A 55,618-nucleotide genomic window follows, 5' to 3' on the forward strand; every position below is an offset into this window, starting at 1 on the left:
GAACCTATATTGTCTGTTCGCGGCCGCTGCGCCGCGCGTTGGAGTGTTAGAGGACTTATGAGCAATTTGATTACCCGTGCCGGACTGTCTGTGGATGAACGGCTGGCGACATTCCTAGAAAGCGAAGTGCTGGCCCCGCTGCGCCGGGATGTGGATGGCTTTTGGCGGGGTTTTGCAAATTTGCTGGCGGAGTTTGCACCGCGCAACGAGCAATTGCTGGCCAAGCGAGAAGAGCTGCAATCCCAGATCGATGCGTGGCACGATGCCCGCAAGGGGCAGCCGCATGATCCGGTCGCTTACAAAACGTTCTTCGAAGAGATTGGCTACCTCGTCCCGGAACCCAGTCCGTTCAAAATCGGCACGCAAAACGTCGATCCTGAAATCGCAACCATGGCGGGACCGCAGCTGGTTGTGCCGATCCTCAATGCACGTTTCCTGCTGAACGCGGCCAATGCGCGTTGGGGCAGCCTGTATGACGCGTTTTACGGTACGGATACGCTTGACGCGCCGCCAGCCAAGCCAGGCGGTTATGACCGAGCCCGCGGAGATGCGGTCATCGCGCGAGGCCGTGCATTTCTGGATCAGGCGCTGCCGCTGGTTGATCAAAGCTGGGCGGATCTGGCCGATGAGAACGACGGCAAGCTGCAAGATGAAAGCCAATATGTGGGCAGGACCGAAAAAGGTCTGCTGTTCCAAAACAACGGCCTGCATATCGAGGTTGTGTTCGATCCTAGCTCGCCGGTTGGCCAGACTGACAAAGCCGGTATTGCGGACATCAATGTCGAAGCCGCTCTGACGACAATTGCCGATTGCGAAGATTCCGTCGCGGCGGTTGATGCGGAGGATAAGCTGCTTGCCTATCGCAATTGGTTGGGCGTGATCCGAGGCGATTTGCAGGAGAGCTTTGAGAAGGGCGGCAAGACGCTTACCCGCAAGCTGTCAACCGATAAGGATTACAGCGATCGCGATGGCAATGCGCAGAGCCTGTCCGGGCGCAGTCTGATGTTTGTGCGCAATGTCGGGCACTTGATGACCAACCCGGCGATCCGCCTGGCGGATGGAGGCGAGATTCCAGAAGGCATCATGGATGCCGTTTTCACCAGCGCAATCAGCATAATCGATGTCGAAGGCCAAGCAAAATACGGCAATTCCAAATATGGCTCGATCTATATCGTGAAGCCCAAGATGCATGGGCCAGAAGAATGCGCTTTCACCAATGATCTGTTCAATGCGGTTGAGGACTTGCTCGGCCTGCCGCGTTATACCATCAAGGTTGGTGTGATGGACGAGGAACGCCGCACGAGCGCGAACCTTGCTGCCTGCATCCACGCGGTGCGTGACCGGATCGTGTTCATCAACACCGGGTTCCTAGATCGCACAGGCGATGAAATTCACACCAGTATGCGAGCTGGGCCAATGATGCGCAAAGGCGCGATGAAAGGGGCGGATTGGCTCACGGCATATGAGGCGCGCAATGTTGCGATTGGCCTTGCCTGCGGACTGTCTGGCAAGGCTCAGATTGGCAAAGGCATGTGGGCCGCACCCGATTTGATGGGTCAGATGATGGCCGAAAAAATCGGGCATTTGCGCGCAGGCGCAAACACTGCCTGGGTTCCTTCTCCCACCGCTGCGACGCTCCACGCGCTGCATTATCATCAGGAAGATGTGTTTGAGATACAGCAAGGGTTGGGTGAGATACCCTCGGTAGACACCTTGCTCCGCATCCCCCTCGCGGAAGGCACCAATTGGTCTGATGAAGAGCTGCGCGATGAGCTAGATAACAATGCGCAGGGTCTGCTCGGCTATGTTGTACGCTGGATCGATGCGGGTGTGGGGTGCTCCAAAGTGCCCGACATCAATGATGTCGGCCTGATGGAAGACCGCGCGACCTTGCGCATCTCTTCGCAGCATATCGCCAATTGGCTGTTCCACGGTGTGGTGACGCAGGATCAGGTTATGGACAGTCTAACCCGCATGGCGGCGAAGGTTGATGCTCAGAATGCTGGCGATCCAACCTATGTTCCGCTGACCGGCAATGAAGACGGCGCAGCATTTTCTGCTGCGAAAGAGTTGATCTTCAAAGGTGTGGAGCAGCCCAGTGGATACACTGAGCCGCTGTTGCATCAATGGCGGCTGGCAAAGAAGGCGGGCTAACAACAGTGGGCGAAAGCGCGGTCAGCTATGGCTCGTCACCAACCGGCCTCGCTTTCGGCCCATCTGGATGTTGCAGGCCTGAGCGACAGGTCCGGTGTTTCTGACCTGCTCGCCAGCGATCTGGACAAGAGCTTGCTCGCCAATGCTACGCTCGAATTCGATCCCGCAGGCATTGTCATTTGACCAGATAACCGTGCAATAGATTTCGTCAGAGCCGAGTAGGAGCATGCCGGACACGCCGGTGGCTGGCGGATTATCGGTTTCCAGCTTGGCTCCATTGTCGGAGATGTTGGCCATACGGCAGTCGCGCTCTCCGCTGATAGTGCGGAACGTCGCGGGAATTTCCACGGCAAAGCGGCCCGAGCGGCGCTGGTCACTATGCGCCGCCTGCTGGCGTTTTTCGAGAAAGCTCATGGCGTTTCTTACCTGTCTGTCCGGATGGTTCGTCCGGTAACGGTCTCTTGCCCAGCGTGATAGATCGCAAAATCCCTCTAACGCGTTGGCAAGCTTGGTTACGTCAAATTAACCAGCGTGATCGCCCGGTTCCTTCCCAATGCTGACAAATTTATGCCGCCCAACGTCTCGGCGCGGTGCGCAAGATCAATGCCAATGTGTTGCGGCACAGCCGGAGTGTTTGGCACTCCTTTGAGGTTTCAACAGAGCTGTAAGGCGAGGGAGCGAAAGAACGCGCAAATGCGCCTATTCAAATTCGTTCAGGTCGATTTCGTCAAATTCGATCCCGTCGATTTCGATGCCATCAAAGGGGTCATTATCCATCGCTTCGACCGCTTCGACGCCATCTTCGGCGAGCACCTTGAGCTTTAGCAAGTCCATGTTGACCGCCGCGCTCATCGTTGCGATTTCTTCAGCGACCTCTTCATCAGAAAGACTTTCATCGAACGTCGCGGTGGTGGTCAGTTCAACGCGGCATGCCCTCTCACCGATTGTTTCAATGCGATACAGTTCGATCGAATGGGTCAGGTCATTGATCCGCGGTTCGATGATGCATTCCAGTTTGTGGAGAGCGCCGGGGACGTTTTCCAAAACCCGGAATTGAAACGTAACGCCTTCCATCTCTGCGATGGTCAGATCGTAGCGACCTTCTTCACCTTGAACCGGTGCTATATTCGCACCGCGCTGCGCATGGCAGAAGCGAGGATCGGCAATATCGATTAGAGGGAATACGTCAGCGACACTGCGATCAATCTCGACCTCGGATGTGAAATCTATTGGACCTTCGATCAGACGCTTTTTCTTGCTGAACCCAAACATTACCCGCTCCCACAATGCGTTTGAACTGGGGTGCTAAAGGCGCTTCCTTAAAGAAGCGTATCAAGCTGACGAGCGGTCCGCACAAACTCATCAACACTTAGCGTTTCGGCGCGGCGTGTTGGTTCAATGCCGACTTGCGCCAGCGCGTCCAGCGCGCCTGGCACGCCTTTGAGGCTCTGACGCAGCATCTTTCGGCGCTGTCCAAAGGCAGCCTCAGTGATACGTTCAAGCGTGCGAGGCGTAACACCTTCAGGCGCATCGCTGGGTGTGACATGAACAATCGCGCTCATCACTTTTGGCGGCGGGGTAAAGGCGCTCCGGTGTACCTTGAGTGCGAGCTTCGCGTAGGATCGCCACTGCGCGAGCACCGCCAAGCGACCAAACGCTGAGCCGCCAGAGGGCGCGACAATCCGCTGAGCGACCTCTTGTTGAAACATCAGAGTGAGCGATCGCCATTGTGGAGGCCATTGCGTGCCACTCAGCCAGTTCACGAACAAAGCGGTGCCAACATTGTAGGGCAGATTGGAAGCAATATGATACGGTTCACCGCCCATGATCTCATTGTGATCAAGCTTCATCGCATCGCCGTGGATGACGCTGAGCTTGTCCGGAAACGCTTCGGCTAGTTCGGCGAGGGCAGGCAGACAGCGATCATCCATCTCAATCGCCGTCACCTTCGCGCCCGCGCGCAGCAGAGCCCGTGTCAGCCCGCCAGGTCCGGGCCCGATCTCCAGCACGTTTTGACCGCCCAGATCACCGGGGATCGCCGCGATCCGGTCCAGCAATTGTTCGTCGAACAGGAAGTTCTGGCCGAGTTTCTTTGACGCGCTAAGTCCGTGAGCCGCGATCACCTCTCTAAGCGGTGGGAGATCAGGCATTGGAGTTGCGCGCCGCCGCGCACTGCGCTGCCATTTGCATGGCAGCGATCATTGCGCCGGGGTCTGCGATACCTTTGCCGGTAATATCAAATGCGGTCCCATGATCGGGCGAAGTGCGAATGATTGGCAGGCCGAGGGTGACGTTCACACCCTCATCAAATTCCAGCGCCTTCAGCGGGATCAGAGCCTGATCGTGATACATGCACAGCGCCGCATCATAGCCGGCGCGGGCGCGCGGCGTGAACAAAGCGTCGCCCGGATGCGGGCCGCTCACATCGACACCGCTTTCGCGCAGGGCCTCGATAGCAGGCGTGATAATGCGGGCTTCCTCATCGCCAAACTTGCCATCCTCACCGGCGTGAGGGTTTAGCCCAGCCACGGCCAAATGCGGACTAGTAATGCCAAAATCGCGCGCCAATGCAGCGGCGACGATTCGCGCCTTATGTTGGATCAACTCTGATGACAGCGCGGTTGAGACTTCGCTCAGAGGAATGTGCACCGTCAGCGGCACAGTGCGAAGCGACGGTCCGGCCAGCATCATGACCGCATCATAGGGCGACAGGCCGCATACAGCGGCGAGAAATTCGGTCTGGCCGGGAAAATCAAATCCGACCTTGGCCAATTGCGATTTCGCTACTGGCGCCGTCACAAGCGCGGAAGCTTTGCCGAGCAGGGCCATACGTGTCGCTTCGGCTAGCGAGTGCATCGCAAGCGCTGCGCCTTCCTCGTCGGGCTGGGCGGGGCGATAGTCGCAATCCTCGCCGACCAGAATGGGTAGGCCATCTGAAAACGCCTCCGTGGTTTCGGAGGTGTCCCCGATGGCAACGACCGGGCAGTCTGCGCCGACCGCTTCGGCGGCGGCTCGCAAAACGTCAAAGCCGCCTACGACGAAGAATGGCGCTATGCCGCGTTCCGCACGGTGCGCCCAACAATGCGCGATGAGTTCTGGCCCGATCCCCGCCGGATCGCCTAAGGAAACGGCGAGGGGAAGCGCAGCGGAACCCACCTAAGCTATGCTCAGTTGTATTCGATATAGGCGTCGTTGCGCAGATCCCGCAGGTAACGCTGAGCACGCTTGTTAATGCGCTCTTCCTCAATCTGGTTCATCACCGATTGAACGGTCGGGCTGCCTGCAATCTGCGGATCATCGCGGCCGCACAGCATCAGAACGCGCACACCCTCTGCGATTGAGCCGAATGGCGGTGTGGACTGACCAACTTGCAGATTGAGAACGATATTCTGCAATTGCTGAGGTAGCTGTCGAGCAGGAATTTGTTCGTTGGACACAACCGACGCGCCCAAGATGTCGCGCGCTGATTCCGCATCCGCGCATCCGCGAAGCTCTTGGATAAACGTACCGAATTGTTCGACCCGGCCCGCCGCCTGTTCCTCGGTCGTGCCTGGCTCAAAAGTGATGGAGATTTGCTTGAGGCTAAGCAGCGCTTCCAATGGATCGGCGGTTAGCACCTGACGCTTCTCAATCAGATACATAATCGTGAAGCCGCCTGGAATTTCCAGCGGTCCAACCAATTGGCCGGGTTGCATCTGCTGCGCGGCTTCAGCCATTGGACCAGGCAGTGTGCCGAGCCGGAGGAACCCGGTGTCGCCGCCAACCACGGCTGTGGTCGCTTCGGAATATTGACGCGCATAGGCCACAAAACTGCCGCCTTGCTGCAATTGCTCGACAATCTGCTGAGCATTCTGGCGCACTGCTTCGCGGTTTTCGGAGGTGGCGGACATATAAATCTCGCCGAGGCGATATTCGTCCGTTCCGCGATCCGCCTCCAGCCGTTTCAGCACTTCGCGTGCTTCTTCTTCAGAGACGTTGATGAATGCAGTGACATTGCGGCTAAGCACCCGCTGCCATGCCAATTCGCCCGTGATTTGACGCTTCAAAGAAGCGGGCGAAGAGCCGATGCTGCGCAGATAAGTGTCCATCGCGCTTGGGTCTTGACCAAAGTTCTGCGCGGCCAATTGCGCGTATGTTTGGTTCACTTCAGCAGGATCGACCGGCAGCTCAAGCTTCGTCGCCTCTTGGATTTGCAGAGTTTCATCAATTAAATTGCGCAGCACTTGGCGGCGCAACCGGGCCAATTCTTCTTCTGAAACCTGGTTTTCAGCGGCTGCCGTAACCAGGGCTACGCGCTGATCAATGTCTGTGCCGGTAATGACAAATTCATTCACGATCGCGGTCGCAGTGCGCACATTTGGGTTGGAGCTACCAAAAATGGTCACGCTGTCGGGGATGCCGAACGGATTGGCTGGCGCAGCTGCCTGTGCGAGCAGTGTCGCCGGAGCCGCTGCAAGACCTGCCAAAGCCGCCGGAGCGATAAGTTTTGACCAAAATTTGCGTGTCACGTGTAAATCCCGATTTTAATCTAAATGTATTTTGGTTTCCGCAGCTTACGCCATGGTAAGTCTTGCCGCGCAACCCTCTATCTCGCCCAATGCCAGCTCATGGCTTAACCATCGCTGAGCGTAATTTTGCGCCAAGAGCCGCGTTTCCCCCTGCGTTTTGCGCGAATAGCCGCTTTTTTTCGCTGTGCCAACGGCTTCGGCGTACTCCTCAACGGCTTATCGAAACCCGAGGTTGCGCAAGCTGAAGAACAGTTGGAACGTATTGCCTCGTGCTGCGTCACCGGCAGTGATGAAATCGCGCCGCCAGGTTAGCCCGAACTCAAGCTGTTCATCCTGATAAGCGACGCCAAGTCGGGTGCGGATCGGCTCAAACCCGTCAGGTGAGAAAGTCGGGTCTTCGTCTTCATTGGTGAGGTTGAACACACCAGAGCCAAAGATCGACCACCTGCGGTCAATTGCAACGCGTACCGCCGCGCGTGCTTCCTCGCGGTCTTGTAAATCTTCCAGGTCTTGAATGTCGCGATCAAGCCTGAGGTAACCGAGCTCAACATAGGTTCGCTGGCTGCCTATAGTCATATCGACTTCGTTACGGCGGATGGCCAAATTGTCTTTGTCGAGCCTGTATCGGTGGGTGAAGTTCACAAAGTCACGGAACCGCACTTCGGTGCGGCCGACGAAGTCAGATACACGCTCTGACAGGCCGGTGCCGTCTGGGAATATCTCGCGCGCAGCATCAAAGCGATAAGATTGACCGATGGTCGATTTGATCCGCCAGCCAGGTCGTTGTAGCTCCCAGTCGACGCCCCAGGTTACACGAACGCCGTCTTCGACCCGGTCATAGCCGGGGAAACGGTTGAGCGCGAAGAGGTTGGAATCCTCCAAATCGATTGCCCGCAGATCTTCATTTGGAACGGCTAGATTGCGGATCGGCGGGCTCGCGACCACTTGGACACGTGGCTTGAGAACCTGTGTGCCGCCAAAGGCTTCGCCAACAAAGGGCCATTCCACATCCACCGCTGCAATCGCGATTGCCCGCGCGGTCCAACCCGGATTGCCGCGATAAATCTCCGTTGCGGTAAGCAGTGTCCCATCAGTGTGATAGACATCGCCGCGAGCGAGTGCGCTTAGCGTCACCACTTGTCCAAAGTTCGTCAGACGCCGCAAATCCCACCGTGCACCTGCAAAGGCGCGCTGCGTGTCCTGACCATCTTTGCGCAAGAGGTTGAGCGAGTTGAACTGCAATTCCAGCTCGCCCCCGGCAACGGGATCAGCAATCCGGCGGCGGTAATCGATTGCTGGAAGAGCCACCGGAACTTGCCCTTGATCCGCACCAATTCGCAATGTCTGCGTCGCCCAGCCGAGCGATGGAGAGATAAGAATCGTTGTCGATGCGCTCCAGATTGATTGTGGAGCGTAGCCTGTCATCGCGGCTGAGGTCGTAGCGGCGCAGGAAAGTGCGGTCGCTCGCTAGCCGGATTGACCCGGTCAGGCTCCATTCGGGTGAGAATTGGAATTTGCCATTCGCATCCAGATGGCCGCGCGGATCGCTGGAGCTTGCCAGCGTCCCGTTATTGTCGACGATCCGGCGAGAATGTGTGGCATAGCCGGTGATCTGATAGGCGCCTTTGCTGGTCAGATGACGCCATTCGGCCGATACCATTGGCGCAACGTCGGTGTAGACAAACCCGCCAAGGGTCAGGTCCTTGTTTTCATCGATCCGCCAGTAATATTCGGTCGACAGCTCCAGGCCGTTGCTTTGCGAGATCCTCACATCGGGCACTAGGAAGCCGGAGACCGGCTGGCCATCAGTGCGGATCGCAAGACCGGGCAAGGGGAGAATGCGCGCGCCAAACAATTCAAGCACGGCTCCGCGGAAGCGGACCCTCGTATCCTCAGGGTCGTAGGTCACCCGGTCAGCAGTGATGCGCCAGCTGGGATTGTTGGCGCAGTCTTCCTGATCGGCTAGCGCGCAGGCTGTGTACGCCGCGTCGCTGAGCACGATTGTGCCGTCATCCCCGCGCTCGCCTGACCGCGCGGCCAAACGTCCGCCCGCTCGCAAAGCCAGCAGCAGGTCTTCCATCGCACCTGCTTCAAAAGTGTCGGTCAACTCGACGCTTTCAGTGAACAGTTGGTTGCCGCTTTCGTCGACCAAACGAACGTTTCCGCTGGCGAGGATTGTTCCGGTACTGCGGTCCCAGCGCACTTCGTCAGCGCGGACCGAGCGATCATCGCTGCGCAGGACGACGTTTCCACGAGCAGTGACAACGTCGGCGGTGTTGTCATAGGCAAGCTCATCGGCTTCGAAGTCTATGCGTTCACCGCTGTCTGTAGCCTGCGAATCTGAGAGGTCAGCTTCGGTGAGTGACTGGATTGGTTGAGGCAGAGGAGTGGTCTGCGGCGGATTGTACACCACCAGCTCTTGCTCCATCTGACGTTCTATCAGATCGAGTTCTTCCTGCGTCGGATTTGGCGTCTGGCCAAGCACAGGCGCAGACAATGACAAAGGCCCCGCCAGCAGCATTGCAATCGCTGCTGGACGCATCCGGCATAACACCTGTGTTGAAGCCGCGGCGCGTACGCCGTACCTGAAACCTCCCGACATGGCTTGCCTATCGCACCGCTCACGCCTAATCGCAATCGCCATTCCGCCACCTGTCGACCATAGCTTTCGCTTGGCGGCCAAATTGGCTCAAATTCCGGCTTTGACCGGAGGCACAACCCGGAGTTGTTATGCAAATCGAATTCAACGCCCAATCCCCATCCGATGTTCGCTTGGTAGCTCGCATTGTTAATCAAGGCGATTCCCTGAGCGATCTTGATGCAGCGCTGGCCGATGGTGCAAAGGCGGCTCGTTTTGCTGGGCGGGCTGGCCAGGTTTTTGAGGGCTTTGCAATGGACGACGGAGTGCTGCGCCGCGTTGCCTTGTCTGGGGCAGGCGAAGCATCGGCCGATGCGCGCCGCATGCATGTTGAACGCGCTGGCGCTGCACTGATCGCGAAGTACCTCACCTCGGGTGAAACCGAAATGGTGCTCGATCTGGGGCATGCGGATTTGTCTGGCGAAGAGGCCGCTGCCGTTCTGCTAGCGACGCGTCTGCGCGCATGGCGTCACGACAAATATCGCACCACGCTGGCGGAGGAGAAGAAAGCGACCTTGAAAAAGGTCTCCGTGATCAATGCCCCGGATGGCACCGAAGTCGCCTGGGTTGCGGCAGAGGCACTGGCCAAGGGCACCGAATTCACCCGCATGCTCGTCGCAGAGCCCGCCAATGTGGTCTATCCAGAGAGCTTTGTCGCTTTGTGTGAAGAGGCCTTTGCAGGCACAGGCGCTGAGCTGACCGTGCTGGACGAGGCCGAGATGACGAAATTGGGCATGGGCGCGTTGCTCGGCGTCGGACAGGGTTCAGAACGCGAATCGCGCATCCTCGCCATCCGCTGGAACGGCGGCACTGAAGGGGAAAAACCGACCGTGTTTGTCGGCAAAGGCGTGACCTTTGACACTGGCGGCATCTCGCTGAAGCCACCGGGCGGCATGGAAGATATGAAATGGGATATGGGCGGCGCAGGCGCGGTTGCTGGCGGCATGCTGTCCTTGGTTAGCCGCAAGGCGAAAGCCAATGTGATCGGCGTGCTCGGTCTGGTTGAAAATATGCCCGACGGAAAGGCACAGCGCCCTGGCGATGTTGTAACCACGATGAATGGTCAGACGGTCGAGGTTATCAACACTGACGCGGAAGGGCGTTTGGTTCTGTGTGATGCGCTGCATTGGGCGCAGGAAGAGTATAATCCGGTGCAAATCGTCGATTTTGCGACGTTGACCGGAGCGATGATCATCTCGCTTGGCCACGAGCATGGCGGCGTGTTCGCCAATGACGATGCGCTGGCCGACAAGCTGCTGGCAGCGGGCAAGAGCAGCGGTGATAAGCTGTGGCGCATGCCGATTGGCCCGGCCTACGACAAGCTGATCGACAGTCCGATTGCTGACATCAAAAACGTTGGCCCGCGTCCTGCCGGCTCAATCACAGCGGCGCAATTCCTTCACCGCTTTATCAAAAAGGGCACGCCGTGGGCGCACTGCGACATTGCGGGCATGGTCTGGGCGGACAAGCCGGGGCATAGCTGGGACAAGGGCGCAACTGGCTTTGGAGCGCGCCTGATCGATCAGTTCGTGGCGGATAACCTCGAGGGATAGGAGCGCGGCCTATCCCAAAAATGGGCAAAAAATCTGATCTGCCGAGCAAGATTTGCGCGAGCTGCGGCCTCCCATTCACTTGGCGCAAGAAGTGGGAGCGCGACTGGGATAATGTTCGCTTTTGCTCTGAGCGGTGCAGGAAGGCCAAACAGGTGCGCGCATGAAAGTGGATTTTTGGCAGCTATCGCGTGACCCGGTTGAAAAGGTCGTGGCGCTGATCGCAGGGCGGGTGCTCGGCTCTGATCAGCGACTGCTGGTGGTGGCTGGCGATACCCAGCGCCGTCAGGATATTTCGCGTGGGCTGTGGAAGGCTGGGCCGGAGAGTTTCCTCGCCAATGGCGATGCCTCCGGCGAGGGCGCGGAGCAGCATCCAATCCTGTTGTCGGACAAATGCGAGGCCCTGAACAGCGCCAGCCATGTCGTATTTGCGGATGGTCAATGGCGTGATCCAGCCGGGTTTGAGCGCGCTTTCCTGCTGTTCGATGAAACAAGCCTCGATGCCGCCAGTGCCACTTGGCGTTCGCTTGATGGGACAGAGGGTCTGGAGCGTTCATTCTTCCGCCAGGATGATGGCAAATGGGTCAAAGTCGCCTGAGCGCTTGCTTTGAGCGCAAGCTCAGCAGATGGTGCGCGCTGGTTTAAGGAGATCGTTATGCGCCGTTCCGCCATCCTAGTCGCAATCACGGTACTGCTTTCAGCATGTGGGTCCGACGCGTCGGGCGATCAGGCTGAGGCCCCCGGCGAGTACGCGATTGATGCGGAGACTGACGAGGCCAGCATGACGATCGAGACGGAAAACGGCTCCTCCACGGTTCGTTCCGGCGAAAATGTACCGGTCGAGTTGCCAGCGGGATTTTCGGTTTATCCGGGCGCGGCGGTGATCAACACCACCAGCTTCAAAGATGCGGAGACCCATGGCTCCATGCTGGTGATGGAGACGAAAGACAGCCCAGAGGAAGTGGCGGCTTTCTATCGCAAGCAGGCTGAGGAGGCAGGCATTCCAATCGAGTTTGAGATGGACGCGGACGGTGCACAAATACTGGGCGGCAAAGATGGCACAGGCCGCACGATTACGCTGAATGCTACACCCGAATCCGAAATCACCATGGCTCAGCTATTGGTTGGGTTTGACCCGGCCATGGCGGGCGACTGACCGCATTTCCCCAAAGTGCGTAGTCTCGACGAGTAAGTGCGGGGTTGCAGCGCAGCGGCGGCGCGGCTAGGGCGCGCGCCAGAAATCACACTGTGAAATTTCGTTTCGCACTCCCTTTTCGGCGGACCAAATTTGGCCGCCTTTATATCAAGGATATTCATCATGGCGGTTACCCGCACTTTTTCGATCATAAAGCCTGACGCAACTCGCCGCAATCTGACCGGTGCAGTCACTGCTATGCTCGAAGGCGCTAAGCCTTCGCGTTGTCGCATCCAAGCGCATCCACATGAGCCGCGAGCAGGCTGAAGGCTTTTACGCTGTTCACTCAGAGCGTCCGTTCTTTGGCGAACTCGTTGAGTTCATGATGAGCGAGCCTGTTGTTGTACAAGTGCTCGAAGGCGAAGACGCCGTGAAGCGCAACCGCGAGATCATGGGCGCAACCAACCCGGCGGAGGCCGATGCGGGCACCATCCGTAAGGAGCACGCGCTCTCAATCGGTGAAAACACCGTCCACGGTTCGGACAGCGAAGAGAATGCGAAGATCGAGATCGACTTCTTCTTCGGCGCAGACGAAATCGTCGGCTAATTCTCGGCTAGCAACAGCTGAACAAAGAGGGCTGCTCCATCAGGGGCGGCCTTTTTTGTGCGCCTAATCCTTTGGTGCCTGATCAAAGGCAGCCATTTGGCCCGCGTGAGCGGTGTGATCCGCGCTTTCATGGCCTGCCATTTCGCGCTGCATCGCGATCAGAGCCTCTCCGGATAGTTCAATGCCAAGGGCCTGATAGGTTCGTGCAATCTCCCGCTCCCAATCTTCACCAAGGGCGGTAAATTGTAAGTACGCTACCGGGCCATCCCAATTTTCGAGCGCTTCTTTCATCCGGGCGTCGCGCAGATCGAGCTTTCGCTGCCATTCCTGTTCGATCCAGCCGAGGTCACAATTGTCGCACTGAATGGTCATTTGATTGGCGACGATGGACACTGCACTGCGCAGTACATCCTCGCTGTCCCGCTGCGCTACGACCAGCCTGGCGTCCGGAAACTGCGCCAGCAATGCGGGCAAATCCTCGGAAAACTGAGGGACTTTCATAACCCGCGGGCGGTCCGCGACATTGCGATGCGCCGCATCAGTGCGCAGGATACGGGCAAACTCGCGGTAAACCGATCCCGCATCACGCGCTTCGCTCCACGCGCTATAGCTCGGGATGTGCCACTGGGTTTGATAAGTCGAATGATTGAGCGCGCACGCCAGCCAGCCGAGCTCTTCTTCAACCCGGCCAGAGCTCATTGGATGCAGCGCATCAATCCACGGGTTGAGCCGCCGCGCAATCGTGAGGTTGAGACCGCCCCAAAGGCGGCGCGCGTGCAGCTTACTCGGCACCGGGTGCCAGCTGTCGCAAAAGCGAGTGGAGGAATGTGCCGGATCGGCGGCGAGCAAGCGGTGCACACGGGTGGTGCCGGACCGCATGTGACCAATGATGATGATAGGCGGCGCGAGCGCGGTTTCAGTGAGCGCAGGCTTGGCCGACCACAATGCGCCGAATTGCAGGCGCTGTTTGATGACACGCACCAATTGGCCATGCGCCATGGCCCGACCGAGCGGGTTGAGATCCGCCTCGGCAACCACGCTTGCTGTCAGTTTTTCAAGTCTCAGTCGGAAGTCAGCGACATCTTCCTCGTTGCGGCCTGCGCGCTCATAAGCGCTTGCATTGTCGCCGAAGCTTTTGGTAGCGATGGCCCACAGTTCCTCCGCTTTGGTGGCGGGTTCTGGCAGCCACCCCTTTGACCACGCATGGCCCAGAAAGGCGCTGGACCGGTCGACCAATCGAGTGCGATCAAGCGGGGATGTGCGCGGCTGCATAAGTGCGGCTGGATTAAAACATGTCCGCTGCATCTTGCAGCTTGGTGAGGCGGGCCGGAGCAACCGAGCGCCAGCTGCGCGTGAGCCATTCTGACACACTGTCCCAGTCGATATCGACCCGGTTCAGAATCACGCCGACCCAACAGCTCGCGCCGTAAAACGCTGGCTTGTAATAGGCCTCTGGCTGAGCTTCGACGAGGTCCATCAGCTCGTCCATTCCGCTGGTTTTGACGAGCAATGCAATATGCTCGCTACCGTGGTGGCGGTCGCTGAAATAGGCGAAATATTTGCCGGTTTTCTCGCTGCCGACCCGAAAGCCTGGGGACCCATGGCTCTCCCGCTCATGCGTTTCGGGCAGAGCCAAAGCCAGCGTGCGGACGCGTTCAAACAGATGGGCCGGATCATTGCCGCGCGAAACGTAATCACTCACTGCGCGGGGATAGAGCTGATGCTCTGCTATTTTCACCCTCTCTGCCAAAGCGTCAGGTGTGTCATCCGGCGCGATCTGAACCTCTACCTGCGCAAGCACTTCACCGGCATCGAGCTCTGGCACGACCAAATGCACACTTGCCCCGCCATGGCTGTCTCCCGCATCGATTGCGCGGGCGTGGGTTTCCAACCCCTTGTATTTGGGGAGTAGGGAAGGATGGATATTGATCAGCCGACCCAGCCAGCGCGTGACAAATTCATCCGACAGTATCCGCATGTAGCCAGCCAGCACGATGTAGTCTGTGCCAGCTTTGCGCGCCGCTTTTTCCATCGCAAGGTCATGGCTCTCGCGGGTGTGGCCCTTATGCGAATGGACGAATGTAGAGATGCCCTCCAATTCGGCGAGCTTCAGCCCCCCGGCATCCGCTTTGTTGCTCGCCACCAGTACTATTTCGAACGCGGAACCGGGGAGCCTGCTAGCATAGAGCAATGCGGCCATATTGGTGCCGGTGCCCGAAATGAAGACCGCAATTTTGGCCTTTTCAGCCACTATGCGTCACGTCCCAATCTGCGGTCGCTGACCATACTCCCGCGGCGCCTATGACGGTGCAACCGCGCGGACCGCCAGCGATCTCGCCGATGTTCAGCACTGTTTCGCCCGCCGCCTCGAGACGCTTGGTCACGTCCTCAACATCGTCTGGGTCGACCGACAGAACCATGCCCACGCCGCAATTGAACGTCCGGGCCATTTCGGCTGGCTCGATGTGGCCTTGCGCTTGCAAGAAAGCCATCAGCCGGGGCTGAGGCCAATTTGCGGCATCAACCATGGCATGGGCACCCTCGGGCAGGATGCGCGGGATATTCTCCAACAATCCGCCGCCGGTAATATGCGCCAGACCATTGATCAGTCCTTCGCGAACCAGCGGCAGCAGGCTCGCCACATAAATGCGGGTCGGCTCGATCAAAGCGTCAATCAGCAGCCGTTCCTGATCGAAAATGGCTAAGCCGATCGAGCTTCCATTCAAAGTCCTCGGCCAGTTTGCGCACCAGCGAATAGCCATTCGAGTGAACGCCAGAGCTGGCAAGACCCAGCAGCACATCGCCCGGCGCCACTTTCTCGCCGGTCAGTTGCTCGCCGCGTTCGACCGCACCAACGCAAAATCCAGCAAGGTCATAGTCGCCCGGTGCGTACATGCCCGGCATCTCGGCGGTTTCGCCGCCGATCAGCGCGCAGCCAGCTTGCTTACAGCCATCGGCAATGCCGGCGACAACGCGCTCTGCAATGCCGTTTTCCAGCTTTCCAGTCGCGAAATAGTCAAGAAAAAACAAAGGCTCCGCGCCCTGAACGATCAAATCATTGACGCACATGGCGACCAAATCGATCCCCACGGTGTCATGGCGGTCATGCTCAATCGCCAGCTTCAGCTTGGTGCCAACCCCATCATTGGCCGCGACCAATAAAGGGTCTTCGTAGCCAGCGGCCTTTGGGTCGAAGAACCCTCCAAAGCCGCCCAGCTCGCTGGTGGCGCCAGGGCGCGCGGTCGACTTAGCCAAGGGGCCGATTGCTTTGACCAGAGCATTGCCGCCAGCGATTGAAACACCGGCCTGCTCGTAAGTATATGGGGAGTTCTTGCCACTCATGGTCATCGTTTAGCCATTCGCGCTTGGAATTCCACTCGTCTTTCGGCAAAAGGCGCAAGCTTTTCCCCGATGAGAATGCTTTCTGCCTCGAACGGCCCTATGCCGACCGCTCAGCCAACCTGCTGGAACCGTGCCTTTTCAAGGGCTTTGGCAGTGATTGGCGTGTTTGCGCTGCTGAGTGTCGGATTGGCAATCGCTTTGGCTCAGGTGTCGGGGAATCGCGGCATCGCGCCGACGGCCTCATCAAGCGACATTGATGTGCGCGGCATTGAGGTCGATGTGAAAGGCGATACGGGCGAAGAAGCGCGCCAAGAGGCATGGAAACGGGCGCAGCGGCTGGCCTGGGAAAAGGTCAACGGGCCATCTGTTTCGGACAGCCAGCTTAATGCAATGGTATCTGCAATTGTGATTGAGCGAGAACGGATTGGGCCGAAACGCTACATTGCGACCCTTGGCGTGATCTTTGATCGCCAGCGGGCTGGACGTTATCTGGGCGGCGAAGCACAGAAGCGCAGCTCGGCCCCGATGCTGGTTATGCCGGTCTCGGTATCGGGCGGGGCTTACACCGTATTTGAAGTTCGCAACCCATGGCAAAGAGCGTGGGCGGAATACAATCCGGGGACCAGCCGGATCGACTATGTCCGGCCCAGCGGCGCCGGGGGCGATTCGCTGCTGCTCAACTATGGTCAGGTCAGCCGCCGTAGCCGTGCCTGGTGGCGGGCTGTACTCGATCAATACACTGCCGCTGATGTCCTGGTGCCGGTGGCGAAGCTGGAGCATCAATATCCCGGCGGACCAATCGAGGGCACATTCACTGCGCGTTACGGCCCGGATAGCACCTATCTCGACGGATTTTCGCTGACGGCGGAAAACTCGAGAGAATTGCCCGCTATGCTGAGCCAAGCGGTGGAACGCTTCGACAATATTTTTGAGCAGGCTCTGGTGGATGGGAAATTGCGTCCAGATCCCACCCTGCGTCTTGGCGGTTCAGGTCAGGTGGATCCTGCGCTGCAGCGCCTGATTGAGATCGGGCGCGCTATTCGCGCCCGCGAAGCGGCAGCAGCAGCTCAGGCTGCCGATCCTGGGTTAGAAGGAGCAACGCCGACTGACACCCCGACGCCAGAGGCCGTCGTTGTGAACAGTTTCGTCGTCCAATTTGCTACGCCGGATGCGGCCAGCTTTGATGCGGCAATCGGGGCCGTTCGCGGGACCGGCGGCGTGCGCGGCACGGCCGTTACCAGCACAGCGATTGGCGGAACTTCGGTTATGAGCGTCAGCTTTGGCGGTGATTTGAGCCAGCTTGCAGCCGCACTGCGGGCACGCGGCTTTAATGTGCGTCAGGGCGCAAACGCACTCGCCATCAGCCGCTAAAGGCGGCAAAGCTCGTTTCCAAGATGTCACAAATCGCACTTCCGCTTGAGACACGCAGTCAGGGCGACCCCTCACGGATTATCGTTGGCAATGCCAATGTGGGCGTGGTTGAGGCCTTGTCTGACCCGTCCGGTTGGCCGTTCCGAACAGCGGTGCTCACAGGCCCTGCACGCTCCGGCAAGAGCCTGATCGGGCGCTGGGCATCGACGCAGGGCATAAATGTAGTCGATGAGGCAGATGGTGAAGACGAGACGGAGCTGTTTCATCGCTGGAACGCAGCGCAGGAAAACGGAGTTCCACTGTTGCTGATCGCCAATGCGCAGCCTTGGCAAATAACGCTGCCCGATTTGCGTTCGCGGGTAGGAGGCTCGCTTCAGCTTGAAATTGGTGAACCGGACGATGAAATGGCGGCGGAACTGATCCATGCGATTGCCGAGCAGCGCAGCCTGTCACTGGCCGATGGAGCGGCGGATTATCTGATCCCGCGCGCGGTCCGTAGCTATGTAGCGATTGAGCGACTTGTCGTCGCAATTGATCGGATCAGCCTTGAACGTCAGGTCCCGGCCACCATGTCAGTTTGGCGTGACGCGCTGGAGGCAACGCACGGTCCAGACCAGCAACGGCTGCTGTGATGGAATTTGCAAAATCCGCGCGTTTGGCCGAAGGAGTAAATCATGTTTGATCGGCTAAAATCCTATTTGGACTCGATCCATGCGCGCGATCCTGCCCCGCGATCGCGTTGGGAAATCCTATTGTATCCAGGGGTTTCTGCGTTGTTCTTTCACCGAATTGCGAGCTGGCTATTCGACGCAAAACTGTATTTTATCGCACGACTTGTGAACCATATTTCCCGGTTTCTCACGGCTGTTGATATCCATCCTGGCGCGAAAATCGGGAAGAACTTCTTCATTGATCACGGCTTCACGGTGATCGGCGAAACGGCTGAAATCGGTGACAATGTGACAATTTATCAATGTGTCACCTTAGGTGGCACAAACCCGACAAATGGCGAGGGCGGTAAACGCCATCCAACCTTGTGTGACAATGTGATCATCGGTTCCGGGGCACAGATTATTGGCCCTATCACCGTGGGTAAGCGCGCCCGTGTAGGCGCAAACGCAGTCGTGACCGATGATGTTCCAGAAGGGGCGACTATGGTGGGGCTAAAGGCGCGATCCACGCTTGTACCAGCGGAAGAATGGATCAAAGAATTCACCCCCTACGGCACTCCCAATTGCGAGGATGCAGAGGGCAACCGCGTGGATTGTGTTGAGAAGCTCGAAGGTGAAATCGCGGCTTTGCGGGCAGAGATGAATGCATTGAAGTCCGGTGTACCGTTGCAAGATCAAGACGCGCATGAGCAAGTGCTTAGCCGCCAAGCGTAGCGGAAATGATCGCGCATGAGCGCAAGCACTGTACCGGATGGTTCTGTTGTTGCCTTTCCAGGCCGCACGCAGGGCCAAGTCGGCTTTGAGCGCGAAGAATTACAGCGCATCCTGGATCTCTACGGCCGCATGGTGGCTGCCGGTGAATGGCGCGATTACGCGATGGATTTTGACAAAAGTGCGGCGATGTTCTCAGCTTTCCGTCGTGCCGCTGAGCGACCGCAGGCGCGGATCGAAAAGCGCCCAAGTCTGCGCCAGAAGCAGGGTATGTGGACGCTCTTTGGCGAGCATGGCCAAGCGCTCAAACGTGGGCATGATCTGGCAAATGTCCTTGCTCCGGTTGAGCGGCGACTTGTGAAAGCGGTCGACGATTAATACCAGCCTTTATGCAAAGACGTCTTGCACTCCGATTTCTTGTTCTTGAACGTTGGTGATCTCGCGGATCATTCCGATGAGGCAATAAGCGGCTGCGATTGATAGAATGCTGCTAACTACCCCCATTATTAAGCTGATCTGATAGGCTCCCGCATCGTCGTTCAATGACAATCTCGTACTTTGCCAACCGATGATATTTCCTAGAATCCAACAACCCCACCAGGCCTTAATGTCAAAGGGCGCCTCACCGCCGAAATCGTTGCTTAGGCCAAAGCTAGTATTCCATAGCTCTTTCATTGCCTGAAACGGCTTAAACAAGTTGGCAATTGGGATGAAATACCATCCGACGGCCCAGCCGGGTGAAAACTCCAAATCACTATGGCCGGCATCGATTAAGTTGGTGTGTGCACGATGAATCCACATCGCCACTACGACAATACAACCAATAAGAACGGGTAGCTGCGCGACGTAAAAAACTGCGAAAACAGCGGTTAGAGTGGACAGCTCAATCGCGGTCATGTCGATTACGCCCGCAAGTTCAAGTACCTCTCCAAGTAGATAAATCACCATCGCAACAAGAAAGATATAGAGCGCAATGATCGCTCGTTGTTTGCGTGCGATGAGGACTCTTATTCCGTCAGAAATTTCCATAATTCCCCCGTTTGTAGGCCCACAACTTGTGTGAACTCTGCCGGGTTAACAAGTGGGGGGTGGCAGTTATAGACCTCTTTAAGGGAAGTTCTCAGAGGCGATGAGTCATTGAAATCCTAGCTGGAATGCCAGCTTTTTCGGTAGTTAAAACGCAGATAGCCCTCACGCATTTCTACGCGAGGGCTATCCAGTTGTGAGATTTAAACGCTGTAGTACTTCAGAAATTTAGCTGCGAGCGCTGCTTGGGCCAGTGCCAGTTACTTTTTGCATGGCTTTCAGGATCGCGCCCGACTGCTCATTGCCAGACTGCGGAGCAACCAGGTTTGAGAAATCGCTGATGTCGTCCCAGCGCGCGGCAAAGCCTTCAACGGTGCGCTCTTCGTCAGTGAGCCACACAGCGTCGTTCATTACGGTCCATGCAGAGTGGAAGCCGCCAGCGCCAGCGCCGACAATAGCGTTGGTTGGTGCGTCTTCGCTGACCAGGAACAGAGCCGCTGGAACAACGCTTTCAGGCGCGAACAGCTTAAAGGCTTCTTCCGGGAAGAGGTCTTCGGTCATGCGAGTGCCAGCCACTGGTGACAGCGAGTTGCAGCGAATGTTGTACTTCGCGCCTTCGAGTTGCAGCGTCTTGGTGAGGCCAGCGAGGCCCAGCTTTGCCGCGCCGTAGTTTGCTTGGCCGAAATTACCGAACAGGCCGGTGGAGCTGGCGGTCATGAGGACCCGGCCATAGGCCTGCTCGCGGAAGGTTTCCCAGCATGCTTTGGTGACAAAAGCAGAGCCGGTGAGGTGAACTTTCAGAACGAACTCAAAGTCATCCGGGGTCATCTTGGCAAAGGTCTTGTCGCGCAGGACGCCAGCATTGTTGATGAGAACGTGAACGCCGCCCCATTTTTGCTTGGCGTCGGCAACCATCTTTTCCATTTGGTCATATTCAGTCACCGAGCCGCCATTGGCTATCGCTTCGCCGCCAGCCGCTTCGATTTCAGCAACCACTTCAGCAGCCGCGTCTGACGTGCCGGTGCCATCGCGTGAACCGCCGAGGTCATTGACGACAACCTTCGCGCCGCGCTTTGCCAGCTCAAGCGCGTATGCCTTGCCCAGGCCTCCGCCTGCACCGGTTACGATTGCTACCTTGTCTTTGAAATCGATGGTCATGGCTTGTATCTCCTGCGAGTGGTGTGGCGCGGTTTACGCGCGCGTAAAGTTTGTGTGGGCGCTGCGTGGCAGTTTCTTTGCTGCGATGCAACACCGCTGGGCTGGGATATCGTGTGCCGTAAGGGCAGGCTAAGGCCTTAGAGCGATTCCAAGGCAGAAATCAGGCCATCGAACGAGATCAATGACAGCATTTCCGCCCAATTCGTGCGGCGGTTTGTCGCAATAGCCATAGGCCGCGACTATCACTGGCACGCCAGCGGCTTTGGCTGCTGCTACATCGTAAGAGCTGTCTCCGACAAAGGCGAAGGCAGACGAATTGCATGCTGTTTTCGCGGCCAGAATGGGCTCTGGATGAGGCTTGGACAGGAATGTGCCGTCGGGCCCTTTGCCCATGCTGTCGCCGCCGATAATTGTGACGAAGCGTTCCGTCAGGTCCAACGTATCCAGAATATTGGTCGCAAACTCTTCAAACTTGTTGGTGACGACCGCCATTTTGACACCGCGCGCGGCCAGTTCGTCCAGCGCTTCGAGTACGCCGGGGTAGGGCCTGGAGTACACAGCGCTATTTTGCGAGTAATAGCGCAACATGGCCTTGTAGAGCTTGCGAAACTCTTCTTTCGGCAATCCGCCCTGGGCGTCTATCGCGCGCGCCAGCATGATCTTTGCGCCGCCTCCGATCAGGTCTTTTGAACTGTCCACCGGGACCGGATCAAAACCGCCCAGTTCCAGCGCATGGTTCACCGCTGTGCCCAAATCGCGAAACGTGTCTAGCAGGGTACCATCAAGGTCGAAGCCTACGGCATCAAAGGGGAAATCTGTCATGCCGATGCGGTTGGCCCAACAGACGTGAAAACGCAAGGTTTTGCGCGTGCACGGCTTCACTTCATGCAAGCAGACTTATAAGGCAGGCTGCATGACTGATTTTGCTGCCATCATCCTTGCCGCGGGCAAGGGAACCCGGATGAAATCCGACCTTCACAAAGTGCTTCACCCGATTGCAGGGCGGCCCATGCTGGACCATCTGATGGCCGCGGTTGATGAGCTTAGCCCGGCGCGGCGCGTTGTCGTGGTTGGCGCCGGTAAGGAGCAAATCGAGGCGGCTGTCGCTGGCCGTGCCGATACCGCTTTGCAAGAACCGCAGCATGGCACGGGCCATGCGGTGCAGCAGGCGCAGGTCCCGCTAGAGGGCTTCGATGGCGATGCGCTAGTGCTTTACGGCGATGTCCCGTTTGTAAGAGCGCAGACTATGCAGACTATGCTGGAGCGATTGCATCAGGATGATGCGCCAGCGGTTGTGGTGCTGGGCTTTGAGCCGGAGGATGCGTTGCAATATGGCCGCGTGATTGCCGGTAACGACGGCGCAATTAGCAAGATGGTCGAATTCAAAGATGCGAGCGCATCAGAGCGCGCGTGCCGGATGTGCAATTCCGGCCTGATGGCGGCGAGCGCCAAGGATATGTTTGCTCTGCTGAACCGGGTCGATAACGACAATGCTCAGGGCGAATACTACCTGCCCGACATCGTCAATATTGCAATTGCAGATGGCCGCGTGTGTGCGGTGGTCAGCACCGATGATCCTGATGAAGTTGCAGGCATCAATTCGCGCAGTGAGCTCGCCCAGGCAGAAGCGCGCTGGCAAGCCGCGCGACGCGAACAGGCGATGGTGGACGGTGCCAGCCTCCGCGCGCCTGAGACTGTGTTCTTCAGCTACGATACGAAGATCGGTCGTGATGTCACGATTGAACCCAATGTCGTGTTTGGCCCCGGCGTCACTATCGCTGATGGCGCGCATATCAAAGCGTTTAGTCACCTTGAAGGCGCGTCTGTGAGGGGCAGCGCACAGGTCGGTCCGTTTGCTCGGCTACGGCCTGGTGCGGTGCTGGAAGAGGGTGCCTTCGTTGGCAACTTTGTCGAGATGAAAAAGGCGAGACTTGGGCCTGGCGCAAAGGCAAGTCATCTAACCTATCTTGGCGATGCGACCGTCGGCGCTGGCGCGAATATCGGTGCGGGCACCATCACCTGCAATTACGACGGCTATTTCAAATATCAAACCGTGATTGGCGAGCGCGCCTTTATCGGCTCAAACAGCGCCTTGATCGCGCCGGTTACTATCGGCGCCGACGCGATTGTTGCGGCAGGTAGCGCGGTTAGCCGAGATGTTGCCGACGGAGAGCTGCGCATGGTGCGGGCCGAGCAATTCGTGAAGCCAGGTTGGGCCGATCGTTTCCACGATACGATGAAAAAGAAGAAGGCGGCGAAGAAGAAGGCGTGATTGAGGGTAAATAATTCCTCTGAGTTTCATGCTCGCCTGGCTTGCCGATACTAGATTGGTCAAAGTCGCGGCGGAGTAAGGGGACTCCGCCGCAACATTCGGTACCAGGTCGAAGACTAGACCAGTATTGTGAGGCTTACGCCTCTTCGAGAGAGCGGATGCGATAGACGTTTCCGCCTGTCTCGCGCTCCCATTGCTCAAATTCTGCACGGCTGAGCAAATAGCGCTCGCGGGCCTCATCAAAACTGATCACTTCCTCGCGTACGGCGCGTACGACGTCTGCCTTGCGAGCCTTTGACCAGTGTACTCGGTGTGAGTGGGGCAAGCCTGCACGCTTGATTGCCTCAGCGATGGATATGTCGCGCGGATAAGCCATTAGATAATCTCCTATTACCGCCCCCGGTGATAGAAAATTGAGCCTCAGAGACTTAATTCCGTCTTTTCAAACATGGTTAATTTTGACCTAACCACCTTATAGGTGCTGCCCGCGCGACGAACCGTTGGGAAAGTGTCGGATGTGCTTACACAGCTTGATGCACAAAGGGCGACCGATGCGTTTTATGCACCGATCGCCCTTCGATTGAGACTCGCTGAGATGCTGAAATTCAGCCCTGAGAGGCGGCTTCAACCTATCTCTCGCGGTTATCCATAAGGCGCTTCATCAGATAGACATATTGCAACGCCTGAAGCTTGGCGCGTTGTTCGTTATCAACCCCGCCAGAGTGCCCGCCGGTCATATCTTCGAAGTAATAATAGGGCTGACCCAGCGCTTTCAGTTTGGCCGCGCCTTTACGGGCGTGGGCCGGATGCGTGCGATCATCCGCGGTTGAAGCCCACAGGAATGGGGCAGGGTAATCCACACCCTCGATGATCTTTTGATAGGGCGAGTAGCCTTCTATCCATGCGCGCTGCTCCGGAATGCGCGGGTCGCCATATTCACCAATCCACGAAGCGCCGCGCCCGATCACGTGGTAACGCAGCATATCGAACAACGGGATCGCAACGATTGCCGCGCCGAACAGGTCGGGCCGCTGAGTGAAGGCCGTGCCGACTAGCAAGCCGCCTTGGGATCCGCCTTGGATGCCGAGATGCTGAGGCGAGGTGAAGCCGCGCCCGACCAGATCCTCACCCACGGCGATGAAATCGTCCCAGGTGCGTTGCTTGTTCTCGCGGATGGCCGTTTGGTGCCAACCTGGGCCAAATTCGCCGCCGCCGCGTAGGTTGGCCAGCACGTAAGCGCCGCCTTTCTCCAGCCACAGCTTGCCAGTGGTGCCCATATATCCAGGCAGACGCGGGATCTGGAAACCGCCATAACCGCTCATTAAGACCGGGGTGTTGCCGTCCATCGCCATACCTTTGGGTTTGACGATGAAGTAAGGGATTTTCGTTCCATCGGCGCTGGTGGCCTGATGTTGCTCAACCTCCATACCGGTCTTGTCGAACCGGCTGGGCGAGGTCTTGAGCACTTCTGGAGCGCCGCCATCGGAATAGTACAAAGTCGTTGGATTAAGGAAATCCGTGACGGTGAACATGATCTGGTCGGTTTCTGATGAAGATGCCGCAATGCCGAGTGTCGCATTGTCCGGCAGATTGACCTGCTCGCTGACCCATTCGCCATCTTTGAAGTTGAACTGCAAAACCTTGCCAACGACATTGTCGAGCATCGTCACGAACAACGCATTGCCCGTGATGGCTCCGCCGCGCTTCGTCTGGCGCTCCGCTGGTGCCCAAACCAGAGTTTTGGCCGCGCCGTTCGGATCGGCTTTCCATTCTTCCAGATCGACCGCGATCAGGCTGTCCGCAGGGAAGGTCTGGCCGTCCACCTCCCAATCAACATCAGTTGAATAGAGCAGGTGCCCATCGACAATCCCGTAAGGAGACGCCTTCTTAGGGATATCAAGCTGTACCCATTGGTCGTCCTTGGAAACGAAATACTCACTTTCGTGAAAACTGACGCCCCGAAATGCCGTCATCGCATGGACAGTGCCCGTATTGTCGCGCAGCAAGTTGGCGCTAGCCCACACGTCGGACTTTTCGCCGCGGAACACTTCGCGTGCGTCGGCCAAAGCCGTGCCACGCTTCCACAGCCGTGAGGTAAAGGGGTATTCGCTCTCTGTAAGAGTGTCGCCGCCAAAGTCCCGGCCGACAAGCAGGGTGTCTTCATCGAGCCACTGAATGCCGCCCTGGCTTTTCTCACTGAGCTCAAAACCGCCTTCGACAAAGCTCTTGGTAGAGGTGTCGAACTCCCGCATGATGGTGGCATCTTCACCGCCATCTGACAGCGCAATCATACATTTATTGAGGGCAGGGGGCAGACAGGTTGAACCCTGATAGACCCATTCTTTACCTTCGGCAGCGGCGAGCGCATCCACGTCCAGAATGGTTTCCCATTCCGGTTCATCGCTCTGGTAGCTTTCCAGGCTTGTACGACGCAGGAGACCCTTCGGGTTCTCCTTATCCTGCCAGAAATTGTAGAGGCCATCCGGGCGGAAGCTCACATAGGGAATGCGATCTTCGCTGTCGAAAATGGCGAGTGCTTCGGCTTTTAATGCTTCAAAGCGGGGATCAGCTTCCATCGCGGCAAGCGTCAGTGCATTTTCGTTTTCAACCCAGGCGAGGGCTTCCTCGCTGCGTGCTTCCTCCAGCCAGATGTAGGGATCCTGTTCTGGGCCGGGCACGCCATCGGCGGCAGGTTCAGCATCAGCGGCTTGTTCGTCGGCTGCGGCCGGTGTTGCGGCGGTCATCGCAAGCACTCCGGCAAGCGCTGCCGAAATTGCGTATTTGGAAACAAGTTTCAAATGTCCTCTCCAATGAGAATTCGCGTCAGAGTATCAGCGCAGAGAGTGGCAATTTGCAGCGCATATGGGAAGCGAAAAGATCGCCAAATCGCCGCGCTTCATGCTCGCCCGATGGCCGAAGAGATTTACATCATTTTACAGACCAGAGTTAATCCGCGTTAACTTTTTTGCCGTCTAACCGTGTGCAGACGCGAACTTCTAAACACCAAGGATCACACGATGCACACGGCAGGCAATCACGAACTCGCAAAGGCAAGAAGCCTTACTCTAATGATCAACGGCAAATCAGAATCCGCAATGATTGTCTGGCTTACGCAAACCGATGCTGAGATTGTGATGGATGACAGCCTCAAACTGAAAGCAAACCAAAAGATGTATTTGCTGGTTGCTGGATTCCTCAGCCTGCCGCTGCGCGTCCGCAGCGTTTACGGCAAGCATGTCAGCCTGAAATTTGAGCAGCGCGTTCAGCGCTCGCTGATCGACTTTATCGCGCAAGAAATGCCGGGTGCAGGCATTGCAGAAACCCTCGATGAGCTGGAAGAGCGCGCCATGCCTATGCCGCAATGCGCCAGCGTGCTGATGGGCCAAGCGGCTTAATCGGAAAGAAAAAGGGCGACCCGTTAAAGCCGCCCCTTTCAAAATTCAATTGATGTCGGTTCGCACTTAGGCTTCGACATGCTCCGCCAGCACAGTCAAACCAGTATCGCCAACTTCGGCAAAACCGCCCTTAACTTCAATGGTTTCCGGCTCTGCGCCTTCGGTCTTGTAAATCTGCACCGCCCCATCGCGAATAGTCGACATGAAGGGCGCGTGGCCCTCCAAGACGCCGAATTCGCCCTCGGCACCGGGCACGACGACCATGTGGACGTCTTCGCTACGGACCTGACGGGCAGGGGTTACGAGTTCAAAGTGGAGAGCCATCAGACTTACCTTTAAGCGCCCTTAGGCGTCCTCAGCCATTTCAGCGGCTTTCTTGACTACGTCTTCGATGCCGCCAACCATGTAGAAGGCTTGCTCTGGAAGGTGATCGTACTCGCCTTCGACAACGGCCTTGAACGACGCAACGGTGTCTTCCAGCTGTACGAAGCAGCCTGGGATGCCGGTGAAGACCTCAGCAACGTGGAACGGCTGCGAGAGGAACTTCTGGATCTTACGTGCACGGGCAACGGTCAGCTTATCTTCTTCAGAAAGCTCGTCCATGCCGAGAATGGCGATGATGTCTTGCAGCGACTTGTACTTCTGCAGGGTCTCTTGGACCTTACGAGCGGTCTCATAGTGCTCTTGGCCAACAACGCGCGGTTCGAGAACGCGGCTGGTGGAATCGAGCGGGTCAACCGCCGGGTAGATGCCCAGCTCAGAGATCGCGCGGTTCAGCGTGGTCGTCGCGTCAAGGTGAGCAAACGAGGTTGCTGGCGCAGGGTCGGTAAGGTCATCGGCAGGCACGTAAATTGCCTGAACCGAAGTAATCGAACCCTTGGTGGTCGAAGTGATGCGCTCTTGCAGGTTACCCATGTCGGTCGACAGGGTTGGCTGATAGCCCACCGCTGAAGGAATACGGCCGAGCAGAGCGGACACTTCCGAGCCAGCCTGCGTAAAGCGGAAAATGTTATCGACGAAGAACAGAACGTCCTGGCCTTCTTGGTCACGGAAATATTCCGCCATGGTCAGACCGGACAGGGCAACGCGGGCACGGGCACCAGGAGGCTCGTTCATTTGGCCGAATACGAGGGCCACTTTTGAGCCTTCTGGGGTCGCGACGCCGTTTTCGTCTTTCTTGATTACCTCTGCGTCAAGGAACTCGTGATAGAGATCGTTACCTTCGCGGGTACGCTCACCCACGCCGGCGAACACGGACACGCCGCCGTGGCCCTTTGCAATGTTGTTGATCAGTTCTTGAATAAGAACCGTCTTGCCAACACCAGCACCGCCGAATAGGCCGATCTTACCGCCCTTTGCGTAAGGTGCGAGAAGGTCGATGACTTTAATGCCGGTCACGAGAATGGCCGCTTCGGTCGACTGGTCGATGAAGGCAGGTGCCTCTGCGTGGATCGGCATAGATTTTTCTGCGCCAACCGGGCCGAGTTCGTCGATCGGTTCACCAATCACGTTCATGATGCGGCCGAGCGTTTTCGGGCCAACCGGCACAGAGATTTGCTTGCCAGTTGAGATTACTTCGCTGCCGCGGGTGAGGCCTTCGGTCGCATCCATCGCAATGGTGCGAACGGTGTTCTCACCGAGGTGCTGAGCAACTTCAAGAACGAGCGTGTTGTCGCCGTTCTTGGTCTCGAGTGCGGACAAAATCGCTGGCAGTTCACCTTCGAACTGTACGTCAACGACAGCGCCGATGACCTGGGCAATGGTGCCATTGGTAGTCTGGTTGAGGGCGGGTGCGGTAGCCATGGTGTTTCCTTAGCCTGTGATTCTTACAGCGCTTCTGCGCCAGCAATAATTTCGATAAGTTCGGTGGTAATCGCGGCCTGGCGGCTGCGGTTGTATTGAATTGTCAGTGAGTTGATGAGGTCGCCGGCATTGCGGGTCGCATTGTCCATAGCGGTCATCGAGGCGCCTTGTTCTGACGCCTCACGCTCTAGCAGAGCGCTGAAGATTTGCGTCTTCACGTGGCGCGGCAGCAGCTCTTCAAGGATTTCCTCTTCGCCTGGCTCATACTCAACCACAGCGTCACTGTCCTCAGTGACTTCGGGCGAGGGGACCGGGATAAGCTGAGTGGTGGTTGGGTTTTGCACCAGTGCCGATTGGAAATCCGGGCGGATCAGGTGAGCCACGTCAAATGCGTTGGCATCGAACATCTCGACCAGCTCAGCTGCAATCGCGTCTGCTTCTTCAAAGCCCGGAGTGCGGACGTTTGAGGTATCGAAATGCTTGGCAATGCCATCGGGATATTCGCGCTTGATCGGCGCGCGGCCCTTTTTGCCGACGAGGTAGAAGGAGACGTCCTTGCCCTCAGCAATCAGCTTCTTCGCCTGAATCTTTGCCTCTTTGACCAGGTTTGAGTTCAAGCCGCCGCACAGGCCCTTATCCGTGTTGACCAGCACCAGCATATGACGCTGGTTCTTGCCATTGCCAGCGAGCAGGCGCGGCGCACCGTCGCCGCTCACCTTACTGGCAAGCGAGGCCATAACGGCTGAGAGCCGCTCTGCATAAGGGCGCGCAGCTTCAGCAGCGGCCTGCGCACGGCGCAATTTCGCCGCTGCGACCATCTGCTTAGCCTTGGTGATCTTCTGAGTCGATTTAACCGACCCGATCCGATCCTTAAGTTCCTTAAGTGAAGCCATTGGCTATCCCCTGGGCTTATCCCTTACGCGAACTGCTTGGCGAAGGCTTCGAGCGCTGCGACGGTTTTGTCCTTCACATCGCCTTCGAACTTCTTGCTCTCACGGATCTCGCTGAGGATGTCGGCATGCTCAGAGCGGATGAAGGCAAGCATTTGCTCTTCGTAATCGTTCACGCGATCAACTGGCACATCATCGATATAGCCGTTGGTGCCAGCAAAGATCGATACGGTTTGCTCTTCAAACGGCATTGGCGAGAACTGAGCTTGCTTGAGCAGTTCGGTCAGGCGTGCACCGCGGTTAAGCAGCTTTTGCGTCGAGGCATCGAGGTCTGAACCGAACTGAGCAAAGGCCGCCATTTCGCGGTATTGCGCCAGGTCCAGCTTCATCGAGCCAGAAACCTTCTTCATCGCCTTGGTCTGAGCGGCGCCGCCAACACGGCTAACCGAGAGACCCACGTTAATCGCAGGACGAATGCCTTGATAGAACAGGTCGGTCTCAAGGAAGATCTGACCATCGGTGATCGAAATCACGTTGGTTGGAATATAGGCCGACACGTCGCCTGCCTGTGTTTCAATGATTGGCAGAGCGGTAAGCGAACCGCCGCCATTGTCGCCGTTCATCTTCGCGGCGCGCTCTAGCAGTCGGCTGTGAAGGTAGAAAACGTCACCAGGATAGGCTTCGCGGCCTGGAGGACGGCGCAGCAGCAGCGACATCTGACGATAAGCCACAGCTTGCTTGGAAAGGTCATCATACACGATCACGGCGTGCATGCCGTTGTCGCGGAAGTACTCGCCCATCGCGCAGCCGGTGTAAGGCGCGAGATATTGTAGCGGAGCAGGCTCAGATGCGGTCGCGGCGATGACGATGGAATATTCCATCGCGCCGTTCTCTTCGAGCTGCTTCACGATTTGAGCAACGGTCGAGCGCTTCTGACCAACGGCAACATAGACGCAGAAGAGTTTCTTCTTGTCGTCGTCGCCGGCGTTGATGCCTTTTTGGTTGATGAAGGTGTCAATCGCGACAGCCGTCTTACCGGTTTGGCGATCGCCAATGATCAGTTCGCGCTGGCCGCGGCCAACCGGGACAAGAGCGTCAATCGCTTTGAGGCCGGATTGCACTGGCTCGCTAACCGATTCGCGCGGGATGATGCCCGGCGCCTTCACTTCAACGCGCTGGCGTGAAGCGGCTTCGATCGGGCCCTTGCCATCGATTGGATTGCCGAGAGCGTCGACCACGCGGCCAAGCAGGCCTGGGCCAACCGGAACGTCCACAATGGTGCCGGTCCGCTTAACGCTGTCACCTTCTTTAATCTCTGCGTCAGAGCCGAAGATCACGACACCGACATTGTCCGCTTCGAGGTTGAGGGCCATGCCCTGAACACCGTTGGCGAATTCCACCATCTCACCAGCCTGAACCTTGTCGAGGCCGTGGATACGGGCGATCCCGTCACCAACGGAGAGAACGGAGCCGACTTCGCTGACTTCAGCTTCGGTGCCGAAATTGGCGATCTGGTCTTTGATGACCTTGGAGATTTCTGCTGCGCGGATTTCCATGTTCGTAGTCCTTTAGGCCTTCATTGCCTGGGCGAGAGAATTGAGACGGGTACGGATCGAGCCATCAATGCGCTGCGATCCAATAGTGACGACAAGTCCGCCAAGAAGCTCTGGGTCGACGCTGGGGTTCACTTTAACAGTGCGACCTTCGCGTGCGGTCAGTCTGTCCTTGAGGGCTGAAAGTTGTTCGGCGCTGAGCGGGTGAGCGCTGGCGACATCGGCGGTAACTTCGCCGCGCTGAGCCGCAGCGATCATTTGAAACGCGCGGATCATGTCCGGCAAAGCCGACAGGCGGCGATTACCGGCGAGTACGCCGAGAAAGTTCTGAGTGAGCTCGCTGAGGCCGAGGTGGCTAGGCGACGCCTTTAATCGCTGCGGCCTGCTGGCTGCGCGAAAGCTCTGGGTTGGTTGTGGCAGCGCGCAGCTCAGGCGAGATCGGTGAGTGCAGCGGCGAGACCTTCAAGGTCTGTCTCGACAGCGGTTACAGTCCCGTTTTCTGCTGCCAGCTCAAAAAGAGCTGAAGCGTAACGTCCTGCAAGGCTAGCCTGAATACCGGCGGAAATATCCACGCGTTTAAAGTCCTCTTGGGTCTATCGAAAAAACGATGCATCGCTTTGTCTGTTCCAGAGCCCAAATTGGTCTTCCGGCAAAGCTGGCGCGCGCCTAGCATCGGGTGTGAGGTGATGCAAGCCGAGTCCGCTCTTATTGGTTGCATCTTGTGCAAACCAGCTTGCGTCCTTTGGCTTTACGACAGCTGAGGCCTTGCATTGAGGCGCCCGATAAACAGGCAGATCATGGCTGCAAAAGCTGGCACAGCCTGGATTATCGCGATTCTGGGAGAAACTGTGAATGCGCCGAAGAGGCCAGCGGTTGCCACGAATGCCAGAAAACAAAAGGCGACATTGGCCTGCCATTTCGCATCCTTGATCAGCAGGGACCAGATCAGGCTGGCGGCCAAGAACCCATTATATAGTCCCTGGTTCGCTGCCATTGCTGTCGTCTGCGAGAACAGTTCCGCTGGGAATGTTGGAAAGACGCGTGGTCCGCGTACCTCCCAGGCAAAAATCTCAAACCATGCGATGTAGATATGCAGAGCGGCGATGAGACCGATCAGCACCTTGGCGAGCTTTAGCATTATGTCGCTCCCTAAATTAGGTCGGGCTATGTCTACACGTCGTGTGCGCGACGTGAAGCGTTAGGTGATTTGCCGGGCCAAACTTGCGCTCAGATCAATTTCTTTTAGAAACGGATCGGAGGAGAGGCAAAAATGCACCATACAAAAATGGCGCCGCAATGCGGTGTAGAAGTTTCCAGCGTCTCGTTGGCAGATTGCAGCGATTCTGAACTGCTTGAGATCAAGCAGACGATCTATGAGCACGGCGTTGCTGTGTTTCGCGATCAGGATTTTTCGCCAGAAGATCACATCAAATTCGGTCGCCGTTGGGGCGGTATCGATGTGAACAACTATTTCCCACTGCAGGAAGATTTCAATGAGATCGCTGTAGTGAAGAAAGAGGCCGATCAATCAACCAATATTGGCGGCGCATGGCATACGGACCATTCCTATGACCAAATCCCTGCAATGGGTTCTGTCCTGGTGGCTCGCGATCTGCCGCCAAAGGGCGGGGACACGATGTGGGCGCATATGGGCGCGGCGTACGACGCATTGTCTGATGATCTCAAAGCAGAGATCGAAGGGTTAGAGGCGTATCATACTGCCGATCATGTCTACGAGGAAGGCGGCCTTTACGCTCAGACGGACATGGGAGAGCATCTGCGCGGTCAGAACCTAAAGACCGGCGCTGTGCATCCGGTGGTGATCCGTCATCCTCAAACAGGCCGTAAGCTGCTCTATGTAAATAGTGGCTTCACGATCAATTTCGTGGGGCAAACGCGCGAAGAAAGCCTGCCTTTGCTCACCAAACTGCTCGATGCTGCGCTGACCGACGACAATCAATGCCGCCTGCAATGGGCACCAGGCACGGTGGCCATCTGGGACAATCGCACCAGTTGGCACAATGCGATGAACGATTACGCTGGCCACCGCCGCGAGATGCACCGCATCACTTTGAGTGGGGAAGCGCTGGCTGCTTAGTAACACAAACGCTGTGGAGGAGGGGAGCCTACTCCTCTCCATCCACGGCATCGCCGCCGGTCGTGCCCGCCGAACTGGCGCGAGATTCGCAGGTATAAACCAGCCGCTCATTTGGGCGATCCGGGAGCAACGCAAGAACGCCGGATTGCTGCTCACCCAATTGGCTCGCCGCGTCGGTGACGCCGCAGGATGCAGGTTTATATTTGGAACGCGCTTCACGGGCATCCCGCATTGGGCCTTGGCGTAAGAGATAACGGTCGGTTTGGAATATTCGGGTTTGCGGATCGTATGAGTTTACCGAGACCGCCGCTTCGTCATTGGGAACGAACACGCGTGACCATTGGCCGCCCGCAATGCCATACTGCGTACGCCCATTGACGCAGCCATCAGCGGCCCAGTCAAACTCAACATCATCGGTTCGGGCTCCAGTCACGCGGCTGCGCTCTGGAATGAAGGTGCACAGCAGCGTGCCATCATCAGCCAGCGAGGAGGGATCATCGCTCGCGGGTGCTTCTGCTTCCTCCATCGCGGCGGCGACCCGTTCCTCAATCTCGGAGAATGCCGGGCGAGTGATCCAAACGATCATCGTTCCGACCAAGGCTGCACCGCCAATTCCGGCAACAATCATAACCTTATTACCGGTCGCCCCATCACGGCGCGCCTGATAGGCGATATAGCCGCAGCCAAGCGTAATCACCGCGAGCAGCATGGCGAGAGCCATGGCATTGTCGCGTTCCTCCATCACTTCAAACTGCGCCAGACGCATGGCGGCGGCTCGTTTGTCAGCCAGCTCAGCCTCGCGCGCAGCGACCAATGCGCGGGCCTCGGCACGTTCTTGCTCAAAACGGTCGCGTTCAGCAGCGTTCAGTTCGTCGATCGAGCGGCATGGCAGGGCATTGGTGCGCGGCTCTATGTCATTCGCGCGCAGGAAGGGGAGTAGTTCGCGCAAGGATACTGCGAAGTAAAACTCTGCATCTGATCCGTCCGAATCCGCGCCGAATGAATTGACGCCGAGCACGCGTCCGCAACCATCGAGCAGTGGGCCGCCAGAGTTGCCGCGCGCAATCGGGGCGGTGTGCAGGATGGTATCAAACTGCCTGCTAGGGCGTTCGCCAGATAAGAAGCCTCTACTTTTGACCGGAGGCTGCGCACGGAAGATGTCGCCGAACTCCAGCCCTTGGGCAACGTCGACGTTCATCGGATAACCCACGGCTGAGACTTCACCCATGTCGCCGCTGCGCGCGCCGACCAGCGTGAGCGGTGGAAGGCGGAGTGAACCCTCGGTGATTTCGATCAGCGCCAGATCATTGCGCGGGCTAACCGCTATGGCCCGGCCAAAGCCGCCTTCTTCGCCCTCTGTGGGGACAATACCAATCCGCAATGTGTCATCCTGCAATGCTTCACGCACGACATGGGCATTGGTCACGATCTTCGTTGGGCTGACGGCAAAGCCGCTGCCATGGCTGATCGGAAAGACCTCTTCGCCATCGCTGCCGATGATGACCACGCGAACAACGCCTCTAGCAGCGGCATCAACATCGCCAGCATCGGCCTGAGCGCTGATGGGAGTTAACAGGACAAAAAAGCCCAGCAGGGCAAAGAGAATGCGGTTCATGCCCGCGTATTTGCCGGGCATTCACTTTAACCGCAAGCTTCGGGATGTGACTATCTGCGCATTCAGCTAAGACAGATGGCATGAGCGAGAACCAAATCCCCTTTGAACAAGCCTGGGCAGCCGTGAAGCAGCGCGATCGCAGTTTTGACGGACGGTTTGTGACCGGCGTGCTCACGACGGGCATCTATTGCCGCCCATCATGCGCCGCGCGGCATCCGTCGCCTGCAAATGTCCGGTTTTTCGCAACCGGTGCCGAGGCGCGAGAAGCTGGACTGAGAGCGTGCAAGCGGTGCTTGCCCGATGATGTTGGACGGGACGAAGCGGCAGTGCTGGCCGCGATTGACGAGATCAAGGCTTCGGAAGGCAGGCCGACTTTGGACGATTTGGCTGAGCTCACGGGCTATTCACCGACACATTTTCAGCGCGTTTTTAAGCGCGCCACAGGTCTGTCGCCAGCGGCTTATTCGCGGGCACTGCGCGAGGAGCGCGTACGCGAGGCCTTGGGCGAAGAGGCTTCGGTGACTGAGGCAGTTTACGAGGCGGGATATTCCGCCCCCTCACGGTTCTATGATGAGACGAAAGGCAAGCTGGGCATGTCGGCAAAGGATTGGGCGGGCGGCGGCGCAGGGCGCACCATACATTGGAGTGTGATTGGGACCTCGCTGGGCGAGATGCTGATCGCGGCAACGGACAAAGGCGTTTGCTGCCTGGCTTTTAACGAGGGCAAGGAAGAGCTGCGCGCACGCTTCCCTAAGGCTGAGCTGATTGAAGGCAGCGGCGAGTTCCGTGCCCTGTTCGATGAGGTCACCAAAGCGGTGGAAGACCCCGGCATAAATGCCGCGCACATTCCGCTCGATGTGAAGGGCACCGCATTTCAGCAGAAAGTCTGGCAGGCCCTTCGCGAAATTCCTGCTGGTGAAACGCGCAGCTATGGAGAGCTAGCCGCAGCGCTTGGCAACCCCAAGGCCAGCCGCGCAGTGGGCGGGGCCAATGGCGCGAACAATATTGCCGTGCTGATCCCGTGTCATAGGGTCGTGCAGGCGGATGGCTCAATCGGTGGATATGCCTATGGGCCGGAGATTAAAGGCGAACTGTTGCGGCGAGAAGGGGGCACGCACTTGCTCTAATTTTGTGCCCATGCGGGCCTTCTCGCCTAGTCCAATTTCGGCGGAAAGCCCGGCTCTGCCTTGGCCATCGCTGTTTGGTAGGCATCGCGCGCGCCGATCCGTTGCAGATATGCTTTAAGGTTGGGCATGTGGTCGATGCTCATGTCATTGAACGCGCGCGCTGTGGTCAGCGAGAAACCCATCATGATGTCGGCCGTCGTCAGCTGCGATCCGCCGAAGTAATCCGCTTCGCCTAGTCGGCGCTCAATCGCTGCCCAGGCATTGGTGATGCGCTTCATTAAAGGCGGCGGCATGTCCGCGCCAACCGCGTTTACGGCGATGCTCATCATGCCATTGGTCATCAGCGTCGCATTGGCAAAGTGGAACCAATAGAGGTGATCAGCAAAGTCGGGGCTGTCCGCGCCTGGAACCAGATCTGTGCCAGGTGCATATTTGCCGACTATATACTCCACGATTGCGCCGCTCTCCCCTAGCAGCGTGCCATTGTCCTCGATCAGAGGGGCGATTTCCATCGGGTGCAGCGCTTTCAATTCCGCCGGGGCCAGCCGCGTTTCTGGATCGCGATTGTAAAGCTTGAGATCGTACTCAATTCCCAGCTCTTCACACAGCCAAACGATGCGTTCGGATTGCGAAATGCGAAGGTGGTGGACAGTCAGCATGGTCAAAAGCTCCCAATGTGTTTGCGCGGCGAGCTTTTGCGCTAGGGATGAGGATTGTCGAGCCTTTTGTGGCGATATGCGCGATTGGCTGGGGCATGCTGACGCTTCTCAAGCGTCGCAAAGACAGGTAACATTGCGGCCATGAATGCATCTGACCTTGCCGAGCAATTGTTCCACGCCTTTGAGAACAACGATCTGGAGCGTGCGCGCGAATGCTGCGCTGAGAACTTTCGCGGATCACAAAATGGCGGACCCGAAATGGACCGCGATCGTTTGCTGCAATTCACCGGGGTAGTGAATGCGGTTGTTCCTGATTTTCGCTACGAAGAGGCGATCCGCTCGGCGACCGAAACCGGCTTTGTCGAAGAGCACCGGGTTCGAGGAACTCTGCCCGATGGTGGTCAGATCGACCTGATGGTGTGCGTTGTTGGTGAAGTCTCAGATGGCAAAATCACGGTGCTGCGTGAATATGTCGACACAGCGGCTGCAGCTGGCCTGATGAAGGCGCTGTCCTCAGCCTAACTCTGCCGCTTAATCGCGCGCCCATCCATCGCGAGCGGGTTCTAGTGTCTTGAGGAACTTCTCTGCGCTGGAGAGATAATCGTCTTTCTTCTCATCACCCATCCGGTCCCAGGTGGCATATATCCTGCCGATACGGTGATTGCTCGACAGACGGTCGCGGTGGCGGTCCATAAAATGCCAATAGAGCGGATTGAACGGGCATGCGCCGTCGCCCGTCTTCTTGCTAACGGAATAGCTGCATTCTTTGCAGTAATCAGACACTTTATTGATGTAATTGCCGCTCGCCGCATAGGGCTTGGTCGCCAGCGCACCGCCATCGGCATAGAGGATCATGCTGGAGACATTGGGCAGCTCAACCCATTGATAGGCATCAGCATAAACGGCCAGATACCAATCCTGCACGGCGCGTGGGTCGATTCCGGCCAGCAGGCAAAAATTGCCGAGCACCATTAGGCGTTGAATGTGATGCGCGTGGGCGTTTTCTTTGGTCGAACGGATGCAGTCCGATAGGCAGCGCATGTCTGTCTCGCCGGTCCAGAAAAACTCGGGCAGGCCGCGCGTCGCTTCCAGATCATTGGCTTCTTCCAACCCAGGCATAAAGTGCCAATAGAAACCCCGGATATACTCGCGCCAACCGATGATTTGGCGGATGAAACCCTCGACCGAATTGAGCGGTGCGCGGCCTTCTTCATAGGCTTTCTCAGCGCGCTGACACAAAGTGATCGGATCGAGCAGTCCGCAATTGATGCTGGTTGAGAGCATGGAGTGATACAGGTCGTCTGAGCCGAAAACCATCGCGTCTTGATAGGGGCCAAAATTCTCGATCCGCTCGGCGAAAAACGCATCGGCGGCTTGCTCCGCCTCGGCGCTGGTGACGGGCCATTCGAACGGTTCCAGATCGCCGAAGTGATCAGAGAATTTTTCCTCAACCAGGGCCAATACTTCGCGGGTGATTCCATCGGGTTCAAACCTCGGCCTGGCGGGTGCTTTCATGTCGCCTTTGGGCGGTTCGCGGTTCTGCTTATCGAGGTTCCATTCGCCGCCTTTCGGTTTGCCATTGTCCAGCATCAGCAGGCCGATCTTGCGGCGCATCTCGCGATAAAAATGCTCCATGGTGAGGTGCCTGCGCCCCTCGACCCATTCTTCAAATTCTGCGTGCGAGCAGAGGAACCGGTCGTCCGGCAATATTTCGACTTCGCAAGCGAATTTGTCGGGCCATTCCTCGATGGCTTGTTGCACGCGCCACTCGCTTGCCTCGACCACATGGACCGCGCGCGGATCGTGCCGCTCAATTGCGCGGGCAACTTCGCCCGTGAAGCTGCCGGAATTGTTGCCGTCCGTCAGCTTCACATAGTCGACCTGCCAGCCTGCTTCTTCCAGCTCTGCGGCGAAATGGCGCATAGCGGAGAAAATGAGCGCGATCTTTTGCTTGTGATGTTTGACGTAAGTCGCCTCGTCCCAGACCTCCATCATCAAGATGACGCTGTCGTCCTTGGCGCGACCACGTAGACTGGCGAGCGTGCGGGTTAGCTGGTCGCCGAGGATGGGGATGAGGATTGGGTTGGATGCCATGGGCCTTCTAATGCTCAAGCATAGAAAAAGTGCCGAACTGTTTGCTTAAACGAAGCTATATGGATCGATATCGACGCCGACGCGCAGGCCGGGCGGGAAATCATGCGTGTCCAGCCAGCCGCGAATGACCTTTTGTAAGTTTGCGGATCGCCGTGCGTTTACGAGGAAGCGATAGCGGTAGCGGCCGCGCAGCAGAGCCAGCGGAGCGGGCGCGGGCCCTAAGATGTAGAGATCGTTCTGCTCTGGCCGCGTATCGCCCAGCCGCATGGCCGCGGCGCGCGCTTCCCTCTCATCCTCGCTCGACAAGATGATCGCGGCCCACCGACCAAAGGGCGGCGCGCCTGCGTCTTTGCGGGCCTCGGTTTCAGCCTCGTAGAACGCATCGCGGTCGCCCGCTTCGAGCGCGGCGATGACCGGCGAATCCGTATGCCGGGTCTGGATCAGCACCTCGCCCGGTTTTGCTCCGCGCCCAGCGCGTCCAGCAACCTGCGCGACCTGCTGATAGGTGCGCTCAGCCGCGCGCAAATCGCCGCCTTCCAGACCGAGGTCAGCGTCAACCACACCAACCAAAGTCAGCTCTGGGAAGTGGAAGCCCTTGGTCACCAGCTGTGTGCCGACGATTACGTCTATCGCTCCGCCTTCTGCCTGAGCGATGAAGTCAGCGGCACGTTCAGGCGATCCCAAAGTGTCTGATGTGGCGACCGCCACGCGCGCCTCGGGAAACAGCTCAGCGACTTCATCCGCGATGCGCTCAACGCCCGGGCCGCAGGCGACGAGGCAATCTGGCTCTCCGCATTCTGCGCATTCGGCGGGCACCCCTGTTTCGTGCCCGCAATGATGGCAGGCGAGGCGGGCGGACAGGCGATGCTCCACCATCCACGCGCTGCAATTGGGGCATTGATACCGGTGCCCGCAATTGCGGCACAGGGTCAGTGGAGCAAATCCGCGGCGGTTTAGGAACAGCAGCGATTGCTCGCCCTTTGTCAGACGATCTTCGAGTGCAGCGACCAGCGGCGGAGCCAGCCAGCGCCCGCTGCCAGGCTGTTCCTGCGTCAAATCAACCAGGCGAATTTTGGGCAAAGTTGCACCGCCAAACCGGCTCGGCAATTCCAATCGCTCGTAAATGCCAGTTGATGCCATATGCAGGCTTTCGAGCGCGGGTGTCGCGCTAGCCAACACCACTGGGATTTTCTCAAACCGGGCGCGCATCACCGAGACATCGCGGGCGTTGTAGCGCACGCCTTCGTCCTGTTTGAAGCTGACCTCATGCGCTTCGTCGACAATGATCAGACCGAGGTTCGCATAGGGAAGAAACAGTGCCGAGCGAGCGCCCACGACCACGCTTGCCGTGCCGTTTGCAATGGCCCTCCACGCTCGCCTGCGTTCAGTGGATTTGAGTGACGAATGCCACAGCACAGGCGGGGTGCCAAAGCGCTGCTCAAAGCGCACGAGGAAGTTCTCGGTGAGGGCAATTTCGGGCAGCAGCACAAGCACTTGCCGTCCCTGCCGGATAGCTTCGGCAACGGGCTCAAAATAGGCCTCTGTCTTGCCCGATCCGGTCACTCCATCGAGCAGAAACGGGGCGTATTCCCGCGCTGCCACCGCGTTCACGAGGCGATCGGAAACGTCCGCCTGATCAGGGGAAAGGTCGGGCACCCAATGTTCAGGATCGGCGGGCGGGAAGGGGCGATCAATCGCAACCGTCACCGGCTTGATCAGTCCTGCATTCACCATCCCGCGCAGCACGCCTTCTGATACGCTGGCGATCCCGGCAAGCTCGCGGATAGTGCCTTGTTCGTCCACCAATGTCTCAAGTGCCAGCTTGCGCTGCGGTGTCATACGGCCTGAACCTTCCGATCCGCTCAAGCGGTACTCGGTCATGGTCGCAGGGCCCCCCAGCGCACCGCCGCTTGAGAGGACCATTCGCGCGACACTGGCTAGGCGCAGCGCAGTAATAATCAGCAGTCCACTCGATCAGCCTCCGCAGTGGCTCTGACAGTGGCGGCACCGGCAGTACTTCTCGGATCGCGCGCAATTTGCTGGGGTCAAACTCGCGGCCTGGCAAGCGCCCCTCATCCCATACAATGCCGGTGACCGTGCGCGGGCCGAGCGGGGCCAGCACTACGGTTCCAGCAGGCGCGCTGACCCCTTCAGGCAGCTTGTAATCAAGCGGGCCAAGCGCTGCATTGAGGACAAGGAGGCGGACGCGGTTCATGATCGGCCTTTAATATGGGCGCGGCTGTCGACCATCGGCAAGGTGCGGCTGCGCAATAATCATCATATTGGTGACATTACCGTGGAGAGCAGGCGCTTGCACGGCTGGCCAGCGTGTCCGCGCTATGCCAATCAGGTTTGGCGATTCGTGATCTGCCACCAGGAGCCTGAGACGAGATGAAATTCTTTGCCGACACTGCCGAAATCGACGACATCAAAGAACTGGCTGCGACCGGCCTGCTCGATGGGGTCACCACCAATCCGTCACTGATCCACAAGTCGGGCCGCGACTTTATGGAAGTGACGAAGGAAATTTGCGGGATCACCGACGGCCCCGTATCGGCAGAAGTCGTCGCGCTCGACCACGAAACCATGATGCGCGAGGCGGAGGTGCTCCGCAAAATCGCGGACAATGTTTGTATCAAGGTTCCTCTGACGATTGATGGATTGAAGACATGCAAGGCGCTGACCAGCGATGGCACCATGGTCAATGTGACTTTGTGCTTCTCTGCCAATCAGGCGTTGCTTGCGGCGAAGGCTGGTGCGAGCTTCATCTCGCCATTTGTAGGCCGCCACGACGACAATGGTTTTGACGGAATGGACCTGATCGAGGACATCCGCCTCATCTACGACAATTACATGTTTGAGACCGAAATTCTGGTCGCCAGCGTGCGCCACGTCACCCATGTGCTCGAAAGTGCGAAGATCGGGGCCGACGTTATGACGGCGCCGCCCAAAGTGATCAAAGCCCTGTTCAATCACACACTGACCGACAAAGGCATTGATGCGTTTATGGCGGACTGGGCGAAGACGGGCCAGAAGATCGTCTGAGCCGGTAGGCACGCACGCTAATCGATGGCCGAAGAATCCCCTCTCGACACGTTTAAGCAGGCGCTGACCGGCGCCAGCCGCGCAATTGCGCGCGATGCGGAGGTGGAGGTGGCGTGGAGCGCGGATGTGCCGGGCTCTGCGGGCAATCGTTTTCGCGTGCCCTTGCCGGGCCGTGAACTACCAGCCGATCAGGTGAGCGAAGCGCGCGGTTTCGCCGACAGTTTCTCGCTCAAACTGCGTCACCACAATGCAGGGTTGCATGCCAGTGGTAGCCCGCCAGAGCCGGTTGCGCGCGCGTGCTATGATGCGATTGAGCAGGTGCGCTATGAGGCTTTGGGTGCAAACGCATTCGGCGGCATCCGCTCCAACCTTGATGCGGCGGTGGAGCAGCGCACCGCGACCGACCCGATTGCCCGCGCTCAAAACAACAGCGAAGTTCCGCTCGAAAGCGCTCTCTCGCTGATCGTGCGTGAACAATTGACTGGGCAGCCAGTGCCAGAGCAGGCGCGCGCCGGGGTCGAAATGGTTCGCGAGTTCATCGAAGAGCGTATCGGCGATGATCTCCGCAACCTCACGGATACGCTCAGCGACCAACAGGCGTTTCAAAAGCTCGCGCTGGATATGCTGCGGGATCTCGATCTCACCCGCCCGCAAGATGCGCCGGACGAGGCGGACAATGATGACGGCGATGAGGAAGAGGGCGCCGACGATGAGCAAGAAGGCGACGAGCAGCAAGAGGGCGATGCTGATCCGCAGGCCACCGATATGGCCGGCGAACAGGCGGAAGGTGATGGCGACGGGGACGCAGATACTGAGCTGTCTGGTGAGGAGGAAATGCAGGACGGCGAACCGGGTGAGGACGGCGATGCCAGCAACGCTCCTGTCCGCCCAAACCGCCCGCAGGCCGATATTCCTGATGGGCTGGATTACAAGCCTTTCACCGAGAAATTCGATGAAGAAGTCGAGGCGCCGGAGCTGTGCGATGCGGAAGAGCTCGACCGCTTGCGCGCCTATCTCGACAGCCAGCTGACCGGCCTGCAAGGCGTGGTCACGCGGCTCGCCAACCGTTTGCAGCGCCGCCTGATGGCGCAGCAGAACCGCAGCTGGGACTTCGATCAGGAAGAGGGCGTGTTGGACGCCGCACGGCTGGCCCGCGTGGTGATCTCACCCGGCACTGCGCTGTCTTATAAGGTTGAGCGCGATGTTGAGTTTCGCGACACGGTCGTCACACTGCTTATCGATAATTCCGGCTCTATGCGAGGGCGGCCGATTTCCATCGCCGCGATCAGTGCGGATATATTGGCGCGTACGCTGGAGCGCTGCGGGGTCAAAACAGAGATATTGGGCTTCACCACGCGCGCCTGGAAGGGCGGGCAGAGCCGCGAGGCCTGGCTGGCCGATGGCAAGCCGCAGGGTCCGGGCAGGCTCAATGATTTGCGCCATATCGTCTACAAGCAAGCGGATGAGCCATGGCGCCGCGCGCGCCGCAATCTTGGCCTGATGATGCGCGAAGGGCTGCTGAAAGAGAACATCGATGGCGAGGCGTTGATGTGGGCGCATTCCCGCCTGATCCACCGGCCAGAAGATCGCCGGATCATGATGGTGATTTCTGATGGTGCGCCGGTTGATGACAGCACGCTGAGCGTGAACTCGGCGGGCTATCTGGAGGCGCATCTGCGCGGTGTGATCGAATGGATTGAGAACGTCTCACCGGTCCAACTCGTCGCGATTGGCATCGGCCACGATGTGACGCGGTATTACCGCCGCGCGGTGACGATTATGGATGTCGAGCAACTCGGCGGCACGATCATGGAGCAGCTTGCGGAGTTGTTTGAAGATGAGAAGGGTGTGAAGCGGAGGTGAGCACGGTGTTCCACCTCTGGTTTCAGCGCGAATACGAGAACCGCGAAGACACTGAGCTTTCTATTGGTTTCTACGAGTCAGAGGCCGATGCTCTCGCAGCAATCGACAAGCTAAGCTCAAAACCCGGATTCCGAGACTATCCCGAAGGTTTCCAATTTGAGGAATGCAAATTGGGTTTAACTAGCTGGGTGGATGGTTTTGTTAGCGTAACAGGGGATCCACCCAAAGATGCGAAGGGCGAAGTATTCGACTTGCCTGCTGATGCTGAGGAATAAGAGTAATGAACGTAACCGAAGCCGTTACCAGCCGCCGCTCTGTGCGTCAGTTCACCGACCAGCCGGTTGAACTGGAGACGATCCGCCGCGTTATGAACACCGCGCGTTGGGCCGCGTCTGGCTGCAATTTTCAGCCGTGGGAGGCGACCGTTCTGACTGGCCAGCCGCTGGCGGACCTTCAGGCGAAAATCACCACCACGCCCCCGCAAGAGGCCGAATATGACTGGACTGCGCCTGGGCAAGAGGATGCCTATAAGCAGCGTCTGAACGTCGTTTCGAAAGGCATGTTCGGCGCAATGGGGATTGCTCGCGAAGACGGCGAAGGGCGGATGAAGGCGATGATGCGCAACGCCACTAGCTTTGATGCACCCGCCGTCATGTTCATCTATTTCCCGCGCCTGATGAAAGAGCCGCAATGGTCTGACACTGGCATGTGGCTTCAGTCGGTGGCGCTGCTGCTGCGCGAAGAAGGGCTCGATAGCTGTTTTCAGGAATACATGGCGCTCTATGCCAATGTGATCCGCGAGCATCTGGGCCTGGATCACGAGCGCTATATGCTATTTTGCGGGATGGCGATTGGCTATCGCGACCCCGATGCGCCGCTTAACAATTATGAACGAGAGCGTGTGCCGCTGGACGAGCACGTTAAGTTTGTGGGGTTTTAGTCGTCGCTTATTGTCACGTGCTTCGACAAACTCAGCACGAACGGGGTGAAAAAGAAATCCGTTCATCCTGAGCTTGTCGAAGGATGTGCACCTGCTAATGGCCTTTCATGACCGACGCGCCTTTGCACCTCTTCAATTCCCTCACGCGCCAGCTTGAGGAATTCCGCCCCGTCCATGAAGGTGAGGCGCGCGTCTATACCTGCGGGCCGACGGTTTATAACTATCCGCATATTGGCAATATGCGCGCCTATGTATTCGCGGATATTCTCGGGCGGACCCTGTCTCACAAGGGCTATGATCTCACGCACATCATAAACATCACCGATGTTGGCCATCTGACCGATGACGCGGATGCGGGCGAGGATAAGATGGAGAAGATGGCGTCTGAAAAGGCGCAAAGCATTTGGGACATCGCGCAGCATTACACTCAGGCCTATTGGGCGGATGTGAAGGCGCTCAATATCCGCCAGCCTGCCAAATGGTCGGTAGCGACGGATTACATCGCAGAGATGCTGGAATTCGCGAAAGGCATTGCAGACAAGCACTGCTATGAGCTCGATAGTGGGCTCTATTTCGATGTCTCGACGATTGAGGATTATGGGCGGTTAGCGCGTGCCGTAACCGAAGACGGAGAAGGTCGGATCGACACAGTCGAAGGCAAACGCAATGCGGCCGACTTTGCAATTTGGCGCAAGACACCCGCTGGCGAAAAACGCCAGATGGAGTGGGACAGCCCATGGGGGAAAGGCGCGCCGGGGTGGCACCTTGAATGCTCGGTCATGGGCGAAAAGCTACTTGGCTTCCCATTCGATATTCACACCGGCGGGATTGATCACCGCGAAATCCATCATCCCAATGAGATTGCGCAGAACCAAGCGTTTTGCGGTTGCGGCGGACAAGAGGACACCGGCCTTTCCAATGCGCGCAATTCTGGCGCGAACATATGGATGCACAACAACTTCCTGGTTGAGCGCTCTGGCAAGATGTCGAAGTCTTCCGGCGAGTTTCTGCGCCTGCAATTGCTGGTCGACAAAGGCTATCATCCGCTCGCCTATCGGATGATGTGCCTGCAGGCGCATTACCGCAGCGAGCTGGAGTTTTCGTGGGAAGGGCTGACCGCCGCGCTCACTCGGCTCAAGCGGATCGTTATGTTGGTGGAACGCATCGCCGATGCGCCAAGCGGCGGCGTGACTGACCACCCCAAATTTGCGCCGGTGCTGGAGAAATTTGAGGCTGCAATTGCCGATGATCTCAACACCTCGATCGCGCTGACAGCCTTGGAAGATGCGCTCGCGACTAAAAAGATCGATGCGGGGATCAAGCGCGCAATCGTCGAACGGATCGATAGCGTTCTGGGCCTCGGCCTGTTTGAGCTTGCGCGCACGGACCTGCGCATCCGGCCCAAGGACGCGGTTATCACCGAAGAAGAGATCGACGCAGCGTTTGAGCGCCGCAAGGCTGCGCGCGCGGAGAAAGACTTCGCCGCTTCTGATGCGATCCGTGATGAGCTTGCGGCGCAGGGCGTCGAAGTGATGGACGGCGATCCGATGGGGTGGGAGTGGAAACTGACATGACGATCCTCGCTGTATCCGGCCTGATCCGCCCCTTGCTTGAATCGCAATTGCCCAGCGATATCGATGTCCGCTGGTTCATGACGCACGAGGAAGCGCTGGAGGTAGTGCCTGAGGCAGAAATCGGCTGGTTCGACATGTATGATCAGGCGGCAATGGCCGACACTTTGCGCGCAGCGAAGAAGCTGAAATGGCTCAATTCGATTTATGCTGGGCTGGATTTCCTGCCGCTGGATGTCCTGATTGAGCGCGATGTCACCGTCACCAATGGAGCCGGAATCAACGCCATTACCATCGCCGAATATGTCGTGATGGGCATGCTCAATATCGCAAAGGATTATCGCTCTGTCATGCACGCGGCGGAGCGGCGTGAATGGCTGCTCGACAGTCCGGGTAAGCGGGAGTTGCACGGATCAAAGGCTTTGCTGCTCGGCTATGGCGCGATTGGCAAGCTGATCAAACCGCGCCTGGAAGCATTCGATGTCGATGTAACGGTGGTGCGCCGCTCCGGCGGTGAAGGTGTGCTGACACCGGATGAGTGGCGCGCAAAACTGGGCGAGTTTGACTGGATCATCCTGGCGGTGCCAGCCACGTCTGAAACAGACGGTATGATCGGCGTGGATGAACTAGCCGCGATGAAATCCGACGCGGTCATTGTGAATATCGCGCGCGGTGCGGTGATCGACCAGCCAGCTTTGATCGAAGCGTTAAAGGCGAAGACAATCGGCGGTGCGTTTTTGGATGTCACCACTCCGGAGCCGCTGCCCGAAGATCACGTACTGTGGACGCTCGACAATGCGCATGTCTCTATGCACTTATCTGGCCGCGCACAGGATAAAATGTTCATTCGCAGCGCGGCGCGCTTCCTCGATAATCTTGCAAAGTATCGCCGCGGAGAGCCGGTTGCGCCGATTTTTGATCCAGTGCGCGGGTATTGAATCGCCCCAGCAAGATTTTGGTTGGGCTACTTTGCAATACTGATAGAAGACCGTCACTATCGTGTTGTAACGCAGAGCCATCGTAGCGCGAATAGCACAGCGAGTGTACGCATGCTGGCCGTATTGGGCGAGCCGGGTGCGATAGGAGACAAGCGCCAATGCCTGAGACAAAAAAAGCCTCTGATCTTTTCATCGAATGTCTGGAGGCGGAGGGTGTTGAATATATCTTCGGCGTGCCAGGTGAGGAAAATCTCGATTTTCTAGAGAGTCTTTCGAATTCCAATCAGATCAAGCTGGTGCTGACCCGGCACGAGCAAGGCGCTGGTTTCATGGCGGCGACCTATGGTAAGCACACGGGTAAGACCGGGGTGTTTCTGGCGACCTTGGGGCCGGGCGCGACCAATATGGTAACCGCGATTGCCTATTCACAGCTTGGCGGGATGCCAACGCTGGCGATCACCGGTCAAAAGCCGATCAAGAAATCCAAGCAAGGGCGGTTTCAGATTCTCGACGTGGTCGACATGATGGGGCCGATCACGAAATACGCTTATCAGCTGCATGCTGGCGACAATATTCCTAGCCGTGTACGTGAGGCGTTTCGCCTGGCCGAAGAGGAAAAGCCTGGCGCGACGCATCTCGAGTTACCTGAAGATATCGCTGAAGAACCAACCGATGCCGTGCCTATCGCTCGCTCTGTCGCGCGTCGACCGTCGGCTGAAGCCAAAGCTGTGCGGATGGCGGTGGAGGCATTGGATGCCGCGCAGCGCCCAGTGTTGGTGATTGGTGCCGGTGCCAATCGCAAGATGACCAGCAATATGCTGGGCGAGTTCATTGAGAAGATGCAGATTCCTTTTGTTACGACACAAATGGGCAAGGGCGTGATTGATGAGCGGCATCCGCTGTTCCTCGGCTGCGCTGCCTTGTCCGCGGGTGATTTCTGCCACCGCGCGATCGAGGATGCCGATCTCATCATCAATGTTGGTCACGATGTGATCGAAAAGCCGCCGTTCTTCATGAACGATAGCAGCGCGACCGTCATCCATGTCTCAACGAAGACCGCCGAAGTGGACCCAGTCTATTTCCCACAGATTGAAGTGATCGGCGATATCGCGAATGCGATCTGGCAGATCAAAGAAGGGGTCGCCAAACGCGATGGCTGTGCGTGTGATCGCATGCTGGAATATCGTGCAGCAGAGGTTGCCCATTCCAAGCCGCTAGAGGCGGACAATCGCTTTCCAATTTTCCCGCCACATCTTGTGCGTCAGGTGCGCCAGAGCATGCCTGATGATGGCATCATCTGCCTGGACAATGGAGTCTACAAGATCTGGTTCGCGCGCAATTACACCGCTTATTTGCCCAACACGGTCTTGCTCGACAATGCGCTCGCCACAATGGGTGCTGGCCTGCCCTCAGCGATGATGAGCGCAATGCTCTACCCAGAGCGCAAAGTCATGGCGATCTGCGGCGACGGCGGCTTTATGATGAACAGTCAGGAGATGGAAACGGCGGTTCGTTTGGGGCTCAACATGACTGTGCTGATTCTGCGCGATGATGCCTACGGGATGATCCGCTGGAAGCAGGCGAATATGGGCTTTAAGGATTATGGCCTCACCTATGGCAATCCCGACTTTGTGAAATATGCGGAGAGCTACGGAGCGCATGGCCACCGCGTGACAAGCAGTGAGCATCTGACCGATGTGCTTGCCCATACGAGCGATACACCGGGGGTGCATCTGATCGATTGTCCGGTCGACTACACTGAGAACGATCAGATCCTTAATCACGACATCAAGGAACTGAGCGCTAAGCTCTGATAATCTGGTGGGCCGCACGCCCGCCACACATCGTATTTAGGGGAAAGCTATGCCCGAAGTTGTAAACCCGTTCGATCTGTCGGTAATCGGCAATGTTCCAGTGGATGATTGGTCCACCGTCGATGGGTATCTGCAGACCGCCAGTGACCTGTATCGTGATCGTTCTCGCTGGCTGCCTGCGCATGAGCGCGCCGATATCTTGAAGCGAGCGGCCAAGATCATGGAAGAGCGCAAGGATCACCTCGCTTTTCAGATCGCGAATGAGGGCGGCAAGCCGCTGATCGATGCACGCGTCGAAGTCGACCGTGCGATCAACGGTATGGAAATCGCCATTCACGAAATGGCGGCCTTGCGCGGCACAGAAATCCCGATGGGACTGACCGCGTCCAGCGTGGGCAAGCTGGCCTTTACCACGCGTGAGCCGATTGGCCCCGTGGTTGCGGTTTCGGCCTTCAACCACCCACTCAATCTGATCGTGCATCAGGTGGCACCGGCGGTCGCCACTGGCTGTCCGGTCATTGTAAAACCGGCTAAGCGATACGCCTTTGTCCTGCTTTGAGTTCGTATCGATCCTGCACGAAGCGGGGCTGCCGCCCGAATGGTGCAGAGCGACCATGGTTGGGCGGGATGAGGCCGAAAAACTGGTAACTGACCGCCGTGTTGCGTTCTTCACCTTTATCGGTTCAGGCAAGGTTGGCTGGATGCTGCGATCAAAACTTGCACCCGGTGTGCGCTGCGCGCTTGAGCATGGCGGGGTCGCACCGGTGATCGTTGATGCCACTGCCGATCTCGATCTGGCCGTTCCCAGCATGGTCAAAGGTGGATTTTACCATTCGGGCCAGGTTTGTGTCTCGGTTCAGCGCGCGTTTGTGCATTCATCAATCATCGGAGACTTCGCCGATGCCTTCACTGCCAAAGTTAAACAATTGAAGGTGGGCAATGCGATCCATGAAGACGTCGAGGCCGGACCGCTGATCCGGCCGGACGAGGTCGACCGGGTGGCCGCATGGGTGGATGAAGCCCGTGATGGCGGCGCGCAGATCCTGTGTGGTGGGGAGCGGCTGGGCGAGACGACCTATGCGCCAACCGTGCTGCTCAATCCGCCCGCTGATGCGACCATTTCACAACAGGAAGTCTTTGGCCCGGCGGTTTGCCTGTACAGTTATGATGATATAGACACCGCGATAGCGCAGGCCAATTCGCTTGACGTGTCATTCCAGGCAGCAATCTTCACGCAAGAGCTCGCCCCGGCAATGAAGGCCTATCGTGAAGTCAACGCATCGGCAGTGATGGTGAACGATCATTCGGCCTTCCGGGTCGATTGGATGCCGTTTGCCGGGCAAAAACATTCGGGTCACGGCGTTGGCGGCATTCCCTTCACGATGCACGAAATGACGCAGGAAAAGATGGTGGTGTTCAACGGGGTGTAAGTGCAGCGTGCGCTCACACTTCCTCCAGCAGTAACAGCACCGCCGTCACCTGCATGTGCGGCTCCGGCGTATAATTGCTCTCAACGCTGGAAATTGTTGCATCTGCGACGAGCTGGCTGGGAATGTGAAACTCGTGTTCGGGTAGGGCGGCAATGAACTCTTCCCCGACCTTGCAGTCGGCGATTCCGTTAAATTCCAGCACCAATTCGTGGCGGGAACCTGAGAAGGTGATCGACGCCCAGGGTTTCTCCTCATGCGTCAATAGATTGCCGCGCCCGCAGGCGAGCGTTAGCAATGCCTCGCGCACTCGGTCGCTGGTTGTGCGCCGGGGGCGGTAACGCCGCGCTCGCCGGGCTGCCCGCGCGTTCTGCGTGGCAGGCGGAGTGTCGATCATGTCCGCAGGAACATCAATGTCGCCACTATCGGCGGATTTGATTTCAATAAGCATGGACGATATCCTGGCTGAGGTTTTGAGCGAGTTTCATGCCGAATGTTCCGGCGCGATAGGTTGGGGCTAGACCGTCGCCGGGCCGGAAACTGCCGGGTATTGCCTTGAATTCTGCCACAGCTTCTTCTGCGCTGGTTGCCGTTCCGACATAGTCCGACATCCATTGGCGGGTGCGCGCCTCCGTGGCGGCGCGCGGCGTGCGCCCCATCCGCAAATCGAGCACAAAGCGCGGGTCATGCGCGGCGAGCCGCCCAAATTTCGTAGCTGGCATATCGTGGTCCCTCAGGAACTTTTCGATCACTCTGATCAGCATGTGATTTCCCCTTCATCTGATTTTGAAAGAGCGAATCATCCTGTCTCGAATCGCTCAATGTTCATTAAATGCTCCATCTGATTTCCTACTTGTCTAGGAAAAATCTTGCGTGTAGGAAGGAAAAATGAGGAACGCAGAAAAGAACATCCCGATCGACCCGCGTCAGCGCCTGCAGGACTTGTCAAAGGAGCGGGGTGTGAGCCTCGCGAATTTGTCAAAAATGCTCGGGCGTAATGCGAGCTATCTGCAGCAATTTATAACGAAAGGCTCGCCTAAGAAGCTTGAGGAAAATGACCGGCGCGTTCTGGCGCAGTTTTTTGGCATTGCAGAAACGGAATTGGGCGCTTTGTCCGAATCGGAGAAGGAAAAATCCTACAATTTGCGTGCGGCGGTGCAGCCAGGCTGGGGCTTGAGTGCAAAAGCATGGATCGATGTGCCTCGGCTGGATATCGGAGCCTCCGCTGGGCCAGGTACTTTGCCGGATTCAGAAGAACCCTACGATGCGTTTCAATTCTCGCGCCGCTGGCTCACCGAACAGGGGCTCGAAGGGGCCAAGCTCTCCGCGATTACGGTAACGGGCGATTCGATGGAGCCGCTGCTGCATGATGGTGACGAGATCCTGGTCGACCGCGCTGAGCGTCCTTTCAGGGACGGTGTGCATGTCGTGCGGCTCGGCGACAATCTGATGGTAAAACGGGTCGCCAGCGCCGGGCCAGGGCGGCTTGCGTTGATTTCACAGAATCTCGCTTACCCGCCGATCGATGTGGCTTCGGAGGATTGTGAGATTATTGGCCGCGTGGTTTGGAAAGGCGGCCGGATTTGAGGTCGGCGTTTGGAGCGGTGCCGAGCACTTACAGCAATTCGATAATTTCTTGGTGGCTAGAAACCACGAACGCCGCTCCGCTCGCTAGAAGCCGATCCGCTAGACCCTCGTCCGCGTGTCCGCCACCTGCAAAACCAATTGGCAACATGCGTGCGGCGCACGCTGCCTTAATGCCATTGATGCTGTCTTCAATTACTGCGCATCGTGTTGGTGGGACATCAATCTGTTTCGCCGCGTGGAGAAACAGATCAGGCGCAGGCTTGCCCTTATGAACAACGTCAACCGAATAGATGTGAGGCGAGAAAAGCGAAGTGAGGTTTGTGATTTCCAGCTTTTTGGCCAACTTATCCGTTGGAGCCGAGGATCCGACCGCAACTTTACCTGGAAAGGCCTCGATTAGCTGCGCTACCCCGCTGATGGGCTGAAGTTCGGCCTCAATCCGCGGCTCGACCCGCTCTTGTAAATGGGTGCCAAAATTAGCGGGGAATGTCCCCCCAATACGAGCCTCATAATCCGAGGCCAATTGTGCATAAAAGTCTGGATAGGACAGACCAACAAACCGCGACAGATATGCCTCTCGGTCGTAAAATAGCCCAAGTTCGGCGAGCAGTTCTTGCTCGACTTCGATATGGATTGTCTCAGAATCGACGAGCACTCCGTCACTGTCGAAAATTATGGCTTCGAAATTTGATAGAGTCATGATTCAAGAGCATCTTCCGCAACCGTCAATGTAACCACGATGACGTCTCTCCAACCGGGTTACAAGCTCGTCAGTGTCACTCTCTTGCAATCTTGAGTGCACGCCGCCACATCTTGAGCCATGACCGAACAACCCAAAACGCCGCCCATGAAAGCCGCGATTATTCCGGTTACGCCGCTCCAGCAAAACTGCTCGCTGATCTGGTGCACAAAGACGATGCGCGCGGCCTTGATTGATCCAGGCGGCGATCTGCACAAGCTGAAAGACGGCGTGGCTAAAGCTGGTGTGACGCTGGAGAAAATCCTGATTACCCACGGGCATCTCGATCATTGCGGGCAGGCTGGTATGCTGGCTGAGGAGCTCGGACTTCTGATCGAAGGGCCGCACAAGGATGATTTGTTCTGGATTGAGCAGCTCGACAATGACGGCGCGCGCTACGGCATGGAGGCTAAAAGCTTTGAGCCGACCCGCTGGCTGGAGCATGGCGATACCGTTACCGTTGGCGAACTGACATTGGATGTGATCCATTGTCCCGGCCACACGCCCGGCCATGTGGTGTTCTTCCACGAGCCGAGCCGGTTTGCGATTGTCGGCGATGTGCTGTTCCAGGGTTCAATCGGGCGGACCGATTTCCCGCGTGGCAATCATCAGGACCTGATCGATGCGATTACCCAGCGCCTGTGGCCATTGGGTGAGGATGTTATGTTCATCCCCGGGCACGGCCCGACCAGCACCTTTGGCCAGGAACGCAAGACGAACCAGTTTGTGAGCGATTACATCTTGTCTTAGGTGCGGCGAGCGCGCCCTGTCTGCTAAATCACCCGAAGCACAACAAGCGTTGCGGCGACCGCCAATCCCAGCTGCGTGAGCAGGGTGATGATCGTGCCGATAAACCGGCCTTTGGCCAAGCTGCCGCCATCCATGCCAAACCCGTGCGCCACCCGGCCAAGCATATAAATACCAGCAACATAGGCGAGCCATGTTCCGCCCCTGCCAGAAAGTTCAATCGCGGCGATCAGAATCAGCACAAAGGCCGTGTTTTCGACAAAGTTCAATTGCGCGCGCATCCGACGCTGGACTTGTTCATTTCCGCCATCGCCAACAAAAACCTGCGTTGCATTTCGCACTTGCCCGATCCGTATTGATAGCCAGATGTTCAAGATCGCAGCCGCAGCCGCGGCGGCCAGAGTTACCGGAAGCGTAATCATAAATAGTTCCCTCAAAACGTGTTATTCGGGTGCTAGGCGGGTCAAGAGCGGCTTGCAACGTGCGATTTTTACGCTATAGCGCGCGGCTTGCCCGGCGGTATTGGCTTGGATTTTCGTACAAGGGAAAACTTGTGCGGCACGATGGCTTACCCTAAGGGATCATCACATTGATGCGTAACACTGCGCAAAGACACAGTTTATTTGAGAAACAGGTGCCGGAATGGCTGTCCCTAAGAGAAAAGTATCCCCACATCGCCGCGGCAATCGCCGCGCACACGATTCGCTGAAAGTAGAAGCGCATCACGAATGCAACAATTGTGGGGAGCTGAAGCGTCCTCACAACCTGTGTCCGCATTGCGGGTTCTACAACGGGCGTGAGGTTGTCGCGGTCGTTTAAGGCGGCAGTGACTTTGACGGAGAACCAGCCATGAGCCTGCCGCGTATCGCTATTGATGCGATGGGCGGCGATGAAGGCGTGCGCGTAATGGTTGAGGGCGCTGCGCTGGCGCGTCGCCGTCATGAAGATTTTCAATTCTTGTTGGTTGGTGACCAGGCGCGGATCGAATCCGCGCTAGAGGCGCACCCGGCTTTGCGCGGCGCCTCCGAAATACTGCACTGCGAAGATGTGATTGGCGGGGATGAATTGCCCAGCCGGGCCATTCGCCGCGCAAAGACCACGAGCATGGGCCTGGCGGTCAATGCCGTGAAAGCTGGCGACGCTGGCGCCGCTGTCAGCGCAGGTAATACCGGCGCTTTGATGGCGATGAGTAAGCTTGCCCTGCGCACCATGCCGGGCATTGGACGACCCGCTTTGGCAGCTCTGCTTCCGACACTTGAAGAACACGACGTCGTGATGCTCGACCTCGGCGCAAACACAGAGGCGAACGCTCGCAATCTGGTGCAATATGCGGTGATGGGCGCGGCCTATTCGCGGATCGTCAACGGCTTTGAACGGCCTAGGGTCCGCCTACTCAACATCGGCACGGAGGAAATTAAAGGCACGGACGCTTTGCGCGATGCGGCCGCTCGCTTGCAAGAAGCGAGCGAGGCCAGCGATGGCGGGCTTGCGCTGCAGTTTGACGGGTTTGTCGAATCCGACAAGATCAATCGCGGCGAGACCCATGTTGTCGTGACCGATGGCTTCTCTGGCAACATCGCCTTGAAAGCGATCGAAGGCTCTGCTCGCTTCGTCACCGACCTGCTGCGCAACGCATTCACCAGCTCGCTGCGCTCCAAGATCGGCTTTCTGGTTTCGCGCCCCGCGACGGAGCTGCTGCGGCATCATCTCGACCCGAACAACCACAATGGCGCGGTATTTCTGGGCCTGAATGGCGTTGTCGTGAAAAGCCATGGCAGCGCGAATGCAGCTGGCGTTGCCAATGCCGTCGCGGTGACTGCCAGCCTGCTTAAGAACAACCTGACACAGCGTATTTCGCAAGGTTTGGCAGAGCTCGGCGAGGATGCGCTCAAAGAAAACGGCAATGGCACCGCGAAGGCGGTAAAACCCGATAGCGAGGCCCCTGCGTGACGCGTTCCCGCCTGCGCGGCACGGGCTCGGCATTGTCGGCGAACGTGGTCACCAATGCAGAGCTTGCCGCGCGCGTAGACACCAGCGATGAATGGATTGTTGAGCGCACCGGCATTCGCCAGCGCTACATCGCGTCGGACGACGAAACGACCTCAACTTTGGCGATTGCGGCGGCGCGTGCCGCGCTTGATGATGCTGGCATGCAGGCGAGTGAGATCGATCTGATCGTGCTGGCCACGGCCACGCCGGACAATACATTTCCCGCAACCGCGACCAAGGTTCAGCATGCGCTGGGCTGTAATGGCTGTATCGCCTTTGATGTCGCGGCGGTCTGCTCAGGCTTTCTCTATGCACTCGCGACTGCCGATTCGATGCTGCAATCGGGTATGGCGAAGCGGGCTCTGGTGATTGGAGCGGAGACATTCAGCCGAATTCTGGATTGGGAAGATCGCACCACCTGCGTGCTATTTGGCGATGGGGCGGGTGCAATCGTTATTGAGCGCGATGATGCATACTCCAGCGATAAAGATGATGCGGCTGGCATCATTTCCACGCGCTTACATGCGGACGGCGCGCAGCATGATTTGCTGTATGTTGATGGCGGGCCGTCAACGACGCAG

The 55,618-nt window shown here is 57.7% G+C and carries 53 protein-coding genes and 5 pseudogenes (1 of these 58 only partly in view); 29 read left to right on the forward strand and 29 right to left on the reverse strand.

Annotation, left to right across the window (positions count from 1 at the left end):
* Positions 1-57: 57 nt before the first annotated feature.
* Entirely contained in the window at positions 58-2,154 is a 2,097-nt protein-coding gene (locus AC0V6Z_RS09865) for a malate synthase G (RefSeq protein WP_472638334.1), read from the forward strand.
* Between the two features lie 21 nt (positions 2,155-2,175).
* Here the strand turns inward: AC0V6Z_RS09865 and AC0V6Z_RS09870 are convergent, their stop codons facing one another.
* The 7 genes from AC0V6Z_RS09870 to AC0V6Z_RS09900 all read right to left on the reverse strand — a co-directional run bounded on the left by AC0V6Z_RS09870 (position 2,176) and on the right by AC0V6Z_RS09900 (position 9,183).
* Positions 2,176-2,568 (reverse strand): PilZ domain-containing protein, encoded by a 393-nt coding sequence (locus AC0V6Z_RS09870; RefSeq protein WP_472638335.1) that lies wholly within the window; start codon positions 2,566-2,568, stop codon positions 2,176-2,178.
* A 285-nt stretch (positions 2,569-2,853) separates the two neighbouring features.
* Positions 2,854-3,426, reverse strand: coding sequence for a hypothetical protein (locus AC0V6Z_RS09875; RefSeq protein ID WP_472638336.1), 573 nt, complete (start codon positions 3,424-3,426; stop codon positions 2,854-2,856).
* Positions 3,427-3,473: 47 nt separating this feature from the next.
* Positions 3,474-4,304, reverse strand: a complete 831-nt coding sequence (gene rsmA, locus AC0V6Z_RS09880; RefSeq protein ID WP_472638337.1) for a 16S rRNA (adenine(1518)-N(6)/adenine(1519)-N(6))-dimethyltransferase RsmA — start codon at positions 4,302-4,304, stop codon at positions 3,474-3,476.
* Positions 4,297-5,310 carry a 4-hydroxythreonine-4-phosphate dehydrogenase PdxA gene (pdxA, locus tag AC0V6Z_RS09885; RefSeq protein WP_472638338.1) on the reverse strand — a complete coding sequence of 338 codons (1,014 nt, stop codon included), beginning with the start codon at positions 5,308-5,310 and terminating at the stop codon, positions 4,297-4,299. Before pdxA ends, rsmA begins: the two co-directional genes overlap by 8 nt.
* Positions 5,311-5,321: 11 nt before the next feature.
* Positions 5,322-6,662, reverse strand: a complete 1,341-nt coding sequence (locus AC0V6Z_RS09890) for a peptidylprolyl isomerase (RefSeq protein WP_472638339.1) — start codon at positions 6,660-6,662, stop codon at positions 5,322-5,324.
* Positions 6,663-6,878: 216 nt separating this feature from the next.
* Positions 6,879-7,970 carry an LPS-assembly protein LptD gene (locus AC0V6Z_RS09895; protein ID WP_472638340.1) on the reverse strand — a complete coding sequence of 364 codons (1,092 nt, stop codon included), beginning with the start codon at positions 7,968-7,970 and terminating at the stop codon, positions 6,879-6,881.
* On the reverse strand, positions 7,930-9,183 hold the full coding sequence (locus AC0V6Z_RS09900) for an LPS-assembly protein LptD (protein WP_472638341.1): 1,254 nt from the start codon (positions 9,181-9,183) through the stop codon (positions 7,930-7,932). The genes AC0V6Z_RS09895 and AC0V6Z_RS09900 overlap by 41 nt, the downstream gene beginning before the upstream one ends.
* Positions 9,184-9,392: 209 nt before the next feature.
* Here AC0V6Z_RS09900 and AC0V6Z_RS09905 point away from each other — a divergent pair, with 209 nt between their 5' ends.
* The 5 genes and pseudogenes from AC0V6Z_RS09905 (at position 9,393) to ndk (ending at position 12,592) form a co-directional block, all read left to right on the forward strand.
* On the forward strand, positions 9,393-10,853 hold the full coding sequence (locus tag AC0V6Z_RS09905) for a leucyl aminopeptidase (protein WP_472638342.1): 1,461 nt from the start codon (positions 9,393-9,395) through the stop codon (positions 10,851-10,853).
* Positions 10,854-10,873: 20 nt separating this feature from the next.
* Positions 10,874-11,017, forward strand: a complete 144-nt coding sequence (locus tag AC0V6Z_RS09910) for a DUF2256 domain-containing protein (RefSeq protein ID WP_472638343.1) — start codon at positions 10,874-10,876, stop codon at positions 11,015-11,017.
* The gene (locus tag AC0V6Z_RS09915; protein ID WP_472638344.1) at positions 11,014-11,448 is read left to right on the forward strand and encodes a DNA polymerase III subunit chi; all 435 of its coding nucleotides are present in this window, start codon (positions 11,014-11,016) and stop codon (positions 11,446-11,448) included. The genes AC0V6Z_RS09910 and AC0V6Z_RS09915 overlap by 4 nt, the downstream gene beginning before the upstream one ends.
* 57 nt (positions 11,449-11,505) lie before the next feature.
* Complete coding sequence (locus AC0V6Z_RS09920) at positions 11,506-12,006, forward strand: hypothetical protein (RefSeq protein ID WP_472638345.1); 501 nt, start codon at positions 11,506-11,508, stop codon at positions 12,004-12,006.
* 162 nt (positions 12,007-12,168) lie between these two features.
* A pseudogene (gene ndk, locus AC0V6Z_RS09925) lies at positions 12,169-12,592 on the forward strand (nucleoside-diphosphate kinase).
* Between the two features lie 63 nt (positions 12,593-12,655).
* On the opposite strand, the gene AC0V6Z_RS09930 reads toward ndk, so the two are convergent.
* The 3 genes and pseudogenes from AC0V6Z_RS09930 to purM form a co-directional block, all read right to left on the reverse strand.
* Positions 12,656-13,864 carry a sulfotransferase family protein gene (locus AC0V6Z_RS09930; protein WP_472638346.1) on the reverse strand — a complete coding sequence of 403 codons (1,209 nt, stop codon included), beginning with the start codon at positions 13,862-13,864 and terminating at the stop codon, positions 12,656-12,658.
* A gap of 13 nt (positions 13,865-13,877) precedes the next feature.
* Positions 13,878-14,843: a phosphoribosylglycinamide formyltransferase gene (gene purN / locus AC0V6Z_RS09935; RefSeq protein WP_472638347.1), complete on the reverse strand. Its 966-nt coding sequence runs from the start codon at positions 14,841-14,843 to the stop codon at positions 13,878-13,880.
* Positions 14,836-15,934 (reverse strand): annotated as a pseudogene (purM, locus tag AC0V6Z_RS09940) (phosphoribosylformylglycinamidine cyclo-ligase). The gene purN and the pseudogene purM overlap by 8 nt, the downstream one beginning before the upstream one ends.
* Positions 15,935-16,003: 69 nt before the next feature.
* Between purM and AC0V6Z_RS09945 the strand changes: the two are divergent.
* From AC0V6Z_RS09945 to AC0V6Z_RS09960, 4 genes are read left to right on the forward strand one after another with little or no spacing between them, the layout of a single operon-like run.
* Positions 16,004-17,305 carry a heavy-metal-associated domain-containing protein gene (locus tag AC0V6Z_RS09945; protein ID WP_472638348.1) on the forward strand — a complete coding sequence of 434 codons (1,302 nt, stop codon included), beginning with the start codon at positions 16,004-16,006 and terminating at the stop codon, positions 17,303-17,305.
* A gap of 23 nt (positions 17,306-17,328) precedes the next feature.
* The gene (locus tag AC0V6Z_RS09950) at positions 17,329-17,937 is read left to right on the forward strand and encodes a P-loop NTPase family protein (RefSeq protein ID WP_472638349.1); all 609 of its coding nucleotides are present in this window, start codon (positions 17,329-17,331) and stop codon (positions 17,935-17,937) included.
* Positions 17,938-17,979: 42 nt separating this feature from the next.
* Positions 17,980-18,690, forward strand: coding sequence for a serine O-acetyltransferase EpsC (gene epsC, locus AC0V6Z_RS09955; protein ID WP_472638350.1), 711 nt, complete (start codon positions 17,980-17,982; stop codon positions 18,688-18,690).
* A gap of 15 nt (positions 18,691-18,705) precedes the next feature.
* Positions 18,706-19,065: a DUF2794 domain-containing protein gene (locus AC0V6Z_RS09960; RefSeq protein WP_472638351.1), complete on the forward strand. Its 360-nt coding sequence runs from the start codon at positions 18,706-18,708 to the stop codon at positions 19,063-19,065.
* 9 nt (positions 19,066-19,074) lie between these two features.
* Here AC0V6Z_RS09960 and AC0V6Z_RS09965 read toward each other — a convergent pair whose 3' ends face one another.
* The 3 genes from AC0V6Z_RS09965 to AC0V6Z_RS09975 form a co-directional block, all read right to left on the reverse strand.
* A complete protein-coding gene (locus AC0V6Z_RS09965) occupies positions 19,075-19,716 on the reverse strand; it encodes a DUF4328 domain-containing protein (RefSeq protein WP_472638352.1) in 642 nt (213 codons plus the stop codon).
* Positions 19,717-19,941: 225 nt separating this feature from the next.
* A complete protein-coding gene (locus AC0V6Z_RS09970) occupies positions 19,942-20,871 on the reverse strand; it encodes an SDR family NAD(P)-dependent oxidoreductase (protein WP_472638353.1) in 930 nt (309 codons plus the stop codon).
* Between the two features lie 129 nt (positions 20,872-21,000).
* Complete coding sequence (locus AC0V6Z_RS09975) at positions 21,001-21,693, reverse strand: HAD-IA family hydrolase (protein WP_472638354.1); 693 nt, start codon at positions 21,691-21,693, stop codon at positions 21,001-21,003.
* Positions 21,694-21,784: 91 nt separating this feature from the next.
* Between AC0V6Z_RS09975 and glmU the strand changes: the two genes are divergently transcribed.
* Positions 21,785-23,143, forward strand: a complete 1,359-nt coding sequence (glmU, locus tag AC0V6Z_RS09980; protein ID WP_472638355.1) for a bifunctional UDP-N-acetylglucosamine diphosphorylase/glucosamine-1-phosphate N-acetyltransferase GlmU — start codon at positions 21,785-21,787, stop codon at positions 23,141-23,143.
* Between the two features lie 136 nt (positions 23,144-23,279).
* On the opposite strand, the gene AC0V6Z_RS09985 is transcribed toward glmU, so the two are convergent.
* Together AC0V6Z_RS09985 and AC0V6Z_RS09990 are read right to left on the reverse strand one after the other, a co-directional pair.
* On the reverse strand, positions 23,280-23,519 hold the full coding sequence (locus tag AC0V6Z_RS09985) for a DUF1153 domain-containing protein (RefSeq protein WP_472638356.1): 240 nt from the start codon (positions 23,517-23,519) through the stop codon (positions 23,280-23,282).
* A 253-nt stretch (positions 23,520-23,772) separates the two neighbouring features.
* Positions 23,773-25,941, reverse strand: a complete 2,169-nt coding sequence (locus AC0V6Z_RS09990; protein ID WP_472638357.1) for a prolyl oligopeptidase family serine peptidase — start codon at positions 25,939-25,941, stop codon at positions 23,773-23,775.
* A gap of 219 nt (positions 25,942-26,160) precedes the next feature.
* Here AC0V6Z_RS09990 and AC0V6Z_RS09995 point away from each other — a divergent pair, with 219 nt between their 5' ends.
* Positions 26,161-26,538 (forward strand): hypothetical protein, encoded by a 378-nt coding sequence (locus tag AC0V6Z_RS09995; RefSeq protein ID WP_472638358.1) that lies wholly within the window; start codon positions 26,161-26,163, stop codon positions 26,536-26,538.
* 66 nt (positions 26,539-26,604) lie between these two features.
* On the opposite strand, the gene AC0V6Z_RS10000 is transcribed toward AC0V6Z_RS09995, so the two are convergent.
* From AC0V6Z_RS10000 to AC0V6Z_RS10025, 6 genes and pseudogenes are all read right to left on the reverse strand, one after another.
* Positions 26,605-26,862, reverse strand: a complete 258-nt coding sequence (locus tag AC0V6Z_RS10000; RefSeq protein ID WP_472638359.1) for an ATP synthase F1 subunit epsilon — start codon at positions 26,860-26,862, stop codon at positions 26,605-26,607.
* 21 nt (positions 26,863-26,883) lie between these two features.
* On the reverse strand, positions 26,884-28,341 hold the full coding sequence (gene atpD, locus AC0V6Z_RS10005) for a F0F1 ATP synthase subunit beta (protein WP_472638360.1): 1,458 nt from the start codon (positions 28,339-28,341) through the stop codon (positions 26,884-26,886).
* A gap of 23 nt (positions 28,342-28,364) precedes the next feature.
* Entirely contained in the window at positions 28,365-29,234 is an 870-nt protein-coding gene (locus AC0V6Z_RS10010) for a F0F1 ATP synthase subunit gamma (protein WP_472638361.1), read from the reverse strand.
* Between the two features lie 23 nt (positions 29,235-29,257).
* A complete protein-coding gene (atpA, locus tag AC0V6Z_RS10015; protein ID WP_472638362.1) occupies positions 29,258-30,787 on the reverse strand; it encodes a F0F1 ATP synthase subunit alpha in 1,530 nt (509 codons plus the stop codon).
* A gap of 12 nt (positions 30,788-30,799) precedes the next feature.
* Positions 30,800-31,356: pseudogene (locus AC0V6Z_RS10020) on the reverse strand (F0F1 ATP synthase subunit delta).
* A gap of 176 nt (positions 31,357-31,532) precedes the next feature.
* Positions 31,533-31,922, reverse strand: a complete 390-nt coding sequence (locus AC0V6Z_RS10025; RefSeq protein ID WP_472638363.1) for a DUF1304 domain-containing protein — start codon at positions 31,920-31,922, stop codon at positions 31,533-31,535.
* Positions 31,923-32,054: 132 nt separating this feature from the next.
* Between AC0V6Z_RS10025 and AC0V6Z_RS10030 the strand changes: the two genes are divergently transcribed.
* Positions 32,055-32,882 (forward strand): TauD/TfdA dioxygenase family protein, encoded by an 828-nt coding sequence (locus AC0V6Z_RS10030; RefSeq protein WP_472638364.1) that lies wholly within the window; start codon positions 32,055-32,057, stop codon positions 32,880-32,882.
* 28 nt (positions 32,883-32,910) lie between these two features.
* Here the strand turns inward: AC0V6Z_RS10030 and AC0V6Z_RS10035 are convergent, their stop codons facing one another.
* A complete protein-coding gene (locus AC0V6Z_RS10035) occupies positions 32,911-34,518 on the reverse strand; it encodes a S1 family peptidase (RefSeq protein WP_472638365.1) in 1,608 nt (535 codons plus the stop codon).
* Positions 34,519-34,577: 59 nt separating this feature from the next.
* Between AC0V6Z_RS10035 and AC0V6Z_RS10040 the strand changes: the two genes are divergently transcribed.
* Positions 34,578-35,624 carry a bifunctional transcriptional activator/DNA repair enzyme AdaA gene (locus tag AC0V6Z_RS10040; protein WP_472638366.1) on the forward strand — a complete coding sequence of 349 codons (1,047 nt, stop codon included), beginning with the start codon at positions 34,578-34,580 and terminating at the stop codon, positions 35,622-35,624.
* A 26-nt stretch (positions 35,625-35,650) separates the two neighbouring features.
* Here AC0V6Z_RS10040 and AC0V6Z_RS10045 read toward each other — a convergent pair whose 3' ends face one another.
* Complete coding sequence (locus AC0V6Z_RS10045) at positions 35,651-36,283, reverse strand: glutathione S-transferase family protein (RefSeq protein WP_472638367.1); 633 nt, start codon at positions 36,281-36,283, stop codon at positions 35,651-35,653.
* A gap of 141 nt (positions 36,284-36,424) precedes the next feature.
* On the opposite strand from AC0V6Z_RS10045, the gene AC0V6Z_RS10050 reads away from it, so the two are divergent.
* The gene (locus AC0V6Z_RS10050) at positions 36,425-36,805 is read left to right on the forward strand and encodes a nuclear transport factor 2 family protein (protein WP_472638368.1); all 381 of its coding nucleotides are present in this window, start codon (positions 36,425-36,427) and stop codon (positions 36,803-36,805) included.
* Positions 36,806-36,814: 9 nt separating this feature from the next.
* On the opposite strand, the gene AC0V6Z_RS10055 is transcribed toward AC0V6Z_RS10050, so the two are convergent.
* Positions 36,815-38,377: a cryptochrome/photolyase family protein gene (locus tag AC0V6Z_RS10055; protein ID WP_472638369.1), complete on the reverse strand. Its 1,563-nt coding sequence runs from the start codon at positions 38,375-38,377 to the stop codon at positions 36,815-36,817.
* Positions 38,378-38,422: 45 nt separating this feature from the next.
* Positions 38,423-40,592, reverse strand: a pseudogene (locus AC0V6Z_RS10060) (primosomal protein N').
* A gap of 176 nt (positions 40,593-40,768) precedes the next feature.
* Between AC0V6Z_RS10060 and fsa the strand changes: the two are divergent.
* The 9 genes from fsa to AC0V6Z_RS10105 all read left to right on the forward strand — a co-directional run bounded on the left by fsa (position 40,769) and on the right by AC0V6Z_RS10105 (position 49,978).
* Positions 40,769-41,422, forward strand: a complete 654-nt coding sequence (gene fsa, locus AC0V6Z_RS10065; protein ID WP_472638370.1) for a fructose-6-phosphate aldolase — start codon at positions 40,769-40,771, stop codon at positions 41,420-41,422.
* Positions 41,423-41,446: 24 nt separating this feature from the next.
* Positions 41,447-43,285 carry a cobaltochelatase subunit CobT gene (cobT, locus tag AC0V6Z_RS10070; RefSeq protein ID WP_472638371.1) on the forward strand — a complete coding sequence of 613 codons (1,839 nt, stop codon included), beginning with the start codon at positions 41,447-41,449 and terminating at the stop codon, positions 43,283-43,285.
* Positions 43,282-43,560, forward strand: coding sequence for a DUF7336 domain-containing protein (locus AC0V6Z_RS10075; protein WP_472638372.1), 279 nt, complete (start codon positions 43,282-43,284; stop codon positions 43,558-43,560). The genes cobT and AC0V6Z_RS10075 overlap by 4 nt, the downstream gene beginning before the upstream one ends.
* A gap of 5 nt (positions 43,561-43,565) precedes the next feature.
* Entirely contained in the window at positions 43,566-44,225 is a 660-nt protein-coding gene (locus tag AC0V6Z_RS10080) for a nitroreductase (protein WP_472638373.1), read from the forward strand.
* Positions 44,226-44,332: 107 nt separating this feature from the next.
* Positions 44,333-45,799, forward strand: a complete 1,467-nt coding sequence (gene cysS, locus AC0V6Z_RS10085) for a cysteine--tRNA ligase (protein WP_472638374.1) — start codon at positions 44,333-44,335, stop codon at positions 45,797-45,799.
* On the forward strand, positions 45,796-46,734 hold the full coding sequence (locus AC0V6Z_RS10090) for a D-2-hydroxyacid dehydrogenase (RefSeq protein ID WP_472638375.1): 939 nt from the start codon (positions 45,796-45,798) through the stop codon (positions 46,732-46,734). The genes cysS and AC0V6Z_RS10090 overlap by 4 nt, the downstream gene beginning before the upstream one ends.
* 158 nt (positions 46,735-46,892) lie before the next feature.
* Positions 46,893-48,548: an acetolactate synthase large subunit gene (locus tag AC0V6Z_RS10095; protein WP_472638376.1), complete on the forward strand. Its 1,656-nt coding sequence runs from the start codon at positions 46,893-46,895 to the stop codon at positions 48,546-48,548.
* 49 nt (positions 48,549-48,597) lie between these two features.
* Positions 48,598-49,107 carry an aldehyde dehydrogenase family protein gene (locus AC0V6Z_RS10100; RefSeq protein WP_472638377.1) on the forward strand — a complete coding sequence of 170 codons (510 nt, stop codon included), beginning with the start codon at positions 48,598-48,600 and terminating at the stop codon, positions 49,105-49,107.
* A complete protein-coding gene (locus AC0V6Z_RS10105) occupies positions 49,094-49,978 on the forward strand; it encodes an aldehyde dehydrogenase family protein (RefSeq protein ID WP_472638378.1) in 885 nt (294 codons plus the stop codon). Before AC0V6Z_RS10100 ends, AC0V6Z_RS10105 begins: the two co-directional genes overlap by 14 nt.
* A gap of 13 nt (positions 49,979-49,991) precedes the next feature.
* Here AC0V6Z_RS10105 and AC0V6Z_RS10110 read toward each other — a convergent pair whose 3' ends face one another.
* Positions 49,992-50,426: a hypothetical protein gene (locus AC0V6Z_RS10110; protein ID WP_472638379.1), complete on the reverse strand. Its 435-nt coding sequence runs from the start codon at positions 50,424-50,426 to the stop codon at positions 49,992-49,994.
* Positions 50,416-50,697: a hypothetical protein gene (locus AC0V6Z_RS10115; RefSeq protein ID WP_472638380.1), complete on the reverse strand. Its 282-nt coding sequence runs from the start codon at positions 50,695-50,697 to the stop codon at positions 50,416-50,418. Before AC0V6Z_RS10115 ends, AC0V6Z_RS10110 begins: the two co-directional genes overlap by 11 nt.
* A 166-nt stretch (positions 50,698-50,863) precedes the next feature.
* On the opposite strand from AC0V6Z_RS10115, the gene AC0V6Z_RS10120 reads away from it, so the two are divergent.
* Complete coding sequence (locus AC0V6Z_RS10120; RefSeq protein WP_472638381.1) at positions 50,864-51,562, forward strand: S24 family peptidase; 699 nt, start codon at positions 50,864-50,866, stop codon at positions 51,560-51,562.
* A gap of 28 nt (positions 51,563-51,590) precedes the next feature.
* Here the strand turns inward: AC0V6Z_RS10120 and AC0V6Z_RS10125 are convergent, their stop codons facing one another.
* A complete protein-coding gene (locus AC0V6Z_RS10125; RefSeq protein WP_472638382.1) occupies positions 51,591-52,262 on the reverse strand; it encodes an HAD family hydrolase in 672 nt (223 codons plus the stop codon).
* Between the two features lie 147 nt (positions 52,263-52,409).
* Between AC0V6Z_RS10125 and AC0V6Z_RS10130 the strand changes: the two genes are divergently transcribed.
* Positions 52,410-53,051 (forward strand): MBL fold metallo-hydrolase, encoded by a 642-nt coding sequence (locus AC0V6Z_RS10130; RefSeq protein WP_472638383.1) that lies wholly within the window; start codon positions 52,410-52,412, stop codon positions 53,049-53,051.
* Between the two features lie 23 nt (positions 53,052-53,074).
* Here the strand turns inward: AC0V6Z_RS10130 and AC0V6Z_RS10135 are convergent, their stop codons facing one another.
* Entirely contained in the window at positions 53,075-53,470 is a 396-nt protein-coding gene (locus tag AC0V6Z_RS10135) for an MAPEG family protein (protein ID WP_472638384.1), read from the reverse strand.
* 220 nt (positions 53,471-53,690) lie between these two features.
* Here AC0V6Z_RS10135 and rpmF point away from each other — a divergent pair, with 220 nt between their 5' ends.
* From rpmF to AC0V6Z_RS10150, 3 genes and pseudogenes are all read left to right on the forward strand, one after another.
* A complete protein-coding gene (gene rpmF, locus AC0V6Z_RS10140) occupies positions 53,691-53,867 on the forward strand; it encodes a 50S ribosomal protein L32 (RefSeq protein ID WP_472638385.1) in 177 nt (58 codons plus the stop codon).
* Between the two features lie 30 nt (positions 53,868-53,897).
* A complete protein-coding gene (plsX, locus tag AC0V6Z_RS10145; RefSeq protein WP_472638386.1) occupies positions 53,898-54,998 on the forward strand; it encodes a phosphate acyltransferase PlsX in 1,101 nt (366 codons plus the stop codon).
* Positions 54,995-55,618, forward strand: a pseudogene (locus AC0V6Z_RS10150) (beta-ketoacyl-ACP synthase III) (it continues 355 nt past the right edge of the window). The gene plsX and the pseudogene AC0V6Z_RS10150 overlap by 4 nt, the downstream one beginning before the upstream one ends.

The sequence above is a fragment of the Erythrobacter sp. SN6-5 genome, assembly GCF_057364945.1.

Coding starts and splice junctions, on each gene's coding strand:
- glmU (WP_472638355.1), top strand. CDS start 21,785: ATGACTGATTTTGCTGCCATCATCCTTGCCGCGGGCAAGGGAACCCGG.
- AC0V6Z_RS10115 (WP_472638380.1), bottom strand. CDS start 50,697: ATGCCAGCTACGAAATTTGGGCGGCTCGCCGCGCATGACCCGCGCTTT.
- AC0V6Z_RS10135 (WP_472638384.1), bottom strand. CDS start 53,470: ATGATTACGCTTCCGGTAACTCTGGCCGCCGCGGCTGCGGCTGCGATC.
- AC0V6Z_RS10095 (WP_472638376.1), top strand. CDS start 46,893: ATGCCTGAGACAAAAAAAGCCTCTGATCTTTTCATCGAATGTCTGGAG.
- AC0V6Z_RS10055 (WP_472638369.1), bottom strand. CDS start 38,377: ATGGCATCCAACCCAATCCTCATCCCCATCCTCGGCGACCAGCTAACC.
- AC0V6Z_RS10025 (WP_472638363.1), bottom strand. CDS start 31,922: ATGCTAAAGCTCGCCAAGGTGCTGATCGGTCTCATCGCCGCTCTGCAT.
- rsmA (WP_472638337.1), bottom strand. CDS start 4,304: ATGCCTGATCTCCCACCGCTTAGAGAGGTGATCGCGGCTCACGGACTT.
- AC0V6Z_RS10125 (WP_472638382.1), bottom strand. CDS start 52,262: ATGACTCTATCAAATTTCGAAGCCATAATTTTCGACAGTGACGGAGTG.
- AC0V6Z_RS10120 (WP_472638381.1), top strand. CDS start 50,864: ATGAGGAACGCAGAAAAGAACATCCCGATCGACCCGCGTCAGCGCCTG.
- AC0V6Z_RS10100 (WP_472638377.1), top strand. CDS start 48,598: ATGCCCGAAGTTGTAAACCCGTTCGATCTGTCGGTAATCGGCAATGTT.
- AC0V6Z_RS10090 (WP_472638375.1), top strand. CDS start 45,796: ATGACGATCCTCGCTGTATCCGGCCTGATCCGCCCCTTGCTTGAATCG.
- AC0V6Z_RS09870 (WP_472638335.1), bottom strand. CDS start 2,568: ATGAGCTTTCTCGAAAAACGCCAGCAGGCGGCGCATAGTGACCAGCGC.
- AC0V6Z_RS10045 (WP_472638367.1), bottom strand. CDS start 36,283: ATGCTGACTGTCCACCACCTTCGCATTTCGCAATCCGAACGCATCGTT.
- atpA (WP_472638362.1), bottom strand. CDS start 30,787: ATGGAAATCCGCGCAGCAGAAATCTCCAAGGTCATCAAAGACCAGATC.
- AC0V6Z_RS09875 (WP_472638336.1), bottom strand. CDS start 3,426: ATGTTTGGGTTCAGCAAGAAAAAGCGTCTGATCGAAGGTCCAATAGAT.
- AC0V6Z_RS09965 (WP_472638352.1), bottom strand. CDS start 19,716: ATGGAAATTTCTGACGGAATAAGAGTCCTCATCGCACGCAAACAACGA.
- AC0V6Z_RS09975 (WP_472638354.1), bottom strand. CDS start 21,693: ATGACAGATTTCCCCTTTGATGCCGTAGGCTTCGACCTTGATGGTACC.
- AC0V6Z_RS10035 (WP_472638365.1), bottom strand. CDS start 34,518: ATGCCCGGCAAATACGCGGGCATGAACCGCATTCTCTTTGCCCTGCTG.
- AC0V6Z_RS09910 (WP_472638343.1), top strand. CDS start 10,874: ATGGGCAAAAAATCTGATCTGCCGAGCAAGATTTGCGCGAGCTGCGGC.
- AC0V6Z_RS10080 (WP_472638373.1), top strand. CDS start 43,566: ATGAACGTAACCGAAGCCGTTACCAGCCGCCGCTCTGTGCGTCAGTTC.
- AC0V6Z_RS09950 (WP_472638349.1), top strand. CDS start 17,329: ATGTCACAAATCGCACTTCCGCTTGAGACACGCAGTCAGGGCGACCCC.
- AC0V6Z_RS09945 (WP_472638348.1), top strand. CDS start 16,004: ATGAGAATGCTTTCTGCCTCGAACGGCCCTATGCCGACCGCTCAGCCA.
- AC0V6Z_RS09995 (WP_472638358.1), top strand. CDS start 26,161: ATGCACACGGCAGGCAATCACGAACTCGCAAAGGCAAGAAGCCTTACT.
- rpmF (WP_472638385.1), top strand. CDS start 53,691: ATGGCTGTCCCTAAGAGAAAAGTATCCCCACATCGCCGCGGCAATCGC.
- AC0V6Z_RS09930 (WP_472638346.1), bottom strand. CDS start 13,864: ATGCAGCCGCGCACATCCCCGCTTGATCGCACTCGATTGGTCGACCGG.
- AC0V6Z_RS09905 (WP_472638342.1), top strand. CDS start 9,393: ATGCAAATCGAATTCAACGCCCAATCCCCATCCGATGTTCGCTTGGTA.
- epsC (WP_472638350.1), top strand. CDS start 17,980: ATGTTTGATCGGCTAAAATCCTATTTGGACTCGATCCATGCGCGCGAT.
- AC0V6Z_RS09970 (WP_472638353.1), bottom strand. CDS start 20,871: ATGACCATCGATTTCAAAGACAAGGTAGCAATCGTAACCGGTGCAGGC.
- AC0V6Z_RS10110 (WP_472638379.1), bottom strand. CDS start 50,426: ATGCTTATTGAAATCAAATCCGCCGATAGTGGCGACATTGATGTTCCT.
- AC0V6Z_RS10030 (WP_472638364.1), top strand. CDS start 32,055: ATGCACCATACAAAAATGGCGCCGCAATGCGGTGTAGAAGTTTCCAGC.
- AC0V6Z_RS10000 (WP_472638359.1), bottom strand. CDS start 26,862: ATGGCTCTCCACTTTGAACTCGTAACCCCTGCCCGTCAGGTCCGTAGC.
- plsX (WP_472638386.1), top strand. CDS start 53,898: ATGAGCCTGCCGCGTATCGCTATTGATGCGATGGGCGGCGATGAAGGC.
- fsa (WP_472638370.1), top strand. CDS start 40,769: ATGAAATTCTTTGCCGACACTGCCGAAATCGACGACATCAAAGAACTG.
- AC0V6Z_RS09865 (WP_472638334.1), top strand. CDS start 58: ATGAGCAATTTGATTACCCGTGCCGGACTGTCTGTGGATGAACGGCTG.
- cobT (WP_472638371.1), top strand. CDS start 41,447: ATGGCCGAAGAATCCCCTCTCGACACGTTTAAGCAGGCGCTGACCGGC.
- AC0V6Z_RS09920 (WP_472638345.1), top strand. CDS start 11,506: ATGCGCCGTTCCGCCATCCTAGTCGCAATCACGGTACTGCTTTCAGCA.
- atpD (WP_472638360.1), bottom strand. CDS start 28,341: ATGGCTACCGCACCCGCCCTCAACCAGACTACCAATGGCACCATTGCC.
- AC0V6Z_RS09915 (WP_472638344.1), top strand. CDS start 11,014: ATGAAAGTGGATTTTTGGCAGCTATCGCGTGACCCGGTTGAAAAGGTC.
- cysS (WP_472638374.1), top strand. CDS start 44,333: ATGACCGACGCGCCTTTGCACCTCTTCAATTCCCTCACGCGCCAGCTT.
- AC0V6Z_RS10040 (WP_472638366.1), top strand. CDS start 34,578: ATGAGCGAGAACCAAATCCCCTTTGAACAAGCCTGGGCAGCCGTGAAG.
- AC0V6Z_RS10050 (WP_472638368.1), top strand. CDS start 36,425: ATGAATGCATCTGACCTTGCCGAGCAATTGTTCCACGCCTTTGAGAAC.
- AC0V6Z_RS09900 (WP_472638341.1), bottom strand. CDS start 9,183: ATGCTGCTGGCGGGGCCTTTGTCATTGTCTGCGCCTGTGCTTGGCCAG.
- AC0V6Z_RS10010 (WP_472638361.1), bottom strand. CDS start 29,234: ATGGCTTCACTTAAGGAACTTAAGGATCGGATCGGGTCGGTTAAATCG.
- AC0V6Z_RS09960 (WP_472638351.1), top strand. CDS start 18,706: ATGAGCGCAAGCACTGTACCGGATGGTTCTGTTGTTGCCTTTCCAGGC.
- AC0V6Z_RS09985 (WP_472638356.1), bottom strand. CDS start 23,519: ATGGCTTATCCGCGCGACATATCCATCGCTGAGGCAATCAAGCGTGCA.
- AC0V6Z_RS10130 (WP_472638383.1), top strand. CDS start 52,410: ATGAAAGCCGCGATTATTCCGGTTACGCCGCTCCAGCAAAACTGCTCG.